51 protein-coding genes, 6 tRNA genes and 3 pseudogenes (2 of these 60 running past the window's edge) are annotated in these 56267 nt (G+C 62.1%); 27 read left to right on the top strand and 33 right to left on the bottom strand.

Translation table 11 applies throughout. From position 1 onward, the window contains the following. The 7 genes from M1D87_RS07460 to M1D87_RS07430 all read right to left on the bottom strand — a co-directional run. A protein-coding gene (locus M1D87_RS07460) for a low molecular weight protein-tyrosine-phosphatase (RefSeq protein WP_061302945.1) crosses the window boundary here: on the bottom strand, positions 1 to 76 show its beginning. 389 nt of this gene lie to the left of the window's left edge; only the first 76 of its 465 coding nucleotides appear in the window; it begins with the start codon at positions 74 to 76; the stop codon falls past the left edge of the window. Continuing rightward, positions 76 to 840 (bottom strand): 3-deoxy-manno-octulosonate cytidylyltransferase, encoded by a 765-nt coding sequence (gene kdsB / locus M1D87_RS07455; protein WP_123083911.1) that lies wholly within the window; start codon positions 838 to 840, stop codon positions 76 to 78. Before kdsB ends, M1D87_RS07460 begins: the two co-directional genes overlap by 1 nt. Next, complete coding sequence (locus M1D87_RS07450) at positions 837 to 1022, bottom strand: Trm112 family protein (RefSeq protein WP_003247142.1); 186 nt, start codon at positions 1020 to 1022, stop codon at positions 837 to 839. Before M1D87_RS07450 ends, kdsB begins: the two co-directional genes overlap by 4 nt. Before the next feature lie 44 nt (positions 1023 to 1066). Next, complete coding sequence (lpxK, locus tag M1D87_RS07445; RefSeq protein ID WP_123083910.1) at positions 1067 to 2068, bottom strand: tetraacyldisaccharide 4'-kinase; 1002 nt, start codon at positions 2066 to 2068, stop codon at positions 1067 to 1069. Next, on the bottom strand, positions 2068 to 2502 hold the full coding sequence (locus tag M1D87_RS07440) for an ExbD/TolR family protein (protein WP_013971564.1): 435 nt from the start codon (positions 2500 to 2502) through the stop codon (positions 2068 to 2070). Before M1D87_RS07440 ends, lpxK begins: the two co-directional genes overlap by 1 nt. Next, complete coding sequence (locus M1D87_RS07435; protein WP_003259970.1) at positions 2499 to 3134, bottom strand: MotA/TolQ/ExbB proton channel family protein; 636 nt, start codon at positions 3132 to 3134, stop codon at positions 2499 to 2501. The genes M1D87_RS07440 and M1D87_RS07435 overlap by 4 nt, the downstream gene beginning before the upstream one ends. 218 nt (positions 3135 to 3352) lie before the next feature. Then, positions 3353 to 5566, bottom strand: a complete 2214-nt coding sequence (locus tag M1D87_RS07430; protein WP_123083925.1) for a DNA internalization-related competence protein ComEC/Rec2 — start codon at positions 5564 to 5566, stop codon at positions 3353 to 3355. 142 nt (positions 5567 to 5708) lie between these two features. Here M1D87_RS07430 and M1D87_RS07425 point away from each other — a divergent pair. Further along, positions 5709 to 6215 (top strand): annotated as a pseudogene (locus tag M1D87_RS07425) (DUF2062 domain-containing protein); the annotation flags it as partial. Positions 6216 to 6224: 9 nt separating this feature from the next. On the opposite strand, the gene M1D87_RS07420 reads toward M1D87_RS07425, so the two are convergent. From M1D87_RS07420 to M1D87_RS07410, 3 genes are all read right to left on the bottom strand, one after another. Then, positions 6225 to 7004 carry an ABC transporter permease gene (locus M1D87_RS07420; RefSeq protein ID WP_003260104.1) on the bottom strand — a complete coding sequence of 260 codons (780 nt, stop codon included), beginning with the start codon at positions 7002 to 7004 and terminating at the stop codon, positions 6225 to 6227. Further along, the gene (locus tag M1D87_RS07415; protein ID WP_123083908.1) at positions 7001 to 7933 is read right to left on the bottom strand and encodes an ABC transporter ATP-binding protein; all 933 of its coding nucleotides are present in this window, start codon (positions 7931 to 7933) and stop codon (positions 7001 to 7003) included. The genes M1D87_RS07420 and M1D87_RS07415 overlap by 4 nt, the downstream gene beginning before the upstream one ends. Positions 7934 to 8077: 144 nt before the next feature. Then, entirely contained in the window at positions 8078 to 8701 is a 624-nt protein-coding gene (locus M1D87_RS07410; protein WP_123083907.1) for a glutathione S-transferase, read from the bottom strand. A gap of 283 nt (positions 8702 to 8984) precedes the next feature. Here M1D87_RS07410 and M1D87_RS07405 point away from each other — a divergent pair, with 283 nt between their 5' ends. Then, a complete protein-coding gene (locus tag M1D87_RS07405; RefSeq protein WP_421091825.1) occupies positions 8985 to 11432 on the top strand; it encodes an acyl-CoA dehydrogenase in 2448 nt (815 codons plus the stop codon). Between the two features lie 134 nt (positions 11433 to 11566). Here the strand turns inward: M1D87_RS07405 and M1D87_RS07400 are convergent, their stop codons facing one another. Then, on the bottom strand, positions 11567 to 12001 hold the full coding sequence (locus tag M1D87_RS07400; protein WP_061305849.1) for a hypothetical protein: 435 nt from the start codon (positions 11999 to 12001) through the stop codon (positions 11567 to 11569). Positions 12002 to 12274: 273 nt separating this feature from the next. Between M1D87_RS07400 and M1D87_RS07395 the strand changes: the two genes are divergently transcribed. Next, positions 12275 to 12688, top strand: a complete 414-nt coding sequence (locus M1D87_RS07395) for a PA2817 family protein (RefSeq protein WP_039614729.1) — start codon at positions 12275 to 12277, stop codon at positions 12686 to 12688. A gap of 247 nt (positions 12689 to 12935) precedes the next feature. Here the strand turns inward: M1D87_RS07395 and M1D87_RS07390 are convergent. The 3 genes and pseudogenes from M1D87_RS07390 to M1D87_RS07380 all read right to left on the bottom strand — a co-directional run. Continuing rightward, a pseudogene (locus M1D87_RS07390) lies at positions 12936 to 13178 on the bottom strand (autotransporter outer membrane beta-barrel domain-containing protein); the annotation flags it as partial. A 310-nt stretch (positions 13179 to 13488) separates the two neighbouring features. Beyond that, the gene (locus M1D87_RS07385) at positions 13489 to 17349 is read right to left on the bottom strand and encodes an RHS repeat domain-containing protein (RefSeq protein WP_421091826.1); all 3861 of its coding nucleotides are present in this window, start codon (positions 17347 to 17349) and stop codon (positions 13489 to 13491) included. A 31-nt stretch (positions 17350 to 17380) separates the two neighbouring features. Continuing rightward, positions 17381 to 18550 carry a hypothetical protein gene (locus M1D87_RS07380; RefSeq protein ID WP_421091827.1) on the bottom strand — a complete coding sequence of 390 codons (1170 nt, stop codon included), beginning with the start codon at positions 18548 to 18550 and terminating at the stop codon, positions 17381 to 17383. 85 nt (positions 18551 to 18635) lie between these two features. Between M1D87_RS07380 and M1D87_RS07375 the strand changes: the two genes are divergently transcribed. The 3 genes from M1D87_RS07375 to M1D87_RS07365 are packed head-to-tail and all read left to right on the top strand — an operon-like array spanning position 18636 to position 20382. Then, a complete protein-coding gene (locus tag M1D87_RS07375; protein WP_421091828.1) occupies positions 18636 to 18908 on the top strand; it encodes a hypothetical protein in 273 nt (90 codons plus the stop codon). A 44-nt stretch (positions 18909 to 18952) separates the two neighbouring features. Then, positions 18953 to 19300: a FimD/PapC C-terminal domain-containing protein gene (locus M1D87_RS07370; protein ID WP_421091829.1), complete on the top strand. Its 348-nt coding sequence runs from the start codon at positions 18953 to 18955 to the stop codon at positions 19298 to 19300. Then, on the top strand, positions 19297 to 20382 hold the full coding sequence (locus M1D87_RS07365; RefSeq protein WP_322265394.1) for a fimbrial protein: 1086 nt from the start codon (positions 19297 to 19299) through the stop codon (positions 20380 to 20382). Before M1D87_RS07370 ends, M1D87_RS07365 begins: the two co-directional genes overlap by 4 nt. A 109-nt stretch (positions 20383 to 20491) precedes the next feature. Here M1D87_RS07365 and M1D87_RS07360 read toward each other — a convergent pair. The 5 genes from M1D87_RS07360 to M1D87_RS07340 all read right to left on the bottom strand — a co-directional run bounded on the left by M1D87_RS07360 (position 20492) and on the right by M1D87_RS07340 (position 21052). Further along, positions 20492 to 20567: transfer RNA gene (locus M1D87_RS07360), tRNA-Gly, on the bottom strand. Between the two features lie 85 nt (positions 20568 to 20652). Next, positions 20653 to 20728 (bottom strand) — tRNA-Gly (locus M1D87_RS07355). Between the two features lie 3 nt (positions 20729 to 20731). After that, positions 20732 to 20807 (bottom strand) — tRNA-Glu (locus M1D87_RS07350). Between the two features lie 89 nt (positions 20808 to 20896). Then, a tRNA-Gly gene (locus M1D87_RS07345) sits at positions 20897 to 20972 on the bottom strand. A gap of 4 nt (positions 20973 to 20976) precedes the next feature. Next, positions 20977 to 21052, bottom strand: a tRNA-Glu gene (locus tag M1D87_RS07340). 287 nt (positions 21053 to 21339) lie between these two features. On the opposite strand from M1D87_RS07340, the gene M1D87_RS07335 reads away from it, so the two are divergent. Next, on the top strand, positions 21340 to 22107 hold the full coding sequence (locus M1D87_RS07335) for a hypothetical protein (protein ID WP_015269386.1): 768 nt from the start codon (positions 21340 to 21342) through the stop codon (positions 22105 to 22107). A 127-nt stretch (positions 22108 to 22234) separates the two neighbouring features. Here M1D87_RS07335 and M1D87_RS07330 read toward each other — a convergent pair whose 3' ends face one another. Beyond that, positions 22235 to 22717, bottom strand: a complete 483-nt coding sequence (locus M1D87_RS07330) for a GAF domain-containing protein (protein ID WP_039614737.1) — start codon at positions 22715 to 22717, stop codon at positions 22235 to 22237. Then, on the bottom strand, positions 22718 to 23605 hold the full coding sequence (locus M1D87_RS07325; RefSeq protein ID WP_421091830.1) for an ATP-binding protein: 888 nt from the start codon (positions 23603 to 23605) through the stop codon (positions 22718 to 22720). A gap of 200 nt (positions 23606 to 23805) precedes the next feature. Between M1D87_RS07325 and M1D87_RS07320 the strand changes: the two genes are divergently transcribed. Continuing rightward, positions 23806 to 26163 (top strand): hybrid sensor histidine kinase/response regulator, encoded by a 2358-nt coding sequence (locus tag M1D87_RS07320; protein WP_123085482.1) that lies wholly within the window; start codon positions 23806 to 23808, stop codon positions 26161 to 26163. Here the strand turns inward: M1D87_RS07320 and M1D87_RS07315 are convergent. After that, positions 26153 to 26641: a glutathione peroxidase gene (locus tag M1D87_RS07315; RefSeq protein ID WP_112251863.1), complete on the bottom strand. Its 489-nt coding sequence runs from the start codon at positions 26639 to 26641 to the stop codon at positions 26153 to 26155. The two genes, M1D87_RS07320 and M1D87_RS07315, sit on opposite strands and share 11 nt — an antisense overlap. A gap of 13 nt (positions 26642 to 26654) precedes the next feature. Next, positions 26655 to 27050: a peptide-methionine (R)-S-oxide reductase MsrB gene (gene msrB, locus M1D87_RS07310; protein ID WP_015269381.1), complete on the bottom strand. Its 396-nt coding sequence runs from the start codon at positions 27048 to 27050 to the stop codon at positions 26655 to 26657. A gap of 167 nt (positions 27051 to 27217) precedes the next feature. Here msrB and M1D87_RS07305 point away from each other — a divergent pair, with 167 nt between their 5' ends. Together M1D87_RS07305 and htpX are read left to right on the top strand one after the other, a co-directional pair. Further along, positions 27218 to 28429: a pyridoxal phosphate-dependent aminotransferase gene (locus M1D87_RS07305; protein WP_013971543.1), complete on the top strand. Its 1212-nt coding sequence runs from the start codon at positions 27218 to 27220 to the stop codon at positions 28427 to 28429. A 292-nt stretch (positions 28430 to 28721) separates the two neighbouring features. Next, positions 28722 to 29609, top strand: a complete 888-nt coding sequence (htpX, locus tag M1D87_RS07300; protein ID WP_023661073.1) for a protease HtpX — start codon at positions 28722 to 28724, stop codon at positions 29607 to 29609. Between the two features lie 169 nt (positions 29610 to 29778). On the opposite strand, the gene M1D87_RS07295 is transcribed toward htpX, so the two are convergent. Further along, positions 29779 to 30429: a thiopurine S-methyltransferase gene (locus M1D87_RS07295; protein ID WP_031324442.1), complete on the bottom strand. Its 651-nt coding sequence runs from the start codon at positions 30427 to 30429 to the stop codon at positions 29779 to 29781. 101 nt (positions 30430 to 30530) lie between these two features. Here M1D87_RS07295 and M1D87_RS07290 point away from each other — a divergent pair, with 101 nt between their 5' ends. Beyond that, positions 30531 to 31298, top strand: coding sequence for a DODA-type extradiol aromatic ring-opening family dioxygenase (locus M1D87_RS07290; protein WP_123085485.1), 768 nt, complete (start codon positions 30531 to 30533; stop codon positions 31296 to 31298). 72 nt (positions 31299 to 31370) lie between these two features. Here M1D87_RS07290 and M1D87_RS07285 read toward each other — a convergent pair. Beyond that, positions 31371 to 33093 (bottom strand): annotated as a pseudogene (locus tag M1D87_RS07285) (DEAD/DEAH box helicase). 406 nt (positions 33094 to 33499) lie between these two features. Next, entirely contained in the window at positions 33500 to 34255 is a 756-nt protein-coding gene (locus M1D87_RS07280) for a spermidine synthase (RefSeq protein ID WP_015269377.1), read from the bottom strand. Between the two features lie 116 nt (positions 34256 to 34371). On the opposite strand from M1D87_RS07280, the gene M1D87_RS07275 reads away from it, so the two are divergent. Next, positions 34372 to 35718, top strand: a complete 1347-nt coding sequence (locus tag M1D87_RS07275; protein WP_003247094.1) for a class II 3-deoxy-7-phosphoheptulonate synthase — start codon at positions 34372 to 34374, stop codon at positions 35716 to 35718. An 849-nt stretch (positions 35719 to 36567) separates the two neighbouring features. Here the strand turns inward: M1D87_RS07275 and M1D87_RS07270 are convergent. Then, a complete protein-coding gene (locus M1D87_RS07270) occupies positions 36568 to 36786 on the bottom strand; it encodes a DUF1127 domain-containing protein (protein ID WP_003260420.1) in 219 nt (72 codons plus the stop codon). Between the two features lie 96 nt (positions 36787 to 36882). Here M1D87_RS07270 and M1D87_RS07265 point away from each other — a divergent pair, with 96 nt between their 5' ends. Next, positions 36883 to 37734 carry a LysR substrate-binding domain-containing protein gene (locus M1D87_RS07265; RefSeq protein ID WP_015269374.1) on the top strand — a complete coding sequence of 284 codons (852 nt, stop codon included), beginning with the start codon at positions 36883 to 36885 and terminating at the stop codon, positions 37732 to 37734. A 37-nt stretch (positions 37735 to 37771) separates the two neighbouring features. Here the strand turns inward: M1D87_RS07265 and M1D87_RS07260 are convergent, their stop codons facing one another. After that, positions 37772 to 38521 (bottom strand): sulfite exporter TauE/SafE family protein, encoded by a 750-nt coding sequence (locus tag M1D87_RS07260; protein WP_015269373.1) that lies wholly within the window; start codon positions 38519 to 38521, stop codon positions 37772 to 37774. Positions 38522 to 38635: 114 nt separating this feature from the next. Here M1D87_RS07260 and M1D87_RS07255 point away from each other — a divergent pair, with 114 nt between their 5' ends. The 4 genes from M1D87_RS07255 (at position 38636) to M1D87_RS07240 (ending at position 42269) form a co-directional block, all read left to right on the top strand. Then, positions 38636 to 39589: a LysR family transcriptional regulator gene (locus tag M1D87_RS07255; protein ID WP_123085313.1), complete on the top strand. Its 954-nt coding sequence runs from the start codon at positions 38636 to 38638 to the stop codon at positions 39587 to 39589. Between the two features lie 58 nt (positions 39590 to 39647). Next, positions 39648 to 40103, top strand: a complete 456-nt coding sequence (locus tag M1D87_RS07250; RefSeq protein ID WP_003260416.1) for a MarR family winged helix-turn-helix transcriptional regulator — start codon at positions 39648 to 39650, stop codon at positions 40101 to 40103. A gap of 141 nt (positions 40104 to 40244) precedes the next feature. After that, entirely contained in the window at positions 40245 to 40673 is a 429-nt protein-coding gene (locus M1D87_RS07245; RefSeq protein WP_123085314.1) for an organic hydroperoxide resistance protein, read from the top strand. A 285-nt stretch (positions 40674 to 40958) separates the two neighbouring features. Continuing rightward, positions 40959 to 42269, top strand: a complete 1311-nt coding sequence (locus M1D87_RS07240) for an IS4 family transposase (RefSeq protein WP_024086280.1) — start codon at positions 40959 to 40961, stop codon at positions 42267 to 42269. A 67-nt stretch (positions 42270 to 42336) separates the two neighbouring features. Here the strand turns inward: M1D87_RS07240 and efp are convergent, their stop codons facing one another. Continuing rightward, positions 42337 to 42906 carry an elongation factor P gene (gene efp, locus M1D87_RS07235; protein WP_013971530.1) on the bottom strand — a complete coding sequence of 190 codons (570 nt, stop codon included), beginning with the start codon at positions 42904 to 42906 and terminating at the stop codon, positions 42337 to 42339. A 60-nt stretch (positions 42907 to 42966) separates the two neighbouring features. Further along, a complete protein-coding gene (gene earP / locus M1D87_RS07230) occupies positions 42967 to 44082 on the bottom strand; it encodes an elongation factor P maturation arginine rhamnosyltransferase EarP (RefSeq protein ID WP_123085315.1) in 1116 nt (371 codons plus the stop codon). Positions 44083 to 44212: 130 nt separating this feature from the next. On the opposite strand from earP, the gene M1D87_RS07225 reads away from it, so the two are divergent. Both M1D87_RS07225 and M1D87_RS07220 read left to right on the top strand, forming a co-directional pair. Continuing rightward, positions 44213 to 44611 (top strand): hypothetical protein, encoded by a 399-nt coding sequence (locus tag M1D87_RS07225; RefSeq protein ID WP_013971528.1) that lies wholly within the window; start codon positions 44213 to 44215, stop codon positions 44609 to 44611. 2 nt (positions 44612 to 44613) lie between these two features. After that, entirely contained in the window at positions 44614 to 45084 is a 471-nt protein-coding gene (locus M1D87_RS07220) for a GreA/GreB family elongation factor (RefSeq protein WP_023662567.1), read from the top strand. A gap of 124 nt (positions 45085 to 45208) precedes the next feature. Here M1D87_RS07220 and M1D87_RS07215 read toward each other — a convergent pair whose 3' ends face one another. Next, a complete protein-coding gene (locus tag M1D87_RS07215; protein ID WP_039614935.1) occupies positions 45209 to 46147 on the bottom strand; it encodes a LysR family transcriptional regulator in 939 nt (312 codons plus the stop codon). A 118-nt stretch (positions 46148 to 46265) separates the two neighbouring features. Here M1D87_RS07215 and M1D87_RS07210 point away from each other — a divergent pair, with 118 nt between their 5' ends. The 4 genes from M1D87_RS07210 (at position 46266) to M1D87_RS07195 (ending at position 51275) form a co-directional block, all read left to right on the top strand. Then, positions 46266 to 47015: a 3-oxoacyl-ACP reductase family protein gene (locus tag M1D87_RS07210; protein ID WP_096010006.1), complete on the top strand. Its 750-nt coding sequence runs from the start codon at positions 46266 to 46268 to the stop codon at positions 47013 to 47015. A 236-nt stretch (positions 47016 to 47251) separates the two neighbouring features. Then, positions 47252 to 48439 (top strand): MFS transporter, encoded by a 1188-nt coding sequence (locus tag M1D87_RS07205; RefSeq protein WP_039614933.1) that lies wholly within the window; start codon positions 47252 to 47254, stop codon positions 48437 to 48439. Positions 48440 to 48559: 120 nt separating this feature from the next. Beyond that, the gene (locus tag M1D87_RS07200) at positions 48560 to 48940 is read left to right on the top strand and encodes a hypothetical protein (protein ID WP_015269367.1); all 381 of its coding nucleotides are present in this window, start codon (positions 48560 to 48562) and stop codon (positions 48938 to 48940) included. Between the two features lie 202 nt (positions 48941 to 49142). Further along, positions 49143 to 51275: a TonB-dependent siderophore receptor gene (locus tag M1D87_RS07195; RefSeq protein ID WP_123085316.1), complete on the top strand. Its 2133-nt coding sequence runs from the start codon at positions 49143 to 49145 to the stop codon at positions 51273 to 51275. A 166-nt stretch (positions 51276 to 51441) separates the two neighbouring features. On the opposite strand, the gene M1D87_RS07190 is transcribed toward M1D87_RS07195, so the two are convergent. Next, positions 51442 to 51531: transfer RNA gene (locus M1D87_RS07190), tRNA-Ser, on the bottom strand. Positions 51532 to 51729: 198 nt separating this feature from the next. On the opposite strand from M1D87_RS07190, the gene M1D87_RS07185 reads away from it, so the two are divergent. The 3 genes from M1D87_RS07185 to M1D87_RS07175 all read left to right on the top strand — a co-directional run bounded on the left by M1D87_RS07185 (position 51730) and on the right by M1D87_RS07175 (position 54356). After that, positions 51730 to 52419, top strand: coding sequence for a crotonase/enoyl-CoA hydratase family protein (locus M1D87_RS07185; RefSeq protein ID WP_013971521.1), 690 nt, complete (start codon positions 51730 to 51732; stop codon positions 52417 to 52419). A gap of 181 nt (positions 52420 to 52600) precedes the next feature. Then, positions 52601 to 53320 carry a lysophospholipid acyltransferase family protein gene (locus tag M1D87_RS07180; protein WP_039614931.1) on the top strand — a complete coding sequence of 240 codons (720 nt, stop codon included), beginning with the start codon at positions 52601 to 52603 and terminating at the stop codon, positions 53318 to 53320. Positions 53321 to 53384: 64 nt separating this feature from the next. Continuing rightward, a complete protein-coding gene (locus M1D87_RS07175) occupies positions 53385 to 54356 on the top strand; it encodes a magnesium and cobalt transport protein CorA (RefSeq protein ID WP_015269363.1) in 972 nt (323 codons plus the stop codon). A 131-nt stretch (positions 54357 to 54487) separates the two neighbouring features. On the opposite strand, the gene M1D87_RS07170 is transcribed toward M1D87_RS07175, so the two are convergent. Then, a complete protein-coding gene (locus M1D87_RS07170; protein WP_038409106.1) occupies positions 54488 to 55219 on the bottom strand; it encodes an amidotransferase in 732 nt (243 codons plus the stop codon). A gap of 528 nt (positions 55220 to 55747) precedes the next feature. On the opposite strand from M1D87_RS07170, the gene M1D87_RS07165 reads away from it, so the two are divergent. After that, a protein-coding gene (locus M1D87_RS07165; protein WP_123085317.1) for a c-type cytochrome crosses the window boundary here: on the top strand, positions 55748 to 56267 show its 5' portion. Its footprint extends 281 nt past the window's final position; only the first 520 of its 801 coding nucleotides appear in the window; it begins with the start codon at positions 55748 to 55750; the stop codon falls past the right edge of the window.

Raw genomic sequence — 56267 nt, 5'->3', positions numbered from 1 at the left:
GCAATTGATGGCGCAGCACGCCTTCGGCGGTGGGCGAGCGACAGATATTGCCGAGGCAGACGAACAGGACGCGCATCAGGCCTCCAGCAAGCGCCGTACGCGCTCCAGGTCTTCAGGGGTATCCACGCCCACGGCAGGCGCCTCGATGGCGTCTTCGACGTGGATGCGTACGCCATGCCACAGGGCACGCAGCTGCTCCAGCGCTTCGGTCTGCTCGAGCCAGCATGGGCCCCAACTGACGAAGTCCTGCAGGAAGCCGACGCGGTAGGCGTACATGCCGATGTGGCGGCGATACGGCACGCCTTCCGGCAACAGGTTGCGGTCCTTGGCAAACGCATCGCGGGCCCAGGGCAGCGGTGCACGGCTGAAGGTCAAGGCCAGGCCGTTCTTGTCGCTGATTACCTTGACCGCGTTGGGGTTGAACACGGTTTCCGGCTCATGGATCGGTTCGGCCAGGGTGGCGATACCGGCTTCCGGATGCGCTGCCAGGTTGGCTGCCACCTGGTCAATGATCACCGGCGGGATCAGCGGCTCGTCGCCCTGCACATTGACCACGATGGCATCGGCCGGCAGCCCCAGGTGTGCGACCACTTCGGCCAGGCGATCAGTGCCGGACTCATGGTCGGCACGGGTCATCAGCACTTCAGCTCCGAAGGCCTGGCAGACCTCCAGAATGCTGGCGTCATCGGTGGCGATGACTACGCGGCCCGCGCCGCTCTTGCGGGCCTGTTCCCACACGTGCTGCACCATCGGCTTGCCAGCGATCGGCAGCAATGGCTTGCCCGGCAGTCGTGTGGAGCGCAGACGGGCGGGGATCACCACAGTGAAATCCAGGCTCATTTGTCCAGACGCTCGTCGTCGGTCAGGGTGCGCGCCTCGCTTTCCAGCATGACCGGGATGCCGTCGCGGATCGGGTAGGCCAGGCCAGCGCCCTTGCTGATCAGCTCGGTCTTGTCAGCACTGAGCTTGAGCGGGCCCTTGGTGATCGGGCAGGCCAGGATATCGAGCAGTTTGGTGTCCATATGAGGCTTCCTTTAGGCCAGGTGGCCGGGAATTGAAAAAGGGCTCAGGGCTTGCGCAGCAAGCGTTGCAACTGGTTGTCGAACCAGGCGCTGAAAGCCGGCGTGGGCTGCGCCTCGACGGCCAGGTACCACCAGTCGTCAGCGGCGAAGGCCCGGCATTTCACCGCATCCTTCTCGGTCATGACCAGAGGCAGCGGCGGGTTGAAGGCCAGGCTCCGGGCGCTGAACTGCGCATGGTCGGCAAAGGGATGCGGCACCGGCTGCCAGTTTAGCCCCAGCAGGGTATTGAAGAAACGTTGCGGGTTGCCGATACCGGCCACCGCATGCAGGCGTTGGCCTGCAGGGAAATGGTCAAGCGCGCGGCGCTCGCCGCTGCGCAGGTTGACCAGGGCGGATGGCTGCAGGCAGAAGCCGAAGCCATCGGCGCGGTCTGCGCTGGCGCCGTTGAACAGCACCGCGTCAGCCTCGTGCAGGCGTTCGGCCGGCTCACGCAACGGCCCCGCCGGCAGGCAGCGCCCATTGCCCAGGCCGCGGGCGGCATCGATCAGCACCAACTCCAGGTCGCGCGCCAGACGATAGTGCTGCATGCCGTCGTCACACAGGATCAGGTCGAGGGGTTCACTGGCCAGTAATGCCTGCACGGCGCGGGAGCGGTCGGGGTCGATCATCAGCGGCACGCCGGTGCGCTGCACGATCAGCAGCGGTTCGTCACCGGCCTGCCCGGCCGCCTGATCGGGCTGCACCCGCCAGGGTAGCTGCGGCGGTTTGGCGCCATAGCCACGGCTGACCACGCCCACCTTCAACCCCTGCTTGCGGCAGTGCTCGATCAGCCAGAGGATCATCGGCGTCTTGCCGGTACCACCCACGGTAATGTTACCCACCACGATGACCGGCACCGGGGCCCGGTAGCTGGCACTTTCGCCACTGAGAAAACGCGCCCGCTTGCGCGTGACCACGTGACGATACAGCGCCTCCAGCGGGCGCAGCAGCGCCAGGGCCGGGTGCCCGGCGTACCAGGCGGCGAGCAGGCGGTCGGCGAAGGCCATCAAGGTGTGCCCTGGGCCGCCTCGACGGTGGTCATGCGCAACTGGCTGAAACCGAGCTTGCCGGCGGCATCCATCGCAGTGACTACGGCCTGGTGCGGGGTCTTGCCGTCGGCGCTGATGGCCAGCGGCAGCTTGTTGTCGCCGCCCGACTCACGCTCGATCGCTTCGCTCAGGGTGGCCAGGTCGCTCTTTGGCAGCAAGTGGTTGTTCACCGAGTACACGCCTTCAGCGCTGATGGTGATTTCCACCAGTTTGCCCTGGTCGGGCGCCGCTGGCTCGGCGCTGGCAGCTTCAGGCAGCTCGACGCGCAGCTGGGTTTCGCGGGTGAAGGTGGTGGTGACCACGAAGAACAGCAGCAGGACGAACACCACGTCGATCAGCGACGCCAGGTTGATGTCGACGTTTTCCCGCTGGCGATTGCGCCGGAACTTCACGCCTTGCCTCCGGCCACTTCCACTTCACGGTCGCCCTGGATCACTTCCACCAGCTTGATAGCTTCCTGCTCCATGCCCACCACCAACTCATCGATACGGCGCAGCAGGAAGCGGTGGAAGAATACCGCCGGGATACCGACCATCAGGCCGGCCGCGGTGGTGACCAGGGCCTTGGAGATACCGCCGGCCAGCACTGCGGCGTTGGCGGTCATCTGCGAGCCCATGAAGGCGCTGAAGATGTCGATCATGCCCAGCACGGTGCCCAGCAGGCCCAACAGCGGGGCCATGGCGGCGATGGTGCCGAGGGTGCTGATGTAGCGTTCCAGTTCGTGGATGACGCGCGAGGCGGCCTCCTCGATGCATTCCTTCATGATTTCGCGACCATGGCGCGAGTTGGCCAGGCCGGCGGCGAGGATTTCGCCCAGTGGCGAATCGGCGCGCAGGGCCTTGAGCTTGTCACTGGTCAGTTGCTTGTCCTTGATCCATATCCACACCTGACCGAGCAGGTGCGGCGGGGTGACGCGACTGACGCGCAGCGTCCACAGGCGCTCGACGACGATAGCCATGGCAGCGATGGAGCTCAGAATGATCGGCAGCATCATCCAACCGCCGGACTTGACCAATTCCCACACAGTAAACGCCCCTTCGGAAAAAGGCCGCCACTCTACCATAGGCGCGCCGGGGGCTCATCTGCCGGAGGTCAGGGAATTGGCCTACCCCGGTTTCAACCTTGAGTTGTCGGGTGGCTGAACTGGCCCTTTCGCGGGTGAACCCGCTCCCACAGGTTTTGTACCATCCTCAGGTTCAGTGCAGTACCTGTGGGAGCGGGTTTACCCGCGAAAGGGCCTGCTCAGCCACCGCCCGCATCCCTCCAGAAACGCCGCTGTCGGCGCACACTCTCGACCTCCCCCAGCCTCCCCAGCACCAACCGCAACGCCCCCTGCTCCGCCGTGTCATGCATCACCACCCCATGCCGCCGATAACGTTCGACCACCTGCGAGTGCGGGTGCCCGAAGCTGTTGTTGCGCCCGCGCGAAATCAGTACCCCGCGCGGCGCCGTGGCACGGATGAAGGCCTCGCTGGACGAACTGCGGCTGCCATGGTGCGGCGACTGCAGCCAGTCGATCCGCGGCGCTTCTGTGGCCGCCAGCCAGGCCCGTTCGGCACCGGCCTCCATGTCTCCCGCCAGCAACAACCGCTCACCCTGCGCCTCGACCAGCAACGCGCAGGAGCGGTCATTGCTGCTCTGTCCATCAGCCCAGCGCCACAGCGAAAAGCGCACACCATCCCACGTCCATTGCTCGCCACTGGCGCAAGGTTGCAGTTGCAGGCCATCCAGCACTTCGCCGCCGATCACCCGTTCGACCGGCAGGCCACGCATGATTGCGCCAGCACCACCGGCGTGGTCGGCATGGGCGTGGCTGACCAGCATCAAGTCCAGGCTACCCACCCCCAGCTTGCGCAAGGTCGGCAACACCACCCGCTCGCCCAGATCGCTCTCTCCCCTGGCCGGCCCGGCGTCGTACAGCAGGTTGTGATGCCGGGTGCGCAAAAGCACCGCCAGCCCTTGGCCGACGTCCAGCTGCCAGACCTCGACCTGGCCGAACGGCACCGTCTCCCGAGGTACCCACAGCGCCAGCAGCATTACGCCACCCAACCCGCGCAGTGGTACGCCACGGGGTATCAAAACCAGCAGCGCGCCCAGGCACACCAGCAGCCAGGCCCACAACGGCAGGGCTGGTGGCAGCCACGCCGGCTGCTGCGCCGCCAGCGCCAGCAGCCGGAAAAGCACATCAAGCAAACCGCCCGCCAGCCAGAGCAGCGCCTCCCCTACCCCGCCCAACGGCAGCAGCAAAGCGCCCAGCAACGCCAATGGCAGCACTGCCAAGCTGACCCACGGCACCGCAACAAGGTTGGCCAGCGGCGCACTCAAGCTCACCGGCAAGCCCGTAGCCAGCAGTACCGGCAGCAAGCCGATCGCAATCACCCATTGCGCCCGCGTCCAGGCCTGCCAGGGCCGCCAACTGCCCAGGCGGGCACTGAAGCAATAGACAAGCGTGGCCACGGCCGCGAACGATAGCCAGAACCCGGGCAGCAGCGCGGCCAACGGTTCCAGCAACAGTACGGCAACCAGCGCCAGCAACAACGGCAAGGTCGCACCCAGTTGGCGAAAACGCAGGCGCCAGAGCAACACCACGGCCAGCATCAGGCAGGCACGCTGCACCGGTACACCGCTACCAGCCAACCAACCGTAGGCCAGTGCCGCAGCCATGGCCAAGCCACACGCCCAGGGCAGCCACGGCAACCGAGCGGGCCACAGCCCCCAACGCGCCAGCCCGGCAACCAGGCCATACAGCAAGCCGGCAACCAGGCCGATGTGCTGGCCAGAGATCACCAACAGGTGCACCGTGCCGGTGGCCTGCAACGTTTGCCAGTCCTCCCGGGCCAGGCCCGTCCCGTCGCCAAGCACCAGCGCCACCATCGCTGCCTGCCGGCCATTGGCCTCGACTGCCAGCAGGCGCTGGCGCAGCGTGTCGCGCCAGCCGCCGGCAACCGGCGCCAGCAACTGCCCGGCCTTGACCGTACCGGTCGCACCGACCCGCCGCGCCAGCAATTGCGCCTCACGGTCCGGGCCATGCGGGTTGAGCAGCCCGGCCGGGCGCTGCAAGGTCACCGCCAGCCGCCACTGCTCGCCCGCGCGCAGCGGCGGGCCGTCGAACCAGCTCAGTTGCAGGCGCTGCGGCAGCTCTGCCCGCCGCGAGCGGGCCGCGTCCAGCTCGAAGCGCACACCCTGCGCAGTCCGGGTCGGCAGGCCGACCACCCGGCCCTCAAGCCACAAGGTGCGGCCATCCAGCCCGGTTGCCAGGCGGTCATCCAGCGCCTGCTGCGCAGACCAGCAGGCCCAACACAGGCCCAACAGAAAACAGCCCAGTGGCCACAGCCGGGTAAACAGGCCGAGGCCACCGGCTACAGCCAGCAGCACCAGCCATCCGACCGATGGCAATGCGGGGAGAAAGCCCAGACACAACAGCCCGAGCGCGAGCGCAAACATCCCTGTGCGCATGAAGTAGAGCTCCAGAAGCGAAATCACCTTCTGAGGCATAGCCCAATTGCCGGCAGCGCTTGCTCAACAATTGTCACAAACTCTAAACGAGGCTGAGCGGGAATCAGGGCATACTGCCCGGATCAACGCTCCGGGAGCCTACATGCCGCGCCGACTTTTCAAACGCTACATGCCGGACCCGACCAGTATTCGGGAACACAAGTCCTTACGCTTTTTCGGCAAGTTGCTGCATGACCCGAACCTCTGGCACCTGAACCGCCATTCGGTGGCGCGGGCCATGGGTGTTGGCCTGTTCGCGGCGCTGATCCCGATGCCGGCGCAGATGCTGCTGGCCGCCGCGCTGGCCATTCCGCTGCGCGGCAACCTGCCGATCGCGGTCAGCCTGGTTTGGCTGACCAACCCGCTGACCATGCCACCGGTGTTCTTCGTCACCTACATGACCGGCGCCTGGCTGATGCAGGTACCGCCGCGCACCCTGCCCGACGAACTGACTTTCCAGTGGATCACCGATCAGCTGTCGACGCTGTGGCAACCCTTCCTGCTCGGCTCGGTGGTGTGCGGTGTGGTGCTGGGCATCCTCGGCTACTTCACCACCATGCTCTACTGGCGCTGGTGGGTGGGCCGGCAGTGGCGTCTGCGCCAATGCCGGTGCAAGGCTTCAGGCACGCATGCCGCGGCCGCTGACCAGCAGGCGAACGCACACCAGGTAGAGCACCGCGGTGGCGACCAGCATGAAGGTAATCGCCGTACCAATGCTGATATCCGACACCCCTAGAATGCCGTAACGGAACGAGTTGACCATGTGCAGCACCGGGTTGGCCAACGACACGGTCTGCCAGAACGGCGGCAGCAGGTTGATCGAATAGAACACCCCGCCCAGGTACGTCAGCGGCGTCAGCACGAAGGTCGGGATGATCGAGATGTCGTCAAAGTTGCGCGCGAACACCGCATTGACGAAGCCCAGCAGCGAGAAAATGGTGGCGGTCAGCAGCACCACGACCACGGTCACGCCCAGGTGGTGCACCTGCAGGTGGGTGAAGAACAGCGACAGGAAAGTCACGATCACGCCCACCGCCAGGCCGCGCAGCACGCCACCCAGCACGTAACCGACGAGGATCGTGTGTGGCGATACCGGCGACACCATCAGCTCTTCGATGGAGCGCTGGAACTTGCTGCCGAAGAAGCTCGACACCACGTTGCCGTAGGAGTTGGTGATCACCGACATCATGATCAGTCCCGGCACGATGTACTCCATGTAGGTGAAGCCACCCATGTCGCCGATCTGCCGTCCGATCAGGTTACCGAAGATGACGAAGTACAGGACCATGGTGATTGCCGGCGGTAGCAAAGTCTGCGGCCAGATACGCAGGAAGCGCCGTACCTCGCGGTAGACGATGGTGTTCAGGGCGACCCAGTTGGTGCGCAGTTCCACGCTCATACGGCCACCTTAGACAGGTTTTTTTCCACCAGGGACACGAACAGCTCCTCGAGTCGGTTGGTCTTGTTGCGCAGGCTTTGCACCTCGATGTTCTGCAGTGCCAGCTGGCCGAACAGCGCAGTGATGCCGATATCCTTGTCCACCTGCACTTCCAGGGTGTGCGGGGTCAGCAACCGGCACGGGTAGCCCTGCAGCACCGGTGCAGTGGCCAGGTCCTGCCTGAGGTCGAGGACGAAGGTTTCGACATGCAGCTTGCCCAGCAACTGGCGCATGCTGGTGTTCTCGACGATGGTGCCGTGGTCGATAATGCCGATGTTACGGCACAGCTGCTCGGCCTCTTCCAGGTAGTGGGTGGTGAGGATGATGGTGATGCCCTTCTGGTTCAGCTCGGTGAGGAAGCTCCACATCGAACGGCGCAGTTCGATGTCCACACCGGCGGTGGGCTCATCGAGAATCAGCAGGCGCGGCTCGTGGATCAGCGCGCGGGCAATCATCAGGCGGCGCTTCATGCCCCCCGACAGCGAACGCGACTGCACGTCACGCTTGTCCCACAGGCCGAGCTGGGTCAGGTACTGCTCGGCTCGCTCCTTGGCCACCTTGGGCGGGATGCCGTAGTAACCGGCCTGGGTCACGACGATGTCGAAGGTTTTTTCGAACTGGTTGAAGTTGAACTCCTGCGGCACCACGCCCAGGCAGCGTTTGAGCGCCGACGGCTCGCGGTCCAGGTCGTGGCCGAACACACTGACCGTGCCGCTGGTCTTGTTCACCAGGGTGGAGAGGATGCCGATGGTGGTGGACTTGCCCGCGCCGTTGGGGCCGAGCAAGGCGAAGAAGTCGCCTTCGGCAACATCCAGATCGATGCCCTTGAGGGCCTGGAAGCCGTTGCCGTAGGTCTTGGTCAGCTGTCGGATGGACAGGGCGGAACTCATAGCGGGTCACTTACCGAGAAAAAGGTGCAGGACACGCCAGGTAAAGGCACTGGCGCAGTGAGTGCGGCCAATGGTGCTTGGCCTGGCCGCACAAGTACAGTCATGTGTATTGATAATGACTATCGAAGTAGCCGTGGTGTTCGATCAGGTCAGCGCAGTCATTACCGCTGCCTGGTACGCAGGGCGGGCCTTGAGGCGCTCGTACCAGGCCTCCAGGTGACGCATGGTCGGGCGCTCGATGGGCATTTCGAACCAGGCATAGATGAAGCTGCCCAGTGGGATGTCGCCCATGCCGATCTGGTCACCGGAAAGGTACGGCTGTTTGGCCAGGGCCTCGTCGGCAATGGCCAGCAGCTGGGCGCATTGCTTGTGCGCAGCGTTGATCGCCACCCAGTCGCGCTGGTCTTCCGGGGTGCGCAACAGGCCCCAGAACAGTGGGCGGAACGGCGTGGCGAAGGACGAGGTGGTCCAGTCCATCCACTTGTCCGCCAGGGCGCGCTGACGCGGGTCGTCCAGGTACCAGCCCTGCTCCGCACCGTACTCGGCGCACAGGTAGCGGACGATGGTGTTGGACTCCCACAGGGTCAGGTCGCCGTCTTCCAGCATCGGCACCAGGCCGTTGGGGTTGCGCGCGCGGTAGTACGGCTCGTTGACCACGCCGAAGGCGCCGCCAGCGTCGATCGACTCGAAATCCAGGCCCAGTTCGTGGGCGATCCATAGCGCCTTGCGCACATTGCTCGAATTCTTGCGACCCCAGATCTTCAGCATGGCAACGTCCTTATGAATGCGGAGGTGGTGCAGTCTACTCCAGACTTTCGTCGCCTGTACCGGCCTCTTCGCGGGTAAACCCGCTCCTACAGGGTTCTGCGCCAGACCTGAGGGTGATGCAGTACCTGTGGGAGCGGGTTCACCCGCGAAGAGGCCGGTACAGACAAACACCGGACTGAAACTCCCACCGCCATACCCTGTCACTGTTCTGACCCGGCCGTTCTCAGCGATGCGTCTAAGCTGTCTGGGACGGCTTACCCCCTGGTTCCAAGGAGGACCGATTATGTTGCTGTTGTGGTTGGTAGTGCTGGTGATCGGCGCGGCGTACCTCACGCACCGGCGCCTGGCGCCCTTGCAGATTCTTGGCATCATGGCGGCTTATGTATTGCTGATGGGCATTTTCAGCAGTGCTCCCGGCTGGCTGCTGACCCTGATCTGGATAGTGCTGGCCCTGAAAGTCGCCCTGGTGGCGCTGCCGGAATGGCGCCGCAAGGTATTCACCGGCCCGGTGTTCAAGTGGTTCCAGCGCACCCTGCCGCCGATGTCGCAGACCGAGCGCGAGGCAATCGACGCCGGCACCGTGTGGTGGGACGGCGAACTGTTCAGCGGCCGTCCCGATTGGCGCACCCTGCTCGCCTACCCGGCTCCGCAGCTGACCGAAGAAGAACAGGCATTCATCGACGGCCCGACGGAACAACTGTGCGCCATGGTCAGCGACTGGCAGATCGGCCAGGACATGGACCTGCCGCCCGAAGCCTGGGCGCATATCAAGCAGAATGGGTTCTTCGCCCTGATCATCCCCAAGGAATATGGCGGCAAGGGCTTTTCAGCCTACGCCCACTCCCAGGTGGCGATGAAACTGGCCACCCGCAGCGGCGACCTGGCTTCTACCGTGATGGTGCCCAACTCGCTCGGCCCGGCCGAGCTGCTGTTGCATTACGGCACTGACGAACAACGCAACCACTACCTGCCACGCCTGGCGCGTGGCGATGAAATACCCTGCTTCGCCCTCACCGGCCCGCTGGCCGGCTCCGACGCAGGCGCCATGCCTGACACCGGCGTGGTCTGCAAGGGGCAATGGAAGGGCGAAGAGGTCATCGGCCTGCGCCTGAACTGGGAAAAGCGCTACATCACCCTCGGGCCCGTCGCCACCCTGCTGGGCCTGGCCTTCAAAGCCTACGACCCGGACCATCTGCTCGGCGAACAGGAAGAACTGGGTATCAGCCTGGCGCTGATCCCTACCGACACGCCCGGCGTCGAAATCGGCAAACGCCACCTACCACTGGGCGCCGCGTTCATGAACGGCCCCAACAGCGGCAAGGACGTATTCGTGCCGCTGGATTTCCTCATCGGTGGCCAGGCCATGCTCGGCAAGGGCTGGATGATGCTGATGAACTGCCTGTCGGTAGGCCGCTCCATCTCCCTGCCGGCCGTGGGCACTGGCGCAGCCAAATACACCAGTCTGGTCACCGGCCAGTACGCCAACATCCGCGAACAGTTCAATGTCCCCCTGGCTGCATTCGAAGGCATCCAGGAGTCGCTGGCACGCATCGGAGGCAATGCCTGGCTGATGGACAGCGCGCGACTGCTGACCGCCAAGGCCGTGGATCTGGGCGAGAAGCCTTCGGTGCTGTCGGCGATCCTCAAGTACCACCTCACCGAGCGTGGCCGCGAGTGCATCCAGCACGCCATGGACGTGCACGGCGGCAAGGCCATCATCATGGGGCCGAACAACTATCTGGGGCGCAACTGGCAAGGCGCGCCGATCTTCATCACCGTCGAGGGGGCGAACATCCTTTCGCGCAACCTGATGATCTTCGGCCAGGGCGCCATCCGCTGCCATCCGTTCGTGCTCAAGGAAATGGCTTTGGCCGGGCGCGAGGACGGTGACCAGGCATTGAGGGAATTCAATGACCTGTTGATGAAACACATCATGTTCGCCGCCGGCAATGCGGCCAGCACACTGATACTCAACTTGGGGCTGGGGCGACTGGAACCCGTGCCCGGCGATACCCTGAGCCAAGGTTACTTCCGTGCACTCAACCGCCAGGCAGCAGCCTTCGCCCTGCTGGCTGACCTGTCGATGATGCTGCTGGGCGGCGCGCTGAAACGCCGCGAGCGGCTGAGTGCAAGGCTGGGGGATGTGCTGAGTTACCTGTACCTGGCCAGCGCTGCGCTCAAGCGCTATCACGACCTGGGCTCACCGGACCACATGCAGCCCTTGCTGCGCTGGGCGATGGAAGAAAGCCTGGGCCAGGCGGAAACAGCCCTGGACCGGTTGCTCGACAACTTCCCCAACCGCTTTGCCGGCTGTGCGTTGCGCGTGCTGGTGTTCCCCTTCGGCCGTCGCCACACCGGGCCGAGCGATGAACTGGATGCAGAGGTGGCGGCGCTGATCGGCCGCAGCAAGGGCGACCCGGCGCTGGAAGAGCTCCTTGCTGGCTGCTTCAGGCCGCAGGGCGAGGGTGACCCGGTGGCAGCGCTGCAACGGGCTTGCGACTTGCTGGATGAAACCGTGCCACTGCACAAGGTGCTTCATGAGGCGATCAAGGAGGGCAAGGTGCAGCCGGCACCCGGGCAGTCTCTGATCGATGCGGCAGTCGAGCATGGCGCACTGCAGCCGAACGAGGGGCAACGGTTGCGTGAAACCGAGCAAGCCCGCCGCACGGTCATCGGTGTGGACGCCTTCGACAAAACGCAGTTGCTACCGGGGCAGGGCAAGGTTCGTTGACCTGCTGATTGCCAGACGCGATTTTGGAGTACAAGCGGTCTCGTGTTTCGACGGGGCGCAAAGCGGCCCCGTCTCTCGGGCAATGTCCCACACCCTGGCAACCACGTGCCACAGCGCATTTGTGTGAAAGCCTCTCAGGCACTGGGTGGGAACTTGGAAAGCTGAACTTCACAATCCATTTTATGGTCCGCTTTCATATCAGCCTGGGGGAGAGGTGAGCCCGTTTTGGCAATCACCTTCAGGCCCAGGCCTTCGCTGACGAAGTCGCCAACTGAATAGGTGCCCAGCAGATAGTTGTATTCGGTCCTTTCGAGCGACGCTGGCCTGTGAGTGGTCAGGAATGTGATGGATGAGTGCACATCCCAATCGTCCGGGGCCTTTCTGTACTTCAACGTAATGGTCGAGGCGGAAGGGATGTCGCTCATCGCAATCTTGCTGTTAGTCGCATCAACCGTCTTTTTGGCCCTTTCGCCACTGCCCTCTGCTGGCAGGGGCATGCCATGGCTGGCGCCGGTCTCGTGCCAGAAGATGATGGCACCGTTCTGTGTCGGGGTGTTGTCCTTTATCATGATACGCACCTCGTGTGGAAGATTGAGTGCAGTGAACACCTATCACCGCCAGTAACGGTGCAGTGTCGTTGCGTCGGCTTGAATCTAGATCAACACCCGTGCGTGCGCACCTGGCAGAATTGACAGGTCCATGGTTCGCACGGGGTGCTCGCCGACCATGCCACAGCGGGCAATCACAAGGCGCAATGGGGCGGAGCAGCCACCACCTTCCCCAACCCGCCCTTAACCGGCGTATACTCCGCCCCCCGTTTCAACCGCCCCGAGGACCGCCCCATGGCCAACCCCCACCTGGAATATCACCTCCAACTGCTGAACCACCTGCGTACCATTCTGGTGGCTCTGGGTGAAGCCGAGCAGGTACCGGAGGAAAGCCACACCCTGTTTCTCGAACGTTTCGACGAATTGCTGACCCTGCTGCCGCAAGACCCGCTGGAAAGCCAGTACCTGGGCCAGGACCTGATCTGCCAGGTGATCCAGCGCTACCCGCAAATCGCCCATCTGGTGCCACGCGACCTGCTGTGGTTCTTCGGGGGGGACTGCCTGCACTACATGCCCGACGAAGAGCTGGAGCTGTACCAGCAACTGGAAGAACGCCGTTACGAAGCCGAGCAGAGCGGCGAAGCGTTCGACTGGCACCAGCAGAAGCGTCTGATGAGCCAAGCTCAAGGCGACAATACCCAGCACTGATATGCACAGCACACCGCACGCTTGCGAGCGTGCCTTGCAATGTCTCCAATTACCTCACCAAAGGTAGACTTCACCTACAGCTTCACCCCGCCCCCCCTTTCTATCCTGCACGCCGAACAGTTTTTGTCTGTTCGGCCCGTTTTTTCGCCCCCCAGGATCAGAAAATGAAAAAAACCCTTCTGGCCATCGCCTTTGGCCTGGCAAGCAGCACAGCATTTGCAGATAAAGGCGAGATCACCTTCGCCGGCTCGATCATACGGCTGCGCAAGGTGGTCAATTCACCGTACCAAACGGTGGGCGCGGTATTGAACAGCGCCAGCACCGATGCAGTGCCAGGGCTGATGACTTTACGCGTACCATCGAGGAACCAATCGTTACCACGCTGTACCAACTCGTAGGAAAATGCACCGAGATCCACCGGGCCATTAACCAGAGAGAAGCTGGCATCACCTGCTGCCGCATGCACCAGGTGAAGGGCGTTTTCACTCAGCCGATAGTTGTCGAGCGGGGTAGTACTGTCTATATCAAGCGTACCCTCGACGGTGGTCACTGCCGATACGCCAGGGGTGACCAAAAGCATCATAGGCGCCATGCAGAGCGCTTGCACTAAAGGGCTCAAAGACAGTTTCCGGCCTTTATTCATTAACTTCAAACCTCGTTCATGTCGGATCATCGTTGCCAAAGGAAAGCGATCACCGACAAGGCTACAAGGGAAATTCCCAAATCTCTGTAGGAAAAATCCTAAGCTACAAATGAAACCAACGCCGATGCCAAGTTTGTTAGGCACCGCCATATTTCATTCAAGGTCTGAGAGGACAACTACCGGCTGCATCGTGCATGGAAACAACTTGCTCCGCCAACTCTGAATTAACAGTTTTTCCGTCCAGAGAAAAACTGTAATAAACACGCCCTCGCCCATAATGGATGGTAGCGTGATAATTATAAATTGGCAGAATATACTCATCATACGGCTGCACACGCCACACCAACTCAGCAAGGTCTGCTTCCGTCAGATCTATCACCTCGTCTAACACGGTATCGTCAATTCTCTCCTCACCGCTAAAGTTATGCACGGCATACCAATGCATGGTCAATTGGTCGCCTGCCTTCAAACCATAATCACCAAGGCCTTTTATCAATACTCTGATTGCCGGGTCCAACGAACTAGGATTCTCATCATCGTACAGGGCTCCGCAGGTCAACCAACCTTCAGGCGGATTCGCACTGGTATTCCCCCCCAAAAAGGCGGGCGCATCCGGGCGTAGAACAATGGCTTCGACATTGACGATGGTACTTGGAGACTTCGGACGATTGGGCACACCAGGGCGTTCGACCACATAACACACAGGCACACTGCCATTGTTACGCGCTTCGATATAAGCCCAGGGAACATCCACATTTATTTCCGCCCCCAAGTCTTTGGCTGCCAGCGTGTAGTCAATCTCGACGACATGTTTATCATCCCAATAAAAACTGACAATATCACCCTCTTTGAAAGCCGCATCGATTGTGACTTTCAACACAGCGTCCTGCTTCTCATCTTCCGGCAGCAATGTATTCAGCGCACCAGAACTCCTGCCAAAAACTTCAGCAAGCGAAAGTTTCGGATTGACTGGGTCTGGCCAGCCAGGGTCAGTGCCTGGATCAGTCGGCCCGATGACCTCCAGGTTCACATCCACATCAATGTCTTTACCGCCCTGCGGCACCGCACCGCGGCGCAGTTCATAACTGACGTTGGTTTCTACGTTGCCCGTGCTCGTAGCGCCATATTGATCCCACAATTGCCTGGGCAGGACCACGAATTCAAGCGGAAACTTGGGAGCGCTACCTATTTCACGCCAGCCGAGCCCCACCGCTCCCCACCTGACCTGCACCCAATCGGTGGATTTCCAGTTGTCAAAGCTCGGAACCTCCACCACTACCCCGGCCCAGGCATCCTCCTGATCAATCAAGCCATCTGCCGCCAACGGCACTACCGGGTCCTGAAGCCCTGAGGGCAGCGGGCCCACGGCAACACCCACAGCCATCGGCAATGACAGCCTGCTGATATTGCCAGCCTTGTCGACCAGTGCATACAGCACATACACCCCGCCATCCCCCACCGCCTTGATCTCATCAGCGGGTACCTTCAATGTCTTTGGCAATACATCAATCACATCGGAAGCAACCGGAGATATCATGGATGGATCTTCCGGAACATGATTCAGCCAGTAAACATAAACCTTATCGCCAACCGCGTGCGTGTCATAGTCCGGCAACTCGACCGATACATTGTTAATATTCCCATCAACAACATCATAGCCCAACGCAGGAAGCGCGACAGGCGTACTATTACCGTACGAAGGCATACGGTCAAAAATCAGGCTCAGCACTTCAGATTCCGTCGGCGCAGAGCCGTTCCATGGTTTGACCTTGTAGCTGAATAGCTGCGGCCCATCGCCCTCCTTCAGCGTTTTACTGATGATGCCATCTACCGCGTTGTAGGCTTGTGCCAAAGTCTGAACGGTATCGCCAAAGTCGAAACGTCGCAGAATTTCACGGTCGAAATCGTCATAGAACAGCTCGGTTCGCAGGCTGCGATGTGTCCCGTCCTCATCCTCGGTTTCGGTGAAAATGCTGGCCATCCTGCCCAATGCATCGTAGTCAAAAGTACTGGTGACATTCTCCAGGCTGGTCTGGCGCAACTGCCCTGCCGAGTCGTATTCATAGAACTGGGTATTGCCAAGCACATCCGTGTACCTCAGCAACCGAGCATCGATGCTGTGCACATAGGCCATCTCATAGAGTTCCTCACCGGTCCGCTGACGCCTTTCCGTTTTCAGTTCGCCAGTGCTGAAATACTCACGCTCAAGCGCTTCGTCGTTCTCGGAGCAGTTAAGCAAACGCGCGTTCTGCTTGTCGTACACGTAGCTCGCGTCGTCACCCGCGAACGTACGACGCAGCGGTTCTTCACTCAATTGCGGGACATATTTGTAGTCGATGCGGTTACCGGCAGGTGTGATCACTACCGCCGGCTGGTGCTGCCCGAGATCATACAACAGAGTGCGCACCCGCCCGCCGGTTACCGACTCGATCATGCGATCCAGGCCATCGAAGGTTTGCGTACCCATCACATGATCCTTGCCATCCGTAACATCTTGCACCTTGATCAACGTCGGCAGATCACCCTTGGCATGCGGGGCGTAGTCACGGTGCACCACCGATCCATCAGGCAGTGTCTGGTCGACAAGCCGATCGTACTCATCGTAAACAGACGACGTTTCATACCCGCGTGCATCCACTTCCCGAACAGTACGCCCCCACCCATCGTAGTAATACCGATGCAAACTCTCGGTTTGCCCCCGGTTATCCACTCGCTCGACATCGACCGGCTGCTCGAACAGGTTCATGCGAGTAATAGTGGGGCCACTGCGTAGCAATCGTGACTTGGACTCTCGCCACTCGCGAACAACTGGCCCCAGCCGATCCGGCAAACCGACCGGATCGGTCACTGTGTAGTTGCGTACGCCGTCCGGGCCGATTTCGCAGCTACGCTGGCGCCAATCGTCATACTCGTAACGGGTGGACAATGGCAGGTTCTTCAGCTCCAGCCATTCGTACTGGACCTCTTCCAGCAAATCGCCCAGCTCATCATAATGCGCGGTTTTCCTGAGCCGCGGCGTTGCCCTCGCTTTAGCGGTAGCGCCAAAATCCGGGTCCTGGCGTTCTACCCGCTGAACGCGATTGAGCCCATCCACATAGATCCAGGTGGTCACACCCTTCACATCAGTCTCTTCCTGATAAGCCTGCTGACCGTCAGAAGACAGGTAATAGTTGTAGCTGCGCCAAGCTTTGAACTCACCGAACGGGTCGACCGTTTCGCGGATGACACGCCGCAGTTCGTCATACAGATAGGCAATCTGCACCTGATTGTCGTCGTAGTTGAGCATTGGCTCACCGATCAAGAGCGAATGCTGGAGGGTGTTGACCTTCTGCGAATGCCGGCTCGCCCCCCCCTTCACATGCGCCTGTTCGCGGGCGAGCAGCGGCTGGCCATGATCGAACCCGGTCAGGGTTTCTACAGTCTGTACTGCCGGGTGACCTTCGATCGACACCTCGCCATAGACATACTCGGTAAGGGTCTTCTTGCCATTCAGCACTTGTGTCAGCGCCTTCGGCCTGCCATACGCAACTACATCGGTGGGGTCTGCGTAATATTCGATAGTGGTGTGCCACAGTGGCGCTTCATCACGCACCCGGACCTGTTGGTCGTGGTGACGCTGCAAGGTTCCCTTGCCTTGCTCTGCGAGCGACGAAAGCAAGCGGTAGGTGTACAGGTTGCGCAGCGCTTCGGCGCGGCCTTCTCCAACGGCCGGAATAACTTCCTCGGTCTTGATGTGACGCACGAATTGCTCGGGGTCCTCATGGGCCGGATAGTACGTCCATACCGTCGTTTTGCCATTGGCCTCGATCTTTTCCGTCAGGTTGCCATAAAGATCGTAGCGGGTAATTTCCTTCTCTTCCCGGGGGACGCCCGACAGGCCTTGGCGCCAAGAAGTGATCGTGGTTTCGGCCAACTGGAAATTCGCTGGCTGATCCCCGAATTGCCTGTTCGGTTCCTCAGGATAATCGACGGTTTGCGTTTCAATGCAATCGTTTTGCGTAGTGACCTGTTCGATCATCAAATGGAAACGGTTGAACGTGGACTTGACCTTACGTACCCCCTTGCGGAATCGCCAGCAATTCCATTTCAGCCTGGTACTCCATGCGTCCACCAATCGGACGCTGACCGGGAAGAGCACGGGGAAAGTACGCAGTTCCCACGTAACTGCAGAATGTTTCGTCGAGCAACTCACTTTCCCACTTCGCCATGGAAATCTGGTCGAAGCGTACATCCACAAACCTGCGCCTTATGCCTTTGAGCAGCCAATAGTCAGTTGTATAATCCCAATAATTATGGATATCCAAGGTGCCATCTTTCCGCTCCTTATCGAACCCACCTTGCTCTCGTATCCGTTTACCTTTGAATGGCTCTATATCCGCCTCATTGAGCTGTTCTACTACCCGCCCCTCAAGTTCTACCTCGCCACGCGTCGCACTCTTGTCATATGACCTGTGGACTTGGTTATCATGGCCTCGGAACTCGGCACGGATGTGTGTCACTTCAGCCTGGGTGGTTTGAAGGTAGACCGTTACGCGGCGCGTGGCCTGATCATCCTCAGGTGCAGTGGTCGGCGCAGCGAAAGCGATTGGGTAATAATCGAAGCGATTGCGAGCTTTATTGCCTACCCACTTTCGACCGTCCGTCTTGAGGCTTTCCGTCCCCACAGGCAGCCAGTCGATCCTGGTCCCATCCTTGTGTGTCAATACCAGCGTGGCCAGTTCGGCATCGCTGATTGGAATAGGAACGGGTCCAACTTCTGTTTCAACCAGGTCAGTCTTGATTTCGATATCAATCCCCACCTGCTGCCTGCCATTAGCCAAGGCCACTTTTCTGGATGTATTGTTCAGGCTGACATAGAAATGCTGCAGGGATATCCAGCGCTGTTTGCTCAGGGCCATTTCCCGAGGCGACCCTGCATGATGCTCGATCACTGCGATACCCGCCTGGCCACCGTAGATACCCGCCACGACACTGGCTTGACCGGTGCTTTGCTCAGGCGCCGTATATTGACCGCTGTCCTCATCAAGTTCGCCTTCGCCATACAGCACCCATCGGGTACTTTGCACGACAGGGTGGTCGTCCCACGCCGTCTCAAGCGTCGCCGCTGGAGGCTCTTCTGGCAACTCAGGCATGGAAAAAGACACTTTGCCATCGGCCGGTAACGTGGATACATGGAAGGGTTGTACCTCCCAGGGTGCAATCTTGTCGAGGATGATCACGGTCGCATAACCTTCCTCCTCCCCCCAGTTCCTGACCTGGATGCGCTGCAGGCGAATCGGTGAGTTATCCGTAGGCGGAGCAGGTGTGAAAAGAGCATGGGGCGTATTCTGGTCGCCCGCCGGGTCACGCTCGATGCTACCGAACGCATTGCCCTCGAGCGCCCACTCCAACCTGCCGCCTTCGGATGCAGTCAACCTGTTCGCCACCCAGGCCCTGGACACCAGCAACCACGCTAGTCGCTCTTTCGGCCTGAGCCTGAACCTGCCGCTGGACTTTCGCCGCCAGCAACAGGCCAGCTTCGACCTGCGCCATGAAAACGGCCACTACAGTGAACGGGCCTTTCACCAGAGGTGGTGATTGGCAATGCCAGCCAACAAGTCGTACCACGGCGCGGTGCGGTGATGAAGGCATCGTTCAATGCCGAGCATGTATCCCGCCTGGTGCTGACGCTGCTACAGGCCAATGGTGACCCCGTGCCATTCGGTGCCCAGGTAGTCGATGCCGATGGCGTGACGCTAGGGGTCGTCGGCCAGGCAGGCCAGGCCCTGGTGTCGGCGCGCAGGGCCGGTCACCAGCAGATACAGGTGATCTGGGGCGGTGCCGGTGACGACGTCTGCCAACTGAGCATCGACCCGCAAGCCCTCGAACAGGACGGCGGTTATCGCCTGAAAACCTTGAATTGCCCACTTCCCCAGGCGGGCGCAAGCGCCGCCCTGCCTGACGAAAAACCCCAGGAAACTCTTTTATGAAAATACTCAGACTCACCCTGGACCGCAGCCTGTGGCTCGCCGGTTGCAGCTTGGCCCTGGGGTTATGGACGACCGCCGCACAGGCACGCTGTGCGTTTGATGCGGGCGGCAGCTACATGACCTATGAGCGCGACATAGGCGCATTCTGGGTGCCACGCGATGCGCCTGTAGGCACCGTCATCGGCCGCGGCACAATGGACACGACGAACAATGAGGGCGCAGTGATCAATTGCTTCTGGAACGACCTCGACATACCTACCGCCCGCTTGCCCAACACCGCTCCGGTATTTCCTGGCAGCCTGCCACCTATAGATGGCAAGAACGTCGACGGCTATGTCATGCAGACCAATGTGCCGGGGGTGGGCGTGTACTTGGAACTGTTAGACCCTTTCGATGGCTCCGCCCCCAACACCTTTCGCCCGGACCATGGCAGGCCGACCATCCCTTATACCGGCACCATGGCCGGCGCCGGGCCATTCAACCTGAGAATTTCCAGGCTGTACGGCCAGGCATGGCTCATCAAGACAGGCCCGATCGCGTCAGGGCCACAACGCATAGACGGTGAACTGTTCCATGGGTCCATCCATCACCTGGGCAAGGTCCTGGAGTATCGCCTGAGCGCGACAGTCAACCAGGCACAATGCTCGCTGAAAGCCGATGCAGTCAGTGCCGACCCCGTACACTTGGGCGACTACAAGGCCGATGATTTCAAAGGGGTTGGCACAACGACGAAACCCGTCCCCTTCCACATCAACCTCGTTGACTGCAAAGATGCCAGCGCCCCCCTCCCCGGTACCGCCAATGTGTACATAGAGCTGGATGGTATCGATGGCTCGAAACCTACCGTACCCGCGCAAGGGCGCTTCAGCCTGACCAGCGCCTCGGACGCCGACGGGGTCGAAATCCAGTTGCTGCGCGGCGACACAAGCAACCCCATGCCCCTGCAAGCGGAAGTGCGCATGAAGCCCGTGGAAATCAACATCACCCGCCTGGACTTTTTCGCCCGCTACTACCAGAGCTCGCCGATAGTGAAGCCAGGCTTGGCCGAGGGAGCACTGAGCTTTACCGTAAGCTACAAATGACAGGCAAAAAAAAGACCGCAGGGTTAATACCCTGCGGTCTGAATGGCGAAGAAAAACAAACGACAAAAACGAAGAAAGGGACTTGCGTCCCTTTCTTCGTTCTTCGATTTGGAGCGGGAAACGAGACTCGAACTCGCGACCCCGACCTTGGCAAGGTCGTGCTCTACCAACTGAGCTATTCCCGCATTGTGAAACTTTACCGCTATCGGCGTGAAGCGCCTTGAAGACCTTCACCACCACTGCACCGCATAGACGCCACAGTATTTAAACTGGAGCGGGAAACGAGACTCGAACTCGCGACCCCGACCTTGGCAAGGTCGTGCTCTACCAACTGAGCTATTCCCGCAAATGGCGTCCCCTAGGGGACTCGAACCCCTGTTACCGCCGTGAAAGGGCGGTGTCCTAGGCCACTAGACGAAGGGGACACACGACACTTTTCAGTGCACCAGGTTCGAACCTCACGGTTCAGCCTGGATTTTCTTTTCCTGCCTCGCCGAAGCGCTGCCGGAGAAACTGGAGCGGGAAACGAGACTCGAACTCGCGACCCCGACCTTGGCAAGGTCGTGCTCTACCAACTGAGCTATTCCCGCAATTTGGCGTCCCCTAGGGGACTCGAACCCCTGTTACCGCCGTGAAAGGGCGGTGTCCTAGGCCACTAGACGAAGGGGACACGCTGCTGGCATTACTGCCTGCTTTCACTCCCTGCCGCGTTTCGCTGTGTGCTTTACGCTGCAAGTGGCGCGCATTCTATGGATGGTTCGGACAGGCGTCAACCCCTTTGTAGAAATTTATTTAAATCAATGACTTCCGGGTGGGTTGGGGTGCAGATGCGGGATGGGTTGCCGATATAGAGAGAAGCAATCCTGTGCCGGCCCTTTCGCGGCTAAAGCCGCTATTCGCCCCCCGGCAAACTCACTACACTCAAAGCTGTAATTCTTCTTCAATGAGGCATTAACGGTGACACCACTTCTGATCACCCTGCTCATCGTGGCGGGTATCGCGTTGCTGATCGTGATCGGCTACCTAAACAATGTGGTCGAGAACGGTAAGCTCGAACGCGCCCGGATGAAGGTCGAGCTGGCCGACCGCCTGCGCCGCTGTGGCGAAATCACCGAGACCTTCCCCGGCCAGTTCATGACCCCGGCCCTGAAGTTGCTGCTGACCCGCCTGGAGCTCAACCTCAACCAGCGTCAACTGGCGATGGACAAGCACAATGCCGAGATCAAGGCGCGCATCGCCGAACTGGAGAGGCTGATTGCCCTGGGTGCGCAAATCCCGGTAAACAACCCGCCCAACCCTATCCAGACCGAGATCAAGGCCAAGGATGTGCGCTTCCTGCTGGAAGCGTTGCACAACCAGGTGACCCGCGCCGCCCAGGAGGGCTTCCTGCCCACGCCCGAGGCCAAGCAATGGATCAAGGAAATCCGCCATATCCTGGTGCTGCTGCATATCGAGTTCTTCAACAACCTCGGCCAGCAGGCCCTGCAGAAAAACCAGCCAGGCCAGGCGCGCCTGGCCTTCGAGCGCGGCGTGCAATACCTGCGCAAGCAGCCGGAACCGAAGGTGTATGAAGAGCAGCTGACGTACCTGGAGAAGCTGCTGGCCCGGGCCAACGCCCAGGTGCTGGACCGCATGGCCCCGGCGGAGGACGAGCAGAATGAACTGACCCAGGGGCTCAAGACCGATGAGGAAGAGACCTGGAAGAAGAAGGTGATGTACGACTGATGCATTAACCTGTACTGGCCTCTTTACGGCTAAAGCCGCTCCCACAGGGACCGCATCGCCCTCAGGCTTGGTGCGATCCTTGTAGGAGCGGCTTTAGCCGCGAAGAGGCCGGTACAGGCAACAAATATCAGCAGTCGGTCAACTCCAGAAAAATCGCCGCCAACCGCTCCAGCCCCTCCTGATCCGCCTCGCTGAAGCGCCCAAGCTTCGGGCTGTCCAGGTCCAGCACACCAATCAACCTGCCCTCCTTCACCAGCGGGATCACCAACTCGCTGTTGGACGCGCTGTCACAGGCAATGTGCCCCGGAAACGCATGCACGTCCTCTACCCGCTGGGTCTGCCGGGTGGCCGCTGCCGCCCCGCACACGCCTTTGCTGAACGGGATGCGCACGCATGCCACCTGGCCCTGGAACGGGCCCAGCACCAGTTCTTCGTTGCGGTTGAGGTAGAACCCCGCCCAGTTCAGGTCATCCACCTGGTTATAGAGGAACGCCGAAAACTGCGCGGCATTGGCGATGAAGTCACGCTCGTCGGCAAACAGCGCCTGCACTTGCGCCGCCAGCAGGTTGTAGCCGTCGAGGCCGGCGCCACTGGCATTGAGGTCGATCATTTACTTTTGCTCCAGCAATTGCAGCCCGACCCAGTAGCGGGCGAACTGATAGGCACAACGGCCATTACGGTTACCGCGGCCGGTGGCCCAGCGCACGGCGAGGATGTCGAGTTCTTCGCTGCGCTGCCAGGCCAGGCCGGCAGTTTGCGCAAGCTGGCCGATCCAGTGCTCGACCACGTTCAGGAAGTGTTCCTGGGTGAAGGGGTAGAACGACAGCCACAAGCCAAAACGGTCGGACAGGGCAATCTTGTCTTCCACCGCTTCACTGGGGTGCAGCTCGCCGTCCACGCGCTTCCAGTTCTCGTTGTCGCTCTCCTTTTCCGGCACCAGGTGGCGGCGGTTGGAGGTGGCGTACAGCAGCACGTTGTCCGGAGCCTGCTCGAGCGAGCCGTCGAGCACGCTCTTGAGCACCCGGTAGTCGCCCTCCCCGGCTTCGAACGACAGGTCGTCGCAGAACAGGATGAAGCGCTGCGGCAGCTTCTGCAGCTGCTCGACTACACGCGGCAGGTCGGCCAGGTGGTCGCGTTCGATTTCGATCAGGCGCAGGCCGGCACCGGCGTGCTCGGCCAGCAAGGCACGTACCAGCGACGACTTGCCGGTGCCGCGCGAGCCCCACAGCAGTGCATGGTTGGCCGGCACGCCGTTGATGAACTGATGGGTGTTGCGGCCCAGCTGGTCACGCTGCTGGTCGACGCCGATCAGGTCGCTCAGGCGGATGTCCAGGCTGACTTCCAGCGGCAGCAGGTAGCCGCTGCGGCCATCGCGCTGCCAGCGCGCGGCCAGGGTGGTGGCCCAGTCGATGTTCGGGCGCTGGGCCGGCAACAGGGGTTCGAGGCGGGCCAGGACCGATTCGGCGCGGTCCAGGAAAGCAATCAAGCGAGCGTCCATCAGGGCTCCTGCAAATTCAGATTCGGGGCTGCTGTGCCGGCCTCTTCGCGGCTAAAGCCGCTCCCACAGGTTTATCACCGCCCTTGAGACCTGTGATGTACCTGTGGGAGCGGCTTTAGCCGCGAAGAGGCCGGCACAGCCAGTAGAGCAATCAAGGCTGAATGTGTGACAGACCCACCAGCAGCCGGGGCTATTCGGCTATGCTTGCGCAGCGCAAGGGACGTGAAACCGGCTCGGGACACATGGATATCAAGTTCACCAATCGCCTGTCATACAAGCAAGCCCGGTTGACAGTCCTGGTCGGCTTCATACTGGGAACATTGCTCAGTCTCATCCAGATCGGCATCGATTATGCCAGCGAAGACGCGTCCATCAACCGTGAAGTACGCGCCTTGCTGCAAATCAGCCACAACCCGGCCTCGCGCATCGCCTACAACATCGACTCGGAACTGGCGCTGGAGCTGACTCGCGGCCTGCTGGAGTCGCCGGCCATCATCCGTGCGCGGCTGATCGACAACAACGAAACGGTACTGGCCGACGTCGAACGGCCGCGCCTGGAGGACCGCTACCGGCCACTCAGCGACTTCCTGTTCGGCGATCAGCGCCAGTTCAAGGAACGCCTGTATCTGACCCACATGCCCGAGGAAAACCTCGGCACCCTCTACCTGGAGGTGGACACCTACGCCTTCGGCAGCCGCTTTCTCGACCGTGCCGGGATCACCCTGCTCAACGGCTTCGCCCGCAGCCTGGTGCTGACCGGCATCCTCCTGGCGCTGTTCTACATGATGCTGACCAAGCCGCTGGTGACGGTAATTGGCGCGCTCAGCGGCAGCGACCCGCGCAAACCCACGCAAACCCGCCTGCAATGCCCACCCGGACATGAACATGACGAAATCGGCGTACTGGTAAGGGTCGCCAACCAGCAGTTCGTCAGCATGGCCACCGAGATCGATCAGCGGCGCACCGCGGAAAACCGCCTGACCCAGTACCTCAACGAGCTGGAAGATATCGTCTCGGCACGCACCAACGAGCTGAAGGCCAGCAACAGCAGCCTGAGCCAGTCCAACCAGGAGCTGGAAGAAGCCCGCCGCCGGGCGCTGGACATGGCCCAGGCACGCGCCGCCTTCCTCGCCAACATGAGCCACGAAATCCGCACCCCGCTCAACGGCATGCTCGGCATGATCGCCCTCGCCCTGGACAGCCCGCTGCCCAGCGAGCAACGCCAGCAACTGGCGATTGCCCATGACTCGGGCAAGGTGCTGGTGGAGTTGCTCAACGATATTCTCGACCTGTCCAAGTTCGATGCAGGCCAACTGGAGCTGGAGCGCATTCCGTTCGACATGGGCTCGATGGTCGAGGACACTGCCAACCTGCTGTCGCAGAACACCGCGCAAAGCGTGGAGCTGACCTGCCTGATCGCCCGCGACTTCCCCAGCAGCGTGCTTGGCGACCCCACGCGGGTACGGCAGATCGTCAGCAACCTGCTGTCCAACGCCCTCAAGTTCACCCGCTTCGGCCGCGTGGATGTGCGCCTGTCGACCATCGTCGGCGGTGTGCGCCTGGAAGTGCGCGACACTGGCATCGGCATCCCCGAAGAAGCCCAGGCACGGATCTTCCAGCCATTCACCCAGGCCGGCGCCGGCATCACCCGCCAGTACGGCGGCACCGGCCTGGGCCTGGCGCTGACACGCAACCTGTGCAAGGCCATGCAGGGCCACCTGCATATCAAGTCCGATCCCGGCTTCGGCAGCCGCTTCACCGCCGAACTGCCGCTGGCCGTGCACACCGAGGCCATTGCGCCGGCACCGTTGCACGGGCGCGTGGCGGCGCTGAGCACGGCCGGCAGCGGCCTCGATGAACTATTGCAGGACCTGTTGCCCGCCTGGGGCCTTGCCTACCAGCACCATGACAGTTGCGCGGGGCTCGACGCCACGGCCATCGATCTGCTGATCACCGACAGCCTGGACCACCTGTTCGAACTGCGACCGGCATTGAAAACACCTATCTTGCTGGTGACCGCCTACGGCAACTTCCTGCCCAGCGAACAGTCGGTCGCCCTCGCCCCCCTGCACCAACTGGCCCGGCCACTGGCGCGCAACGCCCTGTACCAGACCTTGCGCCGCACCTTGCAGGGCCATGAGCCCGAACACCCGCTGGCGACCCCGGCCATCACCCTGGAACAAGGCCGCGCGCGCATCCTGCTGGTGGAGGACAACCCGGTGAACCAGCTGGTGGCCAAGGGCATGCTGGCCAAGCTCGGCTGCCAGGTGCACCTGGCCACCCAGGGCGCCGAGGCCCTGGAGCTACTGGAACAGGACGAATTCGACCTGGTCCTGATGGACTGCAACATGCCGGTGATGGACGGCTACGAGGCCAGCCGGCGTATCCGCCAAAGCGGTCGCTGGCCCGACCTGCCAATCGTCGCCCTCACCGCCAACGCCATGCCCGAAGAGCGCGAGCGCTGCCGGGCAGCGGGCATGAACGACTACCTGGCCAAGCCGTTCCGCCGTGAAGAGTTGCTGGCGCTGGTCGACCACTGGGTGCCTGTCAACGGCTGAGCAGGCGCTCGATGTCCGCTTCCAGGGCCTGCGGCTTGGTGGTGGGGGCGTAGCGCGTTACCTGGCCAGAGGCCGGGTCGACCAGGAACTTGGTGAAGTTCCACTTGATCTTCTGGCTGCCCAGAATGCCCGGGGCGCGCTGCTTGAGTTCGGCGAACAGCGGGTGGCTACCGGGGCCGTTGACCTCGACCTTGCGAAACAGCGGGAAGCTCACACCGAAATTGCGCTCGCAGAACTGGGCAATTTCCCGTGCATCGCCCGGCTCCTGCTTGCCGAACTGGTTGCAGGGGAAGCCCAGCACCACCAGGCCACGCGCGCGATAGGCCTGCCACAGTTGCTCCAGGCCCTTGTACTGCGGGGTAAAGCCGCACTGGCTGGCGGTATTGACCACCAGCAGCGCCTTGCCGGGGAAGTCTCCGAGCTTCTTGTGCTCGCCGCCCAGGGTCACACAGGGGATGTCCAGTATCGATCCAGCCATGGTCGGGCTCCGGTCAGTCGCGCGGGCGCAGGTCGATGCACACCGAGTTGATGCAGTAGCGCAGGCCGGTCGGTGGCGGGCCATCGGGGAACACGTGGCCCAGGTGCGCATCGCAGCGGGCACAGGTGACTTCGGTGCGGATCATGCCGTGGGAGGTGTCGCGAATCTCGATCATCGCGCTTTCCTCGATGGGTGCGTAGAAGCTCGGCCAGCCGCAGCCGGAATCGAACTTGGTCTGCGCATCAAACAGCGGCAGGCCGCAGCAGATGCAATGGTAGATGCCGTCGCGACGCTCGCTGTTGTACTTGCCGCTGAACGGCCGCTCGGTGCCCTTGAGGCGGCACACCTGGTACTGCTCGGGGTCGAGCATCGACCGCCATTGCTCCAGGGTTTTCTCGATCTTTTGCATGTAGGGACCTCGGCAGGCTGAATTTCACTGCGCACCGTCTTTTCCGGGGCGCGGGTGGCACGTATATTAATTGGCTTCGTGTGCCAGGCGTTCAGTCTGGCACCCGCTTCCTGCCCTTTCAAACCTTTCGGCGGGGCGTAGCGCGTTTTCTCAATCGGGATCCCATCATGCAGTTCAGCAAATCGAACAAGCTCGCCAATGTCTGCTACGACATTCGCGGCCCAGTGCTCAAGCACGCCAAGCGCCTGGAAGAGGAAGGCCACCGCATCCTCAAGCTGAACATCGGCAACCCGGCGCCGTTTGGCTTCGAGGCGCCTGACGAAATCCTCCAGGATGTGATCCGCAACCTGCCCACCGCGCAGGGCTACAGCGACTCCAAAGGCCTGTTCAGCGCGCGCAAGGCGGTGATGCAGTACTGCCAGCAGAAGCAGATCGAAGGCGTCGGCATCGAGGACATCTACCTGGGTAATGGTGTGTCCGAGCTGATTGTGATGTCGATGCAGGCGCTACTCAACAACGGCGATGAAGTGCTGATCCCTGCCCCCGACTACCCGCTGTGGACCGCCGCCGTGAGCCTGGCCGGCGGCAAGCCGGTGCACTACCTGTGCGACGAGCAGGCCGACTGGTTCCCAGACCTTGAGGACATCAAGGCCAAGATCACCCCGAACACCAAGGCCCTGGTGATCATCAACCCGAACAACCCGACCGGCGCGGTGTACTCCAAAGAGCTGCTGCTGGGCATGCTGGAACTGGCCCGCCAGCACAACCTGGTGGTGTTCTCCGACGAGATCTACGACAAGATCCTGTACGACGAAGCCGTGCACATCAGCACCGCCTCGCTGGCCCCCGACCTGCTGTGCCTGACCTTCAACGGCCTGTCCAAGTCGTACCGGGTGGCGGGCTTCCGTTCCGGCTGGCTGATCATCTCCGGGCCCAAGCACCACGCACAAAGCTACATCGAAGGCATCGACATGCTGGCCAACATGCGCCTGTGCGCCAACGTGCCGGCCCAGCATGCCATCCAGACCGCGCTGGGCGGCTACCAGAGCATCAACGACCTGGTGCTGCCACCCGGCCGCCTGCTGGAGCAGCGCAACCGCACCTACGAGTTGCTGAACGACATCCCGGGCGTTAGCTGCGTGAAGCCGATGGGTGCGCTGTATGCATTCCCGAAGATCGACCCGAAGGTTTGCCCGATCCACAACGACGAGAAGTTCGTGCTCGACCTGCTGCTGTCGGAAAAGCTGCTGATCGTTCAAGGTACGGCGTTCAACTGGCCGTGGCCGGACCACTTCCGCGTGGTCACTTTGCCGCGGGTGGATGACCTGGAGGCGGCGATTGGCCGGATCGGGAATTTCCTGAAGGGTTATTCGCAGTAAGTGAAGGCCCTGGGGGCGCTTTGCGCCCCTTTCGCGACACAAGGCCGCTCCTACAGGGTTACGCGATCAGTTGTAGGAGCGGCCTTGTGTCGCGATGGGCTGCAAAGCAGCCCCAAAACCCCACAGGATGTTTCTTACATCCTGCAACGCTCTATCCCACAGCCCCCGCGCCATCCTCTGCCATACTCCGCCGTACACAGTTTGAAATAGTCGCCCGATTGAATCGGCACGGCCGGCCCCTTATATACCCCGCAGTAAGCGACAACTCATCCGTCAGGAGAACGTAACAACCATGATGCGCATTCTGTTGTTTGTAGCCACCAACCTCGCGGTGGTGCTGGTTGCAAGCATTACCCTGAGCCTGTTCGGTTTCAACGGGTTCATGGCCGCCAACGGGGTCGACCTGAACCTCAGCAGCCTGCTGGTGTTCTGCGCCGTGTTCGGCTTTGCCGGCTCCCTCGTCTCGCTGTTCATCTCCAAGTGGATGGCGAAGATGACCACCGGTACCCAGATCATCAGCCAGCCGCGCACCCGCCACGAGCAGTGGCTGCTGCAAACGGTCGAAGAGCTGTCCCGTGAAGCGGGCATCAAGATGCCCGAGGTGGGTATCTTCCCGGCGTACGAGGCCAACGCCTTCGCCACCGGCTGGAACCGCAACGACGCGCTGGTCGCCGTGTCCCAGGGCCTGCTGGAGCGTTTCTCGCCCGATGAAGTGCGCGCAGTGCTGGCCCACGAGATCGGCCACGTGGCCAACGGCGACATGGTCACCCTGGCGCTGGTGCAAGGCGTGGTGAACACCTTCGTGATGTTCTTTGCGCGCATCATCGGCAACTTCGTCGACAAGGTGATCTTCAAGAACGAAGAAGGCCAGGGCATTGCCTACTACGTGGCGACCATCGTTGCCGAGCTGATCCTGGGCATTCTGGCCAGCATGATCGTGATGTGGTTCTCCCGCCGCCGCGAATACCGCGCTGACGAAGCCGGTGCACAGCTGGCCGGTACCGCAGCAATGATCGGCGCCCTGCAGCGCCTGCGCGTGGAGCAAGGCCTGCCGGTGCACATGCCCGACACCCTGAAGGCCTTCGGCATCAATGGTGGCCTGAAGCACGGCCTGGCCGGGCTGCTGATGAGCCACCCGCCGCTGGAAGACCGTATCGAGGCCCTGCGCCGTCGCGGTTGATCCAACCGGTAAAACAAAAGGGCGGCTTCGGTCGCCCTTTTTTTTCACACCTGTGCCGGCCTCTTCGCGGGTAAACCCGCTCCCACAGGTTCACCACACACCTTGAGGTTGTGCAGTTCCTGTGGGAGCGGGTTCACCCGCGAAAGGGCCGGGACAGGCTACACACCTGTCAGCGGCTGACCCGGTAAACCCGCTCCAACAAACTCGATACCCCGGCCTGCAAAAACTTCGGGCTTTCCTCAATCACCTCCACAGCCTCCAGCTCATCCACCTGCCACCCGGTAAACCCCTGCCGCAGCTCTTCATCCCCGACCGAAAACGGCGGTCCGTCCAGCAAAGCCTGGTCATAATCCAGAGTCACCACCAACCCCTGGCAACCCGCCGGCAGCAAGCCCGACAACAGCTGCATGTAAGCCACACGCATCTGCGGCGGCAAGGCAATCAACGCCGCCCGGTCATACAGCCCCGCGCAATCGCCAATATCCTCGACCTTCAACGCAAAGAAATCCCCACACCAGAGCTCAACGTCACCACTGCGCCAAACTTCGAAAACCCCGCGCTGTTGCACCTCGGCTTCAAGCCCATGCTCACGGAAGAATGCCTCCACCGCTTGCCGCGACAACTCTACGCCCAACACGCGATACCCCTGCCCGGCCAGCCAGGCCAGGTCCAGGCTCTTGCCGCACAATGGCACCAGCACGCGGCTGCCCGGCGCCAGGCCAAGCGTTGGCCAGTACCTCTGCAGATAGGGGTTCACCTGCGCCTGGTGAAAGCCGATCTGGTTGTCGGCCCACCGCTGCTGCCAGAACGCTGGCTCCATGATCACTCCTGATTTTTAGATGGTTTGTCGGTAAAAGTTGGTTTGGATTTCGATCTGTAGTTGATCGAAGATGATTGCATCTTAACCGTCAGGACCCCGCCATGCTGCCCAGCCTGTTCATTTCCCATGGTTCCCCCATGCTTGCCCTGCAACCCGGCGCCAGCGGGCCTGCGCTGGCAGGGCTTGCCAACGCCCTGCCCCGGCCGAAAGCGATCGTGGTGGTATCTGCGCACTGGGAAAGCCGCGAACTGCTGGTTACCGGCAGCGCACAACCAGAGACCTGGCATGACTTCTACGGCTTCCCACCGGCGCTGTATGCGGTGCAGTACCCGGCGCCGGGTGACCCCACCCTTGCCGGCCAGGTCAGTGAACTGCTGCAGGCTGCCGGACTGACAGCCCGCCTAGACCCGCAGCGGCCATTCGACCACGGCGCCTGGGTACCGCTGTCGCTGATGTACCCGGATGGGAATATTCCGGTGGTGCAGGTTTCACTGCCCAGCCATATGGGGCCGGCGCTGCAGGTCAAGGTAGGCCAGGCGCTGGCGGGTTTGCGCGATCAGGGCGTGCTGTTGATCGGTTCGGGCAGCATTACCCACAACCTGGGCGAACTGGACTGGCATGCCGGCCCGGATGTGATCGAGCCTTGGGCACTGGCGTTCAGGGATTGGGTGGTGGAAAAGCTGCGGGCGGATGATCAGGAAGCGTTGCTGGGTTATCGGCAACAGGCGCCGTTTGCGGTGCGTAACCATCCCAGTGATGAGCATTTCCTGCCGCTGTTCTTTGCCCTGGGGGCTGGCGGCAAGTTCGGGGTGGTGCACCAAGGGTTTACCTTGGGGGCGTTGGGGATGGACATTTACCGGTTCGACTGAAGCCCGCGAAGAGGCCGGCACAGGCAAAAAAAATCCCCAGCCAAAGCCGGGGATTTTTTCATTGCGCCAGGATCAATCCTCGCGGTAGCGACGCAGCTTCAGCTGCTTGCCAGCCACGCGGGTGTCCTTGAGCTTGGACAGCAGCTTCTCCAGGCCATCTTCCGGCAGCTCGACCAGGCTGAAGCTGTCGCGCACCTGGATGCGGCCGATGGCGTCACGAGCCAGACCACCCTCGTTGAGGATCGCGCCCAGCAGGTTCTTGGCAGCGATGCCGTCACGGGCACCCAGGGCAGTACGGCAACGCACGCGGCCTTCGGCCAGCGGCATCGGCGCACGGCGCTCGCGGTCACCACGCTCCGGGCGCTCGCCACGCTCACCACGCTCGGTACGCTCGGTACGCTCACCACGCGGGGCGAAGCTCGGCACCAGCGGCTGCTCACGCTCTACCGCAGCCAGGTCCAGCGCCTGGCCATTGGTGGCCTTGCGCAGCAGGGCAGCAGCCAGGGCACGCGCGCTGCAACCCAGGTCGGCGGTCAGGCGGTCGAACAGATCGCCGTGGGTGGCTTCCGCTTCGGCAACCAGTGGCGCCAGGCTCGAGGTCAGCTTCTTGATGCGGGCATCCAGCACGGCCTGGGCATTCGGCAGGCGGGCTTCGGCAACTTTTTGCCCGGTTACACGCTCGATCACCTGCAGCATGCGGCGCTCACGCGGGGTGACCAGCAGCAGTGCACGGCCATCGCGACCGGCACGGCCGGTACGGCCGATACGGTGTACGTAGGACTCCGGGTCGTACGGCATGTCGACGTTGAACACGTGAGTGATGCGCGGTACGTCCAGGCCACGGGCAGCGACGTCGGTAGCGACAACGATGTCCAGGCGGCCATCCTTGAGCGAGTCGATCACGCGCTCACGCTGGTTCTGGGCGATGTCGCCGTTCAGCGCGGCAGCCTTGTAACCCTTGGCTTCCAGCGCGGAGGCCAGGTCCAGGGTGGCTTGCTTGGTACGCACGAAGGCGATCAGCGCGTCGAACTCTTCCACTTCCAGCAGACGCAGCACAGCCGGGATCTTCTGGTCGGCGTGGACCATCAGGTGAGCCTGCTCGATCGCGGTAACGGTCTGGGTCTTGCTCTGGATCTTGACGTGCTTGGGCTCGCGCAGGTGGCGTTCGGCGATCGAGCGGATCGACGACGGCAGGGTGGCGGAGAACAGCACGGTCTGGCGGCTGGCCGGGATGGCATCGAAGATCACTTCGAGGTCGTCCATGAAGCCCAGCTTGAGCATCTCGTCGGCTTCGTCCAGTACCAGGTACTGCACGGTCGACAGGACTTTTTCGTCACGACGCAGGTGGTCGCACAGACGGCCCGGGGTGGCCACGACGATTTGCGCGCCGTTGCGGATCGCACGCAACTGTGGGCCCATCGGGGCACCACCGTAGACGGCGACCACGTTCACGCCCGGCATCTGCTTGGCGTAGGTTTCGAAAGCGGTAGCAACTTGCAGCGCCAACTCACGGGTTGGCGCCAGGATCAGGGCTTGCGGTTCGCGCTTGCTCACATCGATCTTGTTGAGGATCGGCAGGGCGAAGGCAGCGGTCTTGCCGGTGCCAGTCTGCGCCTGGCCGATCATGTCGTGACCGGCGAGGATGATCGGGATCGATTGTTGCTGAATGGCGGACGGCTCTTCGTAGCCGGTCGCCAGAACGGCAGCAACAATATTCGGATTGAGATCGAGAGCGGCGAAGCCGCCGGTTTCCTGGGTCATGGGTCTGCCTCTAGGTGCATCCGCAAAGACCCATGCTCCAAAGCTGCACAAGCCATGAAAGACCGACAGGTCACCCAGGCAGCTTTGGCGGCGGGGATTTGCGAAAACGATTGAAAAAGAAAACGTGGGAAAGTCCGCCTAGCGGACGTGCAGCCGAAGCTGGACTCGGAGGGTTTGCACCACCTGATTTTGCGGTCCGCTAAAAGACCGGCGCGTACTATACCCGAAATCGTGCGCAGACGTGAGGAATATTTTCAGGGTGCCTGGCCAGTGTCGGGCCATCAATCACCTGGAGCTGAATCGATAATTCTTTATTGCCTGTACCGGCCTCATCGCCGGCAAGCCAGCTCCCACAGGGACAGCGCATGGCTTGAGGCCAACGCGGTCGGTGTGGGAGCTGGCTTGCCGGCGATAGGGCCAGCAGCCTCGCCACAGATTCATCAGGTAGCCGGCCGAATCTCGCGGATCAGCCCCTCGAGGCTGTACCCCAGGCGCGGCGCCAGCGCCTGGGCCCGGGCTTTCAGCCCATCCAGGTCCAGCGTCTGCTCCAGGTCCGCCGGCACCAGCAGGATCACATTGCCCTCCTTCACCGGCAGCTCCCAGTAATGCCGGTGGTACAACCCGCGCAGCAACGCCGCGCCCAGCGGCTTGCCGTCGTCGGTGGCCCACTGGTTGATCACCAGCCAACCACCCGGGTTCAGTTGCTGCTGGCAGTTCTCCAGGAAGTTCCACGCCAGGTGGCCCACCCCCGGCCCATGGTCGGTGTACAGGTCGACGAACAGCAGGTCGGCCTTCTCCGCCGTGGGCAACAGCTCCAGCGCATCGCCGATGCGTACATACAGCCGCGGATCGTCATCCAGGCCCAGGTACTCCATGGCCAGGCGCGGTACGTCCGGGCGCAGTTCGATGGCCTCGATGTCGTCCAGCGGCAGGAACTTCATGCAGGCCTGGGTCAGCGTGCCGGCACCCAGGCCGAGAAACAGCGCGCTCTCCGGCTGCTCGTGGCACAGCGCCCCCACCAGCATGGCGCGGGTATAGTCGTACTCCAGCCAGCTGGGATCGGCCGTGAACACGCAGCTCTGCTCGATCGCATCGCCGAATTCCAGAAAGCGGTAGTCGTCGACTTCATACACGCTGATGACGCCAAAGGCGTCCTGCACCCGTGCCAGTAGCCGCTCTTCCCGTTCCGCCGCCATGCTCACCACCTACCCGCACAAAAACGCGCATTGTCCGCCAACACCCTCGATGCAACAAGCGCAGCGCCAACTGTTACCATGGCCCATAGCCTACAACCGACAAGACCGAGCCCGAGATGAACCAACCGTGGAGCCCCGACAGCTGGCGCGCCCTGCCGATCCAGCAGCAACCGACCTACCCCGATGCCGCGCACCTGCTGAAGGTCGAACAGACCCTCGCCAGCTACCCGCCGCTGGTGTTCGCGGGCGAGGCGCGCGAGCTGCGCCGGCAGTTTGCCGAGGTCACCGAAGGCCGCGCCTTCCTGCTGCAGGGTGGCGACTGCGCCGAGAGCTTCGCCGAGTTCTCGGCGGCGAAAATCCGCGACACCTTCAAGGTGCTGCTGCAGATGGCCATTGTCATGACCTTCGCCGCCGGCTGCCCGGTGGTCAAGGTCGGGCGCATGGCCGGGCAGTTCGCCAAGCCGCGCTCATCGGGCGATGAAACCATCGGCGACATCACCCTGCCCGCCTACCGTGGCGACATCGTCAACGGCATCGGCTTCGATGCGAAAAGCCGCATCCCCGACCCGGAACGCCTGCTGCAGGCCTACCACCAGGCCACCGCCAGCCTCAACCTGCTGCGCGCCTTCGCCCAGGGCGGGTTCGCCGACCTGCACCAGGTGCACAAGTGGAACCTGGACTTCATCGCCAACTCGGCGCTGGCCGACAAGTACCACCAGCTGGCCAACCGCATCGACGAAACCCTGGCATTCATGCGCGCCTGCGGCCTGGACAGCGCGCCGCAGCTGCGCGAAACCAGCTTCTTCACCGCCCACGAAGCACTGCTGCTGAACTATGAAGAAGCCTTCGTGCGCCAGGACAGCCTGACCGGCGACTACTACGACTGCTCGGCGCACATGCTGTGGATCGGCGACCGTACCCGCCAGCTGGACGGAGCCCATGTGGAGTTCCTGCGCGGCGTGCACAACCCGATCGGGGTCAAGGTTGGCCCCAGCATGAACCCCGAAGAACTGATCCGCCTGATCGACACGCTGAACCCGGCCAACGACCCCGGGCGCCTGAACCTGATCGTGCGCATGGGGGCCGGCAAGGTCGGCGACCACCTGCCGGGGCTGATCCGCACGGTCGAACGCGAAGGGCGCAAAGTGCTGTGGAGCTCCGACCCGATGCATGGCAACACCATCAAAGCCAGCAGCGGCTACAAGACCCGCGATTTTGCGCAGATCCTCGATGAGGTGAAGCAGTTCTTCCAGGTGCACCAGGCAGAGGGCAGCCACGCCGGCGGCATCCACATCGAGATGACCGGGCAGAACGTCACCGAATGCATCGGCGGCGCCCGGCCAATCACCGAGGATGCGCTGTCCGACCGCTATCACACCCACTGCGACCCGCGGATGAATGCCGACCAGTCGCTGGAGCTGGCGTTCCTGATTGCCGAAACCCTCAAGCAGGTGCGGCGCTGAGTGCTTTTCGCTTTTCGCTTTTGATCTTGCTTCTAGGCGCGCGATAGTTCAGGCGCCGCCGATTGCGACTTCAGGAGGCCGAGCGAAGGGCTTGCGGAGGGAGGTGACGGGCATGGATGCCCGTCAAGCGCTGAGGCCCCATGGATGGGGCCTGCAGCGCGTACTCCCGGGAGCGAGCCCGTAGCGAGGGAACCCCGAAGCGCAGCGTAGGGGCCGGATGATGGGAGCGGACGGTTTTTGGTTCCTTTTTGCCACGACAAAAAGGAACCCGCCGTAAGGGCGGAAGGGTGAGCCAGCGTCGCCATCGCAAATGGACTGTTCGCCCTATCAAAACCGGCGCTTAAGCTTTTGGCTTTTGGCTTTTGGCTTTTGGCTTTTGGCTTTTGGCTTTTGGCTTTTGGCTTTTGGCTTTTGGCTTTTGGCTTTTGGCTTTTGGCTTTTGGCTTTTGGCTTTTGGCTTTTGGCTTTTGGCTTTTAGGATGTGGGCATCCGAACCAAGCAGACATTCATTCGCGATGGTGGCGCAAAATCACCTTTCCGCCCTTACGGCGGGTCCCTTTTTGTCGTGGCAAAAAGGAACCAAAAACCGTCCGCTCCCATCATCCGGCCCCTACGCTGCGCTCCGGGGTCCCCTCGCTACGAGCCTGCTCCCGGGAGGACGCGCTGCAGGCCCCATCCATGGGGCCTCAGCGTTTGACGGGCATCCATGCCCGTCACCTCCCTCCGCAGTCCCTTCGCTCAGCCTCCTGAAGTCGCAATCGGCGGCGCCTGAACTGTCGCGCGCTTAGAAGCAAAAGCAAAAGCAAAAGCCGAAACGAGCAAGAGCAAGATCTGTTGCCACGCTTGGCATCACTTACTCAACGGATCATCCCAGAAATGCCGCTCGGCCTCCTGCTGGATATCCGCCCGGCTCAACCCCAGGTCGTGCAGGGTCGCATCACTCAGGCTGGCCAGTTCCTGGCGCTGGCGGTATAGCTGCAGCCATCGCGCAGGGCGCTGCAGGGCGGCATGCCACAGGTGGTTCAGGGAAAAGGCAGGTTGCTGGATGCTGCTGACATGACCTTTCATCGTGAAGCCCTCCGTGTTGATGGCTCCAGTCTCCTGCCAGGCATAAGATCAATCCAACGAATGTTTCTGATGCCATGCATCTCGGAGATTGATGCAATGTCCCAGTACCAGAGCCTCGATGCGGACGTACTGCGCACGTTCGTGGCCATCGCCGAGCAGGGCGGCTTCACCCGCGCCGGCGAGGTGGTCAACCGCACCCAGTCGGCGGTGAGCATGCAGATGAAACGCCTGGAAGAAGACATTTTGCAGCGCCAACTGTTCGAGCGCGACGGCCGCCAGGTGCGGTTGACTGCCGAAGGCCAGGTGTTGCTGGGCTATGCCCGGCGCATCCTCAAGTTGCATGGGGAAGTGTTCAACACCCTGCGCATGCCCCACATGGTCGGGGTAGTACGCATCGGCACGCCGGACGACTATGCCATGCGCTTTCTGCCGACCATCCTGTCGAGCTTTGCCCAGGCCTACCCGCTGGTGCAGGTGGAGGTGCATTGCGACTCCTCCAAACAACTGATGCTGCGCCAGGACCTGGACCTGACCATCGTCACCCGTGAGCCGGGCAACGAGATTGGCCAGCTGCTGCGCCAGGAACGCCTGGTCTGGGCCGCCGCGGAAGGCTTCTGCCCGCAGGAGCAACGCCCCATGCCGGTAGCCTTGTTCAACACCGACTGCTTCTGCCGGGCCTGGACCTGCAATGCCCTGGAGGCCCAGGGTATCGACTACCGCATCGCCTATACCAGCCCGAGCCTGGCAGCGATCTTTGCCATCGTCACCGCAGGGTTGGCGGTGACCGCACAGTTACAGAGCCTGATTGGCGGGAATATCCGCATTCTGGGCGAAAACGAAGGGTTGCCGCAGTTACCGGTGGCCAATGTGATGCTGGTGCGCAGTACTCAGAACCCTTCGCCGATTACCGATTGCATGGCCGACTACATTGTCGAAGGGTTCAAGTAAGTTGTGTCGCGATGGGCCGCAAAGCGGCCCCAAAATCTCAAAGCTCGAACCCGAGCATCACCGCACACCCCACCAAAAACACACAGAACATCGCCCGCAACACCTTCTCCGGCAACGCATGAGCCAACTTCACCCCCCAGCTGATACTCAGCAAGCCGCCCACCGCCAAGGGGATCCCTACCCCCCAGTCAACACTGTGGTGCACCCCGTAGGTCACCAGGGTTACCAAGGTACTTGGCGCCGCCAGCGCCAGCGACAGCCCCTGCGCCACCACCTGGGTGGTACCGAACACACTGGTCAGAATCGGCGTGGCTACCACAGCCCCACCCACCCCGAACAAGCCGCCCATGGTCCCGGCAAAGCTGCCCAGTACACCCAGCCAAGGCCAGGCATAGCGCAACTCGGCGCTGGGCGGCGTTACCTTCATGAACATCCGCGCAACGTTCCACACCGCCAGTGCCACCAGGAAGCCGACGAAGCCCAGGCGCATGGAATGCGCATCCAGCCCGACCGCCCAGATCGACCCCAGCCAGGCGAACACGAAGCTGCACAGCGACAGCGGTACCGCATGGCGCAACTCGATGCGGTTACGCTGGTGATAACGCCACAGCGCCAGCAGTACATTGGGCACTACCATCACCAGCGCAGTACCCTGCGCCAACTGCTGGTCCAGGCCGAACAGCACGCCCAGCGCCGGAATCGCGATCAGCCCGCCGCCAATGCCGAACAGGCCACCCATGGTCCCCAGGGCTGCGCCCAACACGATATATAACAACCACTCGATCATCAGGGGCCTCATCCGCCTGTACACATAATGCGAGCATGCTATCGATTGCGGGCTGGTGGGGAAACGCACAGCAGCGCACAATGGCTGCGCGTTTTTCGCAAAAGCAAGGCAGCCATGAGCCCCGATACCCTGACCGACCAGCTAAGCCTGTTCCTCGATGTGCTGGAAACCGGCAGTTTTTCTGCCGCCGCCCGCCGCCATCCGCTGACGCCTTCCGCCGTGGCCCGCCGCATCGACAACCTGGAATGCGCCGTGGGCAGCCGCCTGTTCACCCGCAGCACCCACGCCGTGCGCGCCACGCCTGCCGGTAACGCCTTTGCCGAACGGGCCAGGCGCATCATCGAGGAACTGCGCCTGGCCCGCGCTGAAGCGGTGTCGCTGAGCAATGCCCCCGAAGGCCTGATCCGCATCGACGCCCCCGCCGCATTCGGTCGCCGCCACCTGGCCCCGGCCATCGCCGATTTCCTGGTCGCCTACCCGGGCCTGGATGTGCAACTGCGCCTGATCGACAGCTTCGTCGACCTGCATGGCAGCCACCTGGGCGAGGTCGACCTGGTGCTGCGCGCCGGCCCCCTGGCCGACACCCGGCTGGTCGCCACGCCACTGGCCTACATGGTGCGCATCGCCTGCGCCAGCCCGGCCTACCTGGCCAGCCGCGGCATGCCCAGCTGCCCCAGCGAGCTGCCAGGGCACGACGGCCTGGACTGGGACGGCCTTGCGCCACCATTCGCCTGGCGTTTCAACGTGGCCGGGCAAACCCGCCTGTTCCGCCCCTCACGCATGCGCATGGCCGCCAACAACGCCGAAACCCTGCTGTTCGGTGCGCTCGCAGGCTTAGGCATAGCCCACCTGCCTACTTGGCTGATCAGCGAATACCTGCTGCGCGGCGAGTTGATACCGTTGTTTTGCGACGGTGGCTTGCCCAAAGCGGAAACCAGCGGTATTTACGCACTTCGCCTGGAACATGAAACGAACTCTCGCAGCCGTTTGCTGCTCGAATTTCTCAAGAGCCGCTTCAGCCCGATTCCACCCTGGGACCTGGCCTTGCGCAGTGAACTGCGCGAATAAAGCGCGCACTAACGATCCGCGTGCCAGACTTTCCCATTGATTACCTTCAAGGACCTGCATGAACGCCGACACCCAAGCCTCCTGTGACGAGCTGCTGCTGGACAACCAGGTCTGTTTCGCCCTGCACTCCACCTCGTTGCTGATGACCAAGGTCTACAAACCGCTGCTGCAGGCCCTGGGCCTGACCTACCCGCAGTACCTGGCCATGCTCGTGCTCTGGGAGCACGATGGCCTGACCGTAGGCGAGATCAGCCAGCACCTGCTCACCGACCCCGGTTCGCTGACACCGCTGCTCAAGCGTCTGGAGAGCGAAGGCCTGCTGCAGCGCAACCGCAGCCGCGAGGACGAACGGGTGGTACTGGTGCAGCTGACCGACAAGGGCCGCGCCTTGCAGCAGCAGGCCAAAGAAGTGCCGCAGTGCATCCTCAAGGCCAGCGGGCGCAGCCTGGAACAGCTGCAACAGCTGCAGGCCGACCTGCTGGCGCTGCGCGAGAACCTGCAGAAAACCCTCTGACAGCTATGCTGTGCGATGGCCGTTCAGATGAACGGTGATGATTTATCTTGCGCACTAACTAATTGCGCGCTAATTTAAATCCCACACCAACCCGCGCCCTCCTCCAGACGGGGAGCGCACAGCACATTAGCGAGGCTCAAGATGCAAAAGGTCACTCCGCTGTACATCGCAGAAGCTACCTCCACCGGTGGGCGCGATGGCAAATCCCGCTCCAGTGACGGCAAGCTGGTAGTCAGCCTGAGCACCCCCAAGGAACTGGGCGGCGCAGGCGGTGACGGCACCAACCCCGAGCAGATGTTCGCCGCCGGTTACTCGGCGTGCTTCATCGGTGCCCTGAAGTTCGTGGCCGGGCAGGAGAAAAAAGCCCTGCCGGCGGACGCCTCGATCACCGCGAAAGTGGGCATTGGCCAGATTCCAGGTGGTTTCGGCCTGGACATCGACCTGCACATCAACCTGCCGGGCCTGGCCCAGGCCGATGCCGAAGGGCTGGTGGAAAAGGCGCACAAGGTGTGCCCGTACTCCAACGCCACCCGCGGCAACGTGGATGTGCGCCTGCACGTGAACGTGTAAGGCTGGCAGCCCCTCATGTAGGAGCGGCCTTGTGTCGCGATGGGCCGCGAAGCGGCCCCAGGATCGGCCTGCGAAAGCAAGTATTCCTGTGAGATCGTCAGGGCCGCTTCGCGCCCCATCGCGACACAAGGCCGCTCCTACAAGGGGAAGCGTGCCGCGGCCTGGAAGTCTGCAGGCATTAAAAAACCCGGCCAAGGCCTAATGCCAGTCAGTTAAGACTGACGCTTTGAGCTTTAGCCCGTAGGCCGCAAAATCCGATGCTTGGAAACGAGCATCGGATTTTTTATGCGCCTGTCACAAGCCCTCTCCCTCACTCACGAAATGGCATCGCGGCCACATGCCCTCGAGGGGCTGGGGGCGTTGCTCGATCCTGATCTTGTGCAACAAGCTTTTGAGACGGCAGGTGTCGCGACCATTCGCAAGCGACGCCTCCCGCTTGAGAGCCTGGTGTGGTGCATCATCGGCATGGCGCTGTTCCGCCGTATGTCGGCTTGGGATGTCGTAAACCACATGGACATCATGCTGCCGGGCAAGAGGCCTCTGGTGGCCCCCAGTGCTGTTGTACAAGGGCGGCAGCGACTGGGCAGTGAAGCTGTACGTGAAGTTTTCACGCTCACTCAGCAGCGGTGGCACGAAGAAACCAAGCACCCGCACTGGTTGGGCTTGACGCTGCTTGGTGTGGACGGTGTTGTCTGGAGTACGCCTGACACAGCTGAAAACCGTGCGTTTTACGGGGGCGCTACCAATCAGCATGGGGATGGCGGTTTTCCTCAGGTTAGGATGGTCTGCCAGATGGAGCTGACCAGCCACTTACTGATAAACAGCACTTTCGAGAGCTACCACAGTAGTGAAATGAAGCTGGCAGAGCAGCTGATCGCGACCACGCCGAACCACTCGCTGACCCTGTTCGATAAAGGTTTCTATTCGTTGGGCTTGCTGCACCACTGGCAGTCACAAGGTGAGCATCGACACTGGCTGATCCCTGTGAAAAAGGGCACTCAGTACGAGGTGGAACACACGCTAGGACGCAACGATGCCGTGGTCGTCCTGCGCACATCGCCCCAGGCCCGCAAGCAATGGCCAGGCTTGCCGCTGGAAATGCGGGCACGACTGCTGAGCAAAACAATCAAAGGAAAGGTTGTGAGTGTCTTGACCTCAATGACCGATGCGCAGCGCTTCCCTGGCGATGAGATCGTTGATCTTTACAGTCAGCGCTGGGAAATCGAGCTGGGTTATCGGGAGATCAAACAAGGACTTCTGGGGGGCGAATACACCCTGAGAAGCAAGACGCCGGAGATGATTGCGCAAGAGCTGTGGGGCGTGCTGTTGGGCTACAACCTATTGCGTTATCAGATGGTGCAGATGTCGAGACAGTGCCCAGGCGTGTACCCATGCGAGATGAGCTTTACCGCTTGTAGCTGGGCGATTCTGGGCTTGCTGCATGGCACGTCATTAAACCATCCCGGCAACTTGCCAGGTTTTTTGGCAGATCTGCAGGCGTCAGCGGCTCAGTATGTCCTACCCCATCGGCGACCCGATCGATGGTTCCCCAGAGTGGTGAAGCAGCGCCCTGCAAAATATCCGACCCGAAAATGAAAATGCCAGTCAGCTTAACTGACTGGCATTAGGCCAAGGCCGGGTTTTTTGCGTTTCACAAGAAGGATTACTTCTTGGAACGGCCTTTGAAGCTGTTGTCGCGAGTGTCGATATCGATCCACTCGTCGATCTGGATGAAGTCGGCAACCGAGATCTCGGTACCGTTCTTCAGCTTGGCAGGCTTCATGACCTTGCCCGAGGTGTCGCCGCGTGCAGCGTTCTCGGTGTAGACAACCTGGCGGCTGATGGTGGTCGGCAGTTCAACCGATACCAGGCGGCCTTCGAAGAACACGGCTTCGCAGACGTCTTCCATGCCTTCTTCGATGTACGGCAGAACGGCTTCGATGTCCTCGGCGTTCAGTTCGTACATGGTGTAGTCGGTGGTGTCCATGAAGGTGTATTCGTCACCGTTGATGAACGACAGGGTCGCTTCTTTGCGATCCAGGATCACGTCGTCCAGCTTGTCGTCTGCACCGTAGACGGTTTCGGTCTTGTAGCCGGTCAGCAGGTTCTTCAGCTTGGTCTTCATGATCGCGCTGTTACGGCCCGACTTGGTGAACTCAGCTTTTTGAACCAGCCACGGGTCGTTGTCGATCCGCAGGACGGTACCGGGTTTCAGTTCTTTACCAGTTTTCATTACGAAGTATCCGAATCTGGATGGATTTATAAAAATCGAGGCCGCGTATCATAGCGAATTTCAGTAAAAGTGTACTAGCGCTGTGGCAAGGTCCGGCTGAGCGGCCTGTCGCGCCGCCCAAAGCCGGGCATGCTGCTGCAGTTCCGGCCAGTGCTGACGGGCTGCCTGCCAGGCCTGGCCCATGTCGCGGTCCATGTTCCAGGCACGCCACAGGCCAAGCAGGGCGGCATCGGCATCGCCTGACAACCCCTGTCGATAATGCGCGAGAAACGCTTCGAGCTTTTCCCAATGGGCATTCTCGTCCTGCACGTAAATGTGCCACAGCATCGGCTGCCCGGCCCACTGCGCGCGCACGAACGAGTCTTCGCCGCGCACGGCATTGAAATCACAGCTCCACAGCAACCGGTCGTAGTCGTCCTGGCTGACGAAAGGTAGCACCTGCAGGGTCAGCGCCCCGCGCTTGCGCACGCTGCCCACCTGCAGTACCGCCTCGCCAAGCCACTGGCCGAGCCCCGCGACAACGCGCCCTTGCGGCACCAGCAGGTGGCAAGGTTGCTCGCCTGAGGCCAGGGCATCAAGCCAGTTGCCCAGTTGCGGGTTTTCGTAGGCGAACAGGGAAATCAGCAACGCCCCCGCTTCAGGGTTTACACCAAGCCCCTGCAAGAAGGCCTGCCGTGCGCCTTGCTGGAACGCATCACGCCGCGCCAGCAGCGAGCCCTCGCGCAGCAGGCCACCGGTCTTTTCGGTAAAGCCGGGAAAGAAAAACACCTTGCGCAAGCCATTGGGCTGCGGCGAAGGCAAGCCATGGCAGCCCTCCACCCAGTCCTCGGCACTGAGGTACTCGAGGTTCAGCCACAGCGGCGGCGTGACACGAGCACGCATTGCCTCCACATAGGCTGCTGGCAATTGGCAGGCGAAGGCACCGATTACCACATCAGCCGGCGCCACCGGCAACCAGGCTACCGGCCATTGGCGCACATCCACACCATGCTGCCACTGCTGCGGGGCGGTGGCATCGGCCCCGGGGCACATGGGCGTGAATGCATTGAGGTCATCCACCCACAGGCGCACAGCCAGGCCGTGCTCGGCCACCAGCTGCCGGGCCAGGCGCCAGGTCACGCCTATATCGCCGTAGTTGTCGACGACGCTGCAGAAGATGTCCCAAGTGGCTTTCATGTACCCTGCCCTCGCCCAGCGGAAAAACCGCGCATTCTGCGTATAAATTGTCGCTGACAAAAGCACCTGCGCGGAAAAATGCCCAGGCGCATGCGACAATGCACCCCGAACACCCTGCCAGGAGGCTGCCATGGCGCGCCACCGCGAATTGAAGATCACCCTCAAGCCGTTGCCGTTGATCGTGTGCGTTGCCTTTGGCCTGTGGCTGGGCGCCGTGGCGATCGCCGCCAGCCTGTGGCTGGCCCTGCAACTGTGGCCACAGCAGGTACAGCCACTGGCCCAAGCCGTGGCCCCCGCCGCGTACCGGCCTGCCGCGCCGCCAGCGCCAGCCCCTGCGGCGGATGCCCAGGCGGAAATGTTCGAACGCTACAAGGACATCCTGCACAAGCAGGAGCTGCAACAGGCCGCCGAGGCCGCCCAGGGCAACCCGCGCAACCTCAACAGCCCCAAGTGCCAGTTCTGGCTGCAGCAGAACCGCACCGCGCCCACCGACAAAAGCCAGGCCAACGTGCTGGAGTTCTGTTACTGACCATGGACAAGCCCAGCCTGCTGGCGCAGATAGTTGCCACCCTCGAACAGGACCTGGATGTGCTGACCCGCGCGGCGCAAACTGCGTACGAAGCCGCCACTGCCGAAGAGAACATCGCCGAGAACAAGTACGACACCCTGGGCCTGGAGGCCTCGTACCTGGCCACCGGCCAGGCCCGCCGCAGCGCCGAGATCCGCAAGGCGCTGCTGACCTACCAGCAACTGCTGCTGCGCGATTACGACCCGGCACGCGGGGTGCAGGTGAGCAACCTGGTGACGCTGGAGGATGAAGATGGCGGGCAGCGCCGACTGTTCCTCGGGCCCGAGGCGGCGGGGTTGAAGATTGGCGAGGGGGATGGGCTGGTGACGGTGATTACCCCGCGCTCGCCGCTGGGGCAACAACTGGTCGGCAAGAAGGTTGATGATGAGGTAAACCTGGGGGCACAGGCATTGTTCATTGTTGATGTTGTCTGAACCGGCCTCTTCGCCCCTCAGGCCAGTGATACCCCTTGTAGGAGCAGCCTTGTGCTGCGAAGGGGCCATGAGCAACACAGAAGATCTTTTGCCTTACCGGCCCCTTCGCAGCACAAGGCTGCTCCTACACGGATTGCAAGGCATCGAACCGCCGCGCCAGCCCCTGCTCCTCGAACTGCTCCACCACAAAATCGACAAACGCCCGGGTCTTGCCCGGCAACAGCTTGTGCTCGGCGAAATACAGGCTGATATGCCCATCGTCCACATACCAGTCCGGCAGCACCCGCCGCAGCCGCCCGCCTTCCAGGTACGGCACGGCAAACGGCAGGCTCACCAGGGCAATTCCCAAGCCCTGCTCGGCCACCGCGCAAGCCGCATCCGAATCGCTCATGGTCATCGTCTGGCGCAACTGCAATGGCTGCTGCACCTGCCAACGGCTGGTCAACGGCCATGAGCGCACCCGACCAGTCTGCGGCGAGCGGATCAGGATACCGTCATGCCGTTGCAACACCTGCGGATCGTCAATCGGCGGGTGCCGGCCCAGGTACGCCGGCGCCGCCACCAGCACCCTGTGCGCCGGGGTCAGCTTGCGCGCCACCACCCCCGGCGGCAGATCGAAGCCACCACCAATCGCTGCATCGAAGCCCTGGCCAATCAGGTCGACCTGGCGGTTGTCGAAATGCCAGTCCGGAGTAATGGCCGGGTAGCGACGCAGGAACTCACCCAGCAATGGCAACACATACAAGCGCCCGAAAACCGTGCCCATGCTTACCCGCAACAACCCGGCCGGCTGGCCTTCGCTGCTGGCCAGGTTGGCCACGGCGTACTGGATAGTGCGGAAGCTGTCACTGACCTCCCCCAGAAATCGCTGCCCTGCCTCGGTCAGGGTCAGCTTGCGGGTACTACGCTGGAACAACCGCACCCCCAGGCGCGCTTCCAACTGGGCAACATGCTTGCCCACGGCAGCCGGGGTAATGCTGAGGCGCCTGGCGGCTTCGGCAAAGCTGCCGACTTCGGCACTGCGGATGAAGCATTCCAACGCGTTGAATGATTCCATGGCCATGATTGGCAACCAAAGGTTTACTCTGCTGATAGTGATTGCCATCTTATCAGCAGGTAATCAAGCGCCGATACTGCGCCCATCCAAGGCATTCCGGCCTGGCTTCCAGCAGGAGATCAACATGTCCAAGCAACACTCACTCGAAGGCAAGGTGGCCCTGGTACAGGGCGGTTCCCGCGGCATTGGTGCAGCCATCGTGCGACGCCTGGCCCGCGAAGGCGCACAGGTGGCCTTCACCTATGTCAGTTCCGCCGGTCCGGCGCAGGAGCTGGTTGAGGAAATTACCAAAACCGGCGGCAAGGCGCTGGCCCTGCGTGCCGACAGTGCCGACGCGGCGGCCGTGCAACTGGCCGTGGATGACACCGTGAAAGCCTTCGGCCGGCTGGATATCCTGGTCAACAACGCCGGTGTACTGGCGGTAGCGCCGGTGACCGAGTTCGACCTGGCCGACTTCGACCACATGCTGGCGGTGAACGTGCGCAGCGTATTCGTCGCCAGCCAGGCCGCGGCACGCTACATGGGCCAAGGCGGGCGCATCATCAACATTGGCAGCACCAATGCCGAGCGCATGCCGTTTGCCGGTGGCGCCCCTTATGCCATGAGCAAATCGGCGCTGGTCGGCCTGACTCGCGGCATGGCCCGGGACCTGGGGCCGAAAGGCATTACCGTGAACAACGTGCAACCAGGGCCGGTGGACACCGACATGAACCCGGCCAGCGGCGAGTTCGCAGACAGTTTGATCCCGCTGATGGCGATCGGGCGCTATGGCGAGGCGGATGAGATTGCCAGCTTCGTGGCTTACCTGGCGGGGCCTGAGGCGGGGTATGTCACAGGGGCCAGCCTGACGGTCGATGGCGGGTTTGCAGCCTGAATGAAGGGTTGCCTGTGCTGGCCTCTTCGCGGGTAAACCCGCTCCCACAGGGATATCACAGGCCCCGAACCCAGTGGTGTACCTGTGGGAGCGGGTTTACCCGCGAAGAGGCCAGCACAGGCTTAACCGATCCCCGACCTCCAGCCCCCCCACTCTGCTCTGCCGCACAATGCATTGATGTAATGCCCGACACTTTCCGATAATCCCCCTTTACTCCTGCCCGCCACGAGAACTGCATGAACGCCCCCACTCTCAGCCGCGCCCTGATCCTGCTGATGGCCACCGCCACCGGCCTGGCCGTGGCCAGCAACTACTATGCGCAACCGCTACTGCACAGCATCGCCCAGCAGTTCGGCCTGAGCACCGCCAGTGCCGGCAGCATCGTCATTGCCGCGCAACTGAGCTACGGCGCCGGCCTGTTGCTGCTGGCGCCGCTGGGCGACCTGTTCGAGCAGCGCCGGCTGATCACCGTGATGACTGCCATTTCCACCCTTGGCCTGGTCATCAGCGCCTGCGCACCGAGCCTTCCCTGGCTGATACTTGGCACCGCGCTGACTGGGCTGTTCTCGGTGGTGGCGCAGATCCTCGTGCCCATGGCCGCGACCCTCAGCGAGCCACACCAGCGCGGGCGGGCGGTCGGCACCTTGATGAGCGGATTGCTGCTGGGCATCCTGCTGGCGCGTACCGCCGCCGGGTTCATGGCCGAACTGGGTGGCTGGCGCAGCATCTACGTGCTGGCCGCGCTGCTGATGGCCATCACCGCCGTGGCGCTGTACCGCAGCCTGCCACAACACCACAGCCATGCCGGGCTGAAATACCCAGCGCTGATCGGCTCGGTGTTCCGCCTGTTCCTCGAAGAACCGGTGCTGCGCCTGCGTTCTCTGCTCGGCCTGCTGGCATTCAGCCTGTTCGCCCTGTTCTGGACGCCACTGGCGTTCCTGCTGGCGAAAGGCCCGTATCACTATTCGGACGCGGTGATAGGCCTGTTCGGCCTGGCCGGTGCAGCGGGTGCACTGTCGGCCAACTGGGCGGGGCGCCTGGCTGACCGTGGCAAGGGTTCGCTGGGCACCACCGTGGGCCTGGTGGTATTGCTGCTGTCGTGGGTGCCGCTGGGCTTCGCCGAGCAGTCGTTGCTGGCCTTGCTGCTGGGCGTGCTGATGCTCGACCTTGCAGTGCAACTGGTGCACGTGAGCAACCAGAATGCGGTAATTGCCCTGCGACCCGAGGCGCGCACGCGGCTGAATGCCGGGTATATCACCTGCTACTTCATTGGCGGGGCCTTGGGATCGCTGCTGGGCACGCAGCTGTTCCAACGCCAGGGCTGGATGGGGATTGTGCTGGCCGGGTTGGTGATTGGCGGGCTGGCGTTGCTGGCGTGGGGTTTGGCCGAGCGCAAGCGCAAGAACGCTTTGCAGATCGCCTGAAGCCCATTGACCTGAGCGACAATGCACCGCACGACCCTCCGTCGCATGGCCGTTGACTTGCCTGCCCGGGCAGCGCTCAGTAGGCGCTGGTCAATGCCCTTTCCCTGACAGGACAACGTTATGACAAGACTCACGGTGCAATCCGGCGATTTCTTGCAAGGTGAAGGCGAGTATCGCAATGGATCGCTCACACTCAAGACCCCGCGCAGCCCCTCCCCGGGCGAGCGGATTTCCCTGGCACGCATCAGCGACCTGCGGCTGGCCAGCCTGGAATCCAGCCGCAGCCTGGGCAGTGCCCTGGGCTGGGGCGTGGCCGGGGCCCTGGTGGCCGGGCCGGTGGGGTTGCTGGCCGGGCTGTGGCTGGGTGGCAAAGAAGAGGAAGCCACCTTCCTGGCCACTTTCAAGGACGGGCGCAAGCTCATGGCCATTACCGATGGCAAGACCTGGTCGAAGATCGACGACAACTGGAAGCAGCACAGGCGGCCGGCCAGCAAAGGCTGACGGGATATCGCAGGGCCCGGATCGTTTTATGTTGAAGGCGGCTGTAAGATGCCGCCTTTTTCATGGCCTGTACTGGCCTCTTCGCGGGTAAACCCGCTCCTACAGGAACTGCGCCACTCTCAAGGGCAGCGCTGTTCATGTGGGAGCGGGTTCACCCGCGAAGAGGCCGGCGCAGGTGTCGCGCATCCAGGAGCCCCACCGCATGCCCCCGCGTCACCCTCGCCTGCCCCTGAGCCTGCTCAGCCTGGGCCTGGCCCTGCATTGCCCCCATGTGCTTGCCGAAGACAGCGTGCTACTGGCCCCGCTGCAGGTCTCCGATACCTACACCAACGACGGCTACCAGGTACGCCAGGCAGCAGTAGGCGGCTTCCAGCCCGCACCCTTGCTCGACACCCCGGCCTCGATCAGCGTATTCAGCCAGCAACTGCTGGAAGACCGCCAGGTACGCCAGCTCAGCGAAGTGCTGCAAAGCGACGCCTCGGTGGGCCAAAGCTACGCCCCCATCGGCTACTACGAAAACTTCAACGTGCGCGGCTTCGAGCTGAATGCCGCCAGCAGCTACCGAATCAATGGCCAGACCATCGCCGGCGAGCAGAACGTGGCCCTGGAAAACAAGCAGCAGGTGGAGCTGCTCAAGGGCCTGTCCGGGCTGCAGAGCGGCGTATCGGAGCCGGGCGGCCTGGTCAACTACGTGACCAAGCGCGCCGAAGACGTGCGCAGCGTCACGGTGTCGACCAACGAACAAGGCGAACGCTACCTGGCCACCGACCTGGGTGGCTGGTTCGGCAGCGAGCGGCAGTTCGGCCTGCGGGCCAACCTGGCTCATGAAGACATCCGCTCCTACGTCGACCACGCCGACGGCAAGCGCGACTTCGCCTCGCTGGCGTTCGACTGGCAGATCAACCCGGATGCCACCCTGCAGCTGGATGCCGAATACCAGCACCGTGAACAACGCTCGGTGCCGGGTTACCAGTTGCTCGGTGGCAGCGAAGTACCCCATGGCATCGACCCGGACGACCGCCTGGCCTACCAGCACTGGGCCAAGCCGGTGCAGAACGATTCGCTGAACCTGGGCGGGCGCTTCGAGTACCGTTTCAACGAAGCCTGGACCGGGACTTTGAGCGCCTCGCGCAGCAAGGTGGTGATTGATGACTACAGCTCGTTTGCCTGGGGCTCGAGCGAAGGCGCGTTCTTCGGCAGCAACGGCGACTACGACATCTACGACTTCCGCAGCCCGGACGACACCCGCCGTACAGATGAGGCGCAGGCCATGCTCAACGGGCGTTTCGATGGGCTGGGCGTGGGGCATGAGCTGACCGTGGGCACTAGTGCGCAGCGGCGCACGCTGGATCAGCGCCCCAGCTATATGGAATGGGTAGGTACAGGCAATATCCACACCGGTGCGCCGGCCTTCGATCCATCCGACAAGCCCATCAGGTCTAGCGAACGTCGCCTGGACAGCCGCCAGTACGGGTTGTTCGTGAGCGACCGCATCAGCTTCAACGAGCACTGGCAGACCGTACTGGGTGCCCGTGAAGTACGCCTGGACGAGAAAACCTGGAATGAGGACGGCGTTGCCGGCCGCCATACCCGGCAGTACGAACTGCTGCCCAACGCCGCGCTCATCTACAAGCCGCAGCCGGATACCACGGTGTATGCCAGCTATTCCAAAGGCCTGTCGGCAGGCGGTACTGCACCCTGGCTCGCCGAGAACAGATTCGAAATCCTGGCACCGACGACCTCACACCAACTGGAACTAGGCCTCAAGCATGACTGGCAAGGCCTGAGCTTCAGTGCCGCACTGTTCCAGATACGCCAGGCGTACCAGTACGCGCGCCCGGACGGCTCCGGCACTTTCACCTACGTGCAGCAAGGCCAGCAGAAGAACACCGGCCTGGAACTGGGCGCCAGCGGCTGGGTGACCTCGAACCTGCAGGTGCAGGCCAGCGCTGCGGCGATTCGGGCGCGGGTGCAGAACAGCGATACCGATGCCTATGAGGGCCACCAGGCGATCAACGTGCCCAGGTTCCGGGCGGCGTTGCAGGCGGAATACACCCTGCCGGTACCGGGGTTGGCACTGCTGGGCGGGGCGCGCTACAGCGCCAGCAAATATGCGAGCCAGGCGGGGAATGTGGAAGTTGGTGGGTATGCGGTGTTCGATGTGGGTAGCCGCTACCGTACGCGTATGGGGGGGTATGACACGGTGCTGCGGCTGACTGTGGATAACGTGTTCGACAAGCGTTATTGGCGCGATGTGGGGGATTACCTGGGGGATAACTACCTGTTCCAGGGAGCGCCGCGGACGGCTCGGCTTTCGGCTTCGGTCAGCTTCTAGAATTTTGGGGGCGCGTTGCGCCCCTTCGCGACACAAGGCCGCTCCTACAGGCGTACGCGGTCCCTGTAGGAGCGGCCTTGTGTCGCGAAAGGGCCGCAAAGCGGCCCCCAAAGGCCCAAAAACAAAAAGCCCCCGGCTTTTCAGCTCGGGGGCTCTTCGTAGAATGTGGCGGTGAAGAAGGGATTTGAACCCTTGATACGATTTCTCGTATACACACTTTCCAGGCGTGCTCCTTCGACCACTCGGACACTTCACCGTTTCTCTTCAAGCCTTGCAGCCTGTCGAGGTGCGCTAATTTAGTGAAAGACCTTCCCTTTGGCAAGCATTTTTTTCAATTTTTTCATGCATTTGCATTTGAGCCCCGGCGAACGCTGACCGACCAGTCAGCCTTACTGCTTTACCTCGCCCCTGGCGCTGGGTAACGTCGTCGCCACGCCAACAAAAGGACTCTGCCATGAGCGAGCTGATTACCTACCACGCCGAAGACGGCATCGTCACCCTGACCCTGAACAACGGCAAGGTCAACGCCATCTCGCCAGACGTCATCGCCGCCTTCAACGCCGCGCTCGACCGCGCCACCGAAGAGCGCGCGGTGGTGATCATCACCGGGCAGCCCGGCATCCTGTCTGGCGGCTACGACCTCAAGGTGATGACCAGCGGCCCCAAGGAGGCGATCAGCCTGGTCACCGCCGGCTCCACCCTCGCCCGCCGCCTGCTGTCGCACCCGTTCCCGGTAGTGGTCGCCTGCCCGGGCAACGCCGTGGCCAAGGGCGCCTTCCTGCTGCTGTCGGGCGACTATCGCATTGGCGTCGAAGGGCCGTACAAGGTGTGCCTGAACGAAGTGCAGATCGGCATGACCATGCACCATGCCGGCATCGAACTGGCCCGCGACCGCCTGCGCCGCTCGGCCTTCCACCGCTCGGTGATCAATGCCGAGGTGTTTGACCCGCAGGGCGCGGTGGATGCCGGCTTCCTCGACAAGGTGGTGCCGGCCGAGCAGTTGCAGGATGCAGCACTGGAGAAAGCGCGGGAGCTGAAGAAGCTGAACATGCTGGCGCACAAGCACACCAAGCTGAAGGTGCGCAAAGAGCTGCTGGAGGCGCTGGACAAGGCGATCGAGCTGGATCAGCACTATACAGGTTGACCGTACCGGCCTCTTCGCGGGTGAACCCGCTCCCACAGGGATATCGCATGCCTCAAGAGCAGTGAGGTACCCGTGGGAGCGGGTTCACCCGCGAAAGGGCCAGTACAAGCTTGCACCAGGGTTTGCCCCGACCAGTGCACATCCGTACACTGCCCGGCGACTGTCTGGTGTGAGTCGTACCATGCTTTATTCATTGCGCATGTTCCTGCTGGCGCTGCATTTCCTTGTGGTTGGGGCCCTGGGCCTGGTCGTTGGCCTGTGCCGCCCCTTCAACCCCGACAACAGCCGCGTCTTCGCCCGCCTCTACAGCCTGCCGGCCACCTGGCTGATGCGCATCAGGGTGAAGGCCGAAGTCGGCCCGCTGTGGGACCAGCCGCCAGGCTGCGTGATCGTCGCCAACCACCAGTCCAACTTTGACCTGTTCGTGCTAGGCCAGGTGGTGCCGCAGCGCACCGTCGCCATCGGCAAGAAAAGCCTGGGCTGGATCCCGCTGTTCGGCCAGCTGTTCTGGCTGGGTGGCAACGTGCTGGTCGACCGCAAGAATGCCTACCAGGCACGCAAGGCCATGCAGAAGACCACCCGGGTACTGCAGGACGACACCTCGATCTGGATTTTCCCCGAAGGCACGCGCAATCCCGGCGAGCACCTGCTGGCCTTCAAGAAGGGCGCGTTTCACATGGCCATCGAGGCGGGTGTGCCGATCGTGCCGGTGTGCGTCAGCCGCTATGCCGGGCGCCTCAGCCTGAACAGCTGGCGCCAGCGCACGGTGATCGTGCGCTCGCTGCCACCGATCGCCACGGCGGGCATGACCCTGCAGGACCTGCCGGCGCTGATCGAACAGTGCCGCGGGCAGATGCAGCAATGCATCGACCGCATGGAAGGGGAACTGGCCAAGAGCTAGGTTGCTCTTGAGCCCACTACAGCCCAAGCTGTAACCCGTGTCCAACCGGAATAAGCGAACAACCATGGGTCGAGTCGTGGCATCGGCGGTATACAGCGCCGGCAGAAAGGTCACCAACATCAGCATCGACGAAGGCAGCGAATGGGCACGCAAGCCAGGGCATTTTGTGTGGATTGGCCTGGAAGAGCCCAACGCTGAGGAACTGGCCAACCTGCAATGCCAGTTCAATTTGCACGAACTGGCCATCGAAGACGCCCTGGAAAAGCACAGCCGGCCCAAGCTGGAAACTTTCGGCGACGCCCTGTTCATCGTCACCTATTCGCCGGTGCGCCACGAAGGCAAGCTGGAGTTCATCGAAACCCACATCTTCGCCGGCAACGGCTACATCATCACCTGCCGCAACGGCCACTCCAAATCCTATGCCCTGGTGCGCCAACGCTGCGAGGCGCGGCCGTTGCTGCTGGAGCACGGCGAAGACTTCGTGCTGTACGCCCTGCTCGACTTCGTCACCGAGAACTACCAGCCGGTCAGCGAGGCCATTCATGGCGAGATCGAAGAGCTGGAGCAGAGCGTGCTCGGCGGTTCGCTGCAAGAGGACGATATCCGCCGCTTGCACAGCCTGCGCCGCGACATCCTGCGCCTGCGCCGCTACGTGGCACCGATGGTGGAAGTGAGCGAGGAACTGCAGCGCCTGAGCTTCCCGTTCATCGACAAGAACATGCGCCCGTACTTCCGTGACGTGCAAATCCACGTGACGCGGCAGATGGAAGACCTGGCAGGTATCCGTGACATCGCCAGCCAGACCATCGAGATCGGCATGCTGCTGGAGTCGTCACGGCAGAGCATCGTGCAGCGCAAGTTTGCAGCCTGGGCGGCGATCCTGGCGTTCCCCACGGCAATTGCCGGGGTTTACGGGATGAACTTCCAGAACATGCCGGAGTTGGGGTGGCACTATGGGTACTTCGGGGTACTGGGGGTAATCGGGCTGGGCTGTACCGCGTTGTATGCCAGCTTCAAGAAATCGGGCTGGCTTTGACCCCAGGCCCGGCGCGCTTCCTGTAGGAGCAGCCTTGTGCTGCGAAAAGGCCGGCAAGACCAACATATGCTATGTGGTCGTGAGGGCCTCTTCGCAGCACAAGGCTGCTCCTACAAAAACAGCGCTCGGCTTCAGGCCGCGTCGTGTTTGCTCACCGGTTGCTGGATAAACCGCAACATCCACTCCCCCACCAGGTCGCCCTGGTGCTCGGTGGCCAGGCTGGCCACGGCCTTGTGGTACACCTCATCCCCCAGATACTCCTGGCGCGCATCGAGCAGCGCGCGAGAGTAGTCGTGCACGAACTCGGGGTGCCCCTGGAAGCACAGCACCTGGTCACGAATGTGGTACGCAGCGTTCGGGCAGAAATCGCTGGAGGCGATCACCGTGGCGCCTTCCGGCAGCTCGGTCACCTGGTCCTGGTGGCTGATCAGCAAGGTCAGCTCCGACACCTCAGGGTCCATCCACGGCGCATGGGCCGCCAGCGAATAGCGGTGGATACCCACACCCCAGCCCTGTTCCGCACGCTCGGCCTTGCCACCCAGGGTCAACGCCAGCAACTGGTGGCCGAAACATACACCCAGCAACTTCTCGCCACGCTCGTACAGCTTCAGCAGGTAGGCCTTGAGCGTCTGGATCCACGGGTCGGTACCAAACGAGTCGGCCTTGCTGCCCGTCACCAGATAGGCATCGAACACTTCATTGTCGGCGGGGTAATCGCCGTTCATCACGTTGTACACACGAAATTCGGCGGCGATCGGCTGACGCGAGAAGAGCTGCTCGAACATCCTGCCGTAGCCCTGGTACTGCGCGGTCAACTCCGGTCGCAGGACATCGGTTTCAAGGATGCAGATGCGTAACGACATAGGGATAGTCCTGAACGACATGGGTGGGAATCTGCTGTAGAGACTGACGCGAAAGGCACGTACAAGCAAGTAGGCCGCACTGACGAACGGTCACATTTCGTCGGTGCCCTGCTGGCACTTGCGCCACCGTCTAGCGAGAGCATGCCAGCTGGCTGGCACTTGGCCTCATAGCCAGACGAAATCAACGACCCACAGTATTAGAACAAAGGGTTCTCAAACATGGATGACGCACACCCTACTGTTGGTTGTATATCCACTTTCAAGAGGCAGGCAGTTCAGGCGTCACGCAACGCCACTGCGATCGACCCGAAGCGCGACAGGGAAGCCAACGGGTATTCAGGAATAACAACAAGAAGGCGGTCCGCCATGTTCAGACAATCGAAAATTCGCCAAGCTGGGCTCATTCTCTTCGCCACGACTTTGCTGCTGATCCTGCCGAACCTTACACGTTTGTTCGGCTGACTGCCGCTGTGGCGCCAACAGGCAACGCACAGGTAACCTGCTGGCCTTGATGGTCGGAGATTACCCATGCGCCACTGCCTTGCACTGTTAGTGTTGCTCCTGAGCCTGCCGCTGTCGGCGGCGCAACTGCACCTTGAACTGGGCGCCACGACGCGCCAATGGAGCAGTGCAGAACTGCTCGACCACCCGCAGGCCCGGGACATCAGCATCGACCAGGACGTTTCCTACAAGCAGCCCATGCGTTATCGGGCTGTGCCGCTGGCCGCGCTGCTGGACGGCGTGAGCGCCAGCGACCACCTGCAGGCAGTGGCGCTGGACGGTTTTGCCGCCGAAATGCCCGCGGCGCCACTGTTGCAGCAGGGGCCGGCACAGGCCTGGCTGGCGGTGGAGGAACCTGACCGGCCATGGCCATCACTGGGCCAAGGCAAGCCGAGTGCAGGACCGTTCTACCTAGTGTGGACTGCACCGCAGGCCAGCGGTATCCGCCCGGAGCAGTGGCCGTTCCAGATTTCCACGATTCGCAAGCTGGCCTCCGTCGAAGCGCGTTTTCCGGCGCTGCTGCCCGCCCCCAAGTTGCCGGCCGACA

The organism is Pseudomonas sp. SA233 (assembly GCF_054792385.1).
Note: the sequence above shows the minus strand (reverse complement) of the source record. Positions and strands in the feature narration are given on the sequence as shown.

Bases quoted from the DNA above. Each gene is read 5' to 3' on its own strand.
- kdsB (WP_123083911.1), bottom strand. From the start codon at position 840: ATGAGCCTGGATTTCACTGTGGTGATCCCCGCCCGTCTGCGCTCCACA.
- M1D87_RS07450 (WP_003247142.1), bottom strand. From the start codon at position 1,022: ATGGACACCAAACTGCTCGATATCCTGGCCTGCCCGATCACCAAGGGC.
- lpxK (WP_123083910.1), bottom strand. From the start codon at position 2,068: ATGGCCTTCGCCGACCGCCTGCTCGCCGCCTGGTACGCCGGGCACCCG.
- M1D87_RS07430 (WP_123083925.1), bottom strand. From the start codon at position 5,566: ATGCGCACAGGGATGTTTGCGCTCGCGCTCGGGCTGTTGTGTCTGGGC.
- M1D87_RS07420 (WP_003260104.1), bottom strand. From the start codon at position 7,004: ATGAGCGTGGAACTGCGCACCAACTGGGTCGCCCTGAACACCATCGTC.
- M1D87_RS07415 (WP_123083908.1), bottom strand. From the start codon at position 7,933: ATGAGTTCCGCCCTGTCCATCCGACAGCTGACCAAGACCTACGGCAAC.
- M1D87_RS07410 (WP_123083907.1), bottom strand. From the start codon at position 8,701: ATGCTGAAGATCTGGGGTCGCAAGAATTCGAGCAATGTGCGCAAGGCG.
- M1D87_RS07405 (WP_421091825.1), top strand. From the start codon at position 8,985: ATGTTGCTGTTGTGGTTGGTAGTGCTGGTGATCGGCGCGGCGTACCTC.
- M1D87_RS07400 (WP_061305849.1), bottom strand. From the start codon at position 12,001: ATGATAAAGGACAACACCCCGACACAGAACGGTGCCATCATCTTCTGG.
- M1D87_RS07395 (WP_039614729.1), top strand. From the start codon at position 12,275: ATGGCCAACCCCCACCTGGAATATCACCTCCAACTGCTGAACCACCTG.
- M1D87_RS07385 (WP_421091826.1), bottom strand. From the start codon at position 17,349: ATGATCGAACAGGTCACTACGCAAAACGATTGCATTGAAACGCAAACC.
- M1D87_RS07370 (WP_421091829.1), top strand. From the start codon at position 18,953: ATGAAGGCATCGTTCAATGCCGAGCATGTATCCCGCCTGGTGCTGACG.
- M1D87_RS07365 (WP_322265394.1), top strand. From the start codon at position 19,297: ATGAAAATACTCAGACTCACCCTGGACCGCAGCCTGTGGCTCGCCGGT.
- M1D87_RS07330 (WP_039614737.1), bottom strand. From the start codon at position 22,717: ATGATCGACCTCAATGCCAGTGGCGCCGGCCTCGACGGCTACAACCTG.
- M1D87_RS07325 (WP_421091830.1), bottom strand. From the start codon at position 23,605: ATGGACGCTCGCTTGATTGCTTTCCTGGACCGCGCCGAATCGGTCCTG.
- M1D87_RS07320 (WP_123085482.1), top strand. From the start codon at position 23,806: ATGCTTGCGCAGCGCAAGGGACGTGAAACCGGCTCGGGACACATGGAT.
- M1D87_RS07315 (WP_112251863.1), bottom strand. From the start codon at position 26,641: ATGGCTGGATCGATACTGGACATCCCCTGTGTGACCCTGGGCGGCGAG.
- msrB (WP_015269381.1), bottom strand. From the start codon at position 27,050: ATGCAAAAGATCGAGAAAACCCTGGAGCAATGGCGGTCGATGCTCGAC.
- M1D87_RS07305 (WP_013971543.1), top strand. From the start codon at position 27,218: ATGCAGTTCAGCAAATCGAACAAGCTCGCCAATGTCTGCTACGACATT.
- htpX (WP_023661073.1), top strand. From the start codon at position 28,722: ATGATGCGCATTCTGTTGTTTGTAGCCACCAACCTCGCGGTGGTGCTG.
- M1D87_RS07295 (WP_031324442.1), bottom strand. From the start codon at position 30,429: ATGGAGCCAGCGTTCTGGCAGCAGCGGTGGGCCGACAACCAGATCGGC.
- M1D87_RS07290 (WP_123085485.1), top strand. From the start codon at position 30,531: ATGCTGCCCAGCCTGTTCATTTCCCATGGTTCCCCCATGCTTGCCCTG.
- M1D87_RS07280 (WP_015269377.1), bottom strand. From the start codon at position 34,255: ATGGCGGCGGAACGGGAAGAGCGGCTACTGGCACGGGTGCAGGACGCC.
- M1D87_RS07275 (WP_003247094.1), top strand. From the start codon at position 34,372: ATGAACCAACCGTGGAGCCCCGACAGCTGGCGCGCCCTGCCGATCCAG.
- M1D87_RS07270 (WP_003260420.1), bottom strand. From the start codon at position 36,786: ATGAAAGGTCATGTCAGCAGCATCCAGCAACCTGCCTTTTCCCTGAAC.
- M1D87_RS07265 (WP_015269374.1), top strand. From the start codon at position 36,883: ATGTCCCAGTACCAGAGCCTCGATGCGGACGTACTGCGCACGTTCGTG.
- M1D87_RS07260 (WP_015269373.1), bottom strand. From the start codon at position 38,521: ATGATCGAGTGGTTGTTATATATCGTGTTGGGCGCAGCCCTGGGGACC.
- M1D87_RS07255 (WP_123085313.1), top strand. From the start codon at position 38,636: ATGAGCCCCGATACCCTGACCGACCAGCTAAGCCTGTTCCTCGATGTG.
- M1D87_RS07250 (WP_003260416.1), top strand. From the start codon at position 39,648: ATGAACGCCGACACCCAAGCCTCCTGTGACGAGCTGCTGCTGGACAAC.
- M1D87_RS07245 (WP_123085314.1), top strand. From the start codon at position 40,245: ATGCAAAAGGTCACTCCGCTGTACATCGCAGAAGCTACCTCCACCGGT.
- M1D87_RS07240 (WP_024086280.1), top strand. From the start codon at position 40,959: ATGCGCCTGTCACAAGCCCTCTCCCTCACTCACGAAATGGCATCGCGG.
- efp (WP_013971530.1), bottom strand. From the start codon at position 42,906: ATGAAAACTGGTAAAGAACTGAAACCCGGTACCGTCCTGCGGATCGAC.
- earP (WP_123085315.1), bottom strand. From the start codon at position 44,082: ATGAAAGCCACTTGGGACATCTTCTGCAGCGTCGTCGACAACTACGGC.
- M1D87_RS07225 (WP_013971528.1), top strand. From the start codon at position 44,213: ATGGCGCGCCACCGCGAATTGAAGATCACCCTCAAGCCGTTGCCGTTG.
- M1D87_RS07220 (WP_023662567.1), top strand. From the start codon at position 44,614: ATGGACAAGCCCAGCCTGCTGGCGCAGATAGTTGCCACCCTCGAACAG.
- M1D87_RS07215 (WP_039614935.1), bottom strand. From the start codon at position 46,147: ATGGCCATGGAATCATTCAACGCGTTGGAATGCTTCATCCGCAGTGCC.
- M1D87_RS07210 (WP_096010006.1), top strand. From the start codon at position 46,266: ATGTCCAAGCAACACTCACTCGAAGGCAAGGTGGCCCTGGTACAGGGC.
- M1D87_RS07205 (WP_039614933.1), top strand. From the start codon at position 47,252: ATGAACGCCCCCACTCTCAGCCGCGCCCTGATCCTGCTGATGGCCACC.
- M1D87_RS07200 (WP_015269367.1), top strand. From the start codon at position 48,560: ATGACAAGACTCACGGTGCAATCCGGCGATTTCTTGCAAGGTGAAGGC.
- M1D87_RS07195 (WP_123085316.1), top strand. From the start codon at position 49,143: ATGCCCCCGCGTCACCCTCGCCTGCCCCTGAGCCTGCTCAGCCTGGGC.
- M1D87_RS07185 (WP_013971521.1), top strand. From the start codon at position 51,730: ATGAGCGAGCTGATTACCTACCACGCCGAAGACGGCATCGTCACCCTG.
- M1D87_RS07180 (WP_039614931.1), top strand. From the start codon at position 52,601: ATGCTTTATTCATTGCGCATGTTCCTGCTGGCGCTGCATTTCCTTGTG.
- M1D87_RS07175 (WP_015269363.1), top strand. From the start codon at position 53,385: ATGGGTCGAGTCGTGGCATCGGCGGTATACAGCGCCGGCAGAAAGGTC.
- M1D87_RS07170 (WP_038409106.1), bottom strand. From the start codon at position 55,219: ATGTCGTTACGCATCTGCATCCTTGAAACCGATGTCCTGCGACCGGAG.